The following is a 57,318-nucleotide window of genomic DNA, read 5'->3' on the forward strand; positions in this document are numbered from 1 at the left end:
TTCACGCCAGCCTCATGCTCCCGCAGCACCCCAATGATCTGATCCTCGGTAAATCGGCTTCGCCGCATCGCTCGTCTCCATCTGACGAGCTAACTTACCAATGGCATGAATTCTGGGGAGCAGGTCAATTTGAACTTGCTGTCGATGACCTTCTAATTGATCGCTCCCCGACGGAAAGAATAAAGAGCCAGAAACATCAGAAGCGCGACCCCGATCCATTCGATCGAGAAGAGACCGAGCGCATACTTGGCCATATTCGCGACCATTACGACGAACAGGTCTGGAACTGGTATGAATTCGCATTCGGAACTGGCATGCGTCCGAGCGAGCAGATTGTTGTTCAGTGGCGTGATGTCGATTGGAAGCGTCAGTTGATCCGGGTCGAGCGGGCTCGTGTCCGGGCAGTTGAGAAATCGACCAAAACCAATACCGTCCGGGACATTGATCTTACGCCTAGGATGATGTCGGTCCTGCAGCGGCAGAAAGTGCATAGTTTCATGCGTGGGCTCGATTCACCGATTTTTATAAATCCGGTTACAAACAATCCGTGGCCGGACGTCCAGGACCAGCGAAAGCTTTACTTCCATCCCACGCTGCGTGCGCTCGGAATTAGGAGTCGGGACGCCTATCAAACGCGCCATACCTATGCCACGACGGCACTGATGGGAGGCGTAAACCCAGCCTACATCGCCCGGCAACTGGGCCACAAAAGCGCGGCAATGCTGTTCCGGCACTATTCGAAATGGATCGATCACGCGGACTATGGGCGCGAGGCTGCAAAGCTCAACCAAATTTACAGTTGATCCTTTGTACTGCTTGGCGGAGGTGTGTAAAATGACTCGTTTTGGGCGGCAGGACCAGATCGCAGCGTTGCGGGAATGGGCGACCTAACGGCCAAACCTGCCGATCACAAGCTATCCAGGAGCGGCCAGTTTCGGTCAAAGCGGCAATTCGTGGACTCATTGAGGACACCCACAACAGAAGCGGCACTCCTGCTGGTAAAACTGAAGAAATGAGATGCAGTGGTAACTGGCAATACTGCACGTAGGCACTTTCTACAGCGAACGTAAATCCGTATTGGACAAGTATTGTTCTTGATCTAATTTATAGTCACATGGATATATGAAGATCAAAAGTCTGTCTTCACCGCGCACTTTGCGCTCAGGGGAGCCAAGAGATGAGCAACCGCGCAACGACCGACCATGAAGATGGACCGCCGGAAACCGAGTACGACAACCCGGTCGCGCGGAGCAAGTGCAAGACCGCCGTGATCGTCATCCACGGGATGGGCGAGCAATGGCCGATGGATACGCTACGCCGGTTCGTCGATGCTGCTTGGCGTTATGACAAGAATCTCAATCAGAACTGGTCCAAGGGCGAAACCTATTCCAAGCCTGAGGCGATCACCGGCAGTTTTGAGCTGCGGCGGCTGACGACGCGCTACTGGAAGCCGGCGCCAGGCGACGACGACCCGGTGCGACGCGTGGATTTTTTCGAATTCTACTGGGCTCATTTGATGCAGGGCAACAGCATCGGAGCGGTCATGAGCTGGCTCTTGCGCCTGCTCGTCCGCAAGCCCGGGCAGGTGCCTCGCCGCTTGCTAGGCGGCTGGATCGCAGGATTATTCATTCTCTTCGCTGGCATCGCGCTGGCCTTGCTGACGGCGGTGAAGCCCGATCTCAGCCATTTCGGGATCCCGACCTGGGGCTGGGCTATGGTTGCTGCAATCGGCGGCGGCTTCTCAGCGCTCTGGCTACGGCCGGTTGCGGGCGACGCGGCGCGCTATCTCAGCCCCTCGCCAGACAATGTCGCGGCGCGGCAGATGATCCGCGAGGCGGGGATCGACCTCTTGGCCAAGATCCAGGATACCGGCGAATATGACCGGATTGTCGTGGCGGGGCATTCGCTGGGCAGCGTGATCGGTTATGATATTCTCCATTATGCCTGGGGCAGGCTCGATCGCGAGGCGTTGATCGCTGCCCATCGCGGCAATCCGGCCTGCCAAGCAGCGCTAGCCCAGCTCGAGCGCGTTGCTGACAAGCTCGACAAGACACCGAATTCGGGCGAGGCCCTCAGCGCTTATCGCGATGCGCAGCGCAACTATCGGACTGAACTCGCCAGGATCAGGGAAGCGCCGCCGGTCTGGCTGGTTAGCGATTTTGTCACCATGGGCTCGCCGCTCAGTAATGCCGATGTCCTGCTCGCCAAGGATCGCAAGGATCTCGACGCGCGGATTGCGCTGCGCGACCAGCCCGCCTGTCCGCCGCAATCTGAACGCGGCAATCGGATGCGCTTCACCTACGAAAGCGGCGGCGAGAAAATCCCGCACCATGGGGCGGTGTTCGCGCCGACAGTCTGGTCCAATATCTATTATCCCAACGTGCTCGGCCTGATCGGCGATTTCATTTCTGGGCCGGTCGCACCGCTGCTTGGTCCCGGCATCCGCGATATTCGCGTGCCGATCGGCGCTCCGGTGTTCCGGCATCTGAGCTATTGGGCGCGCGCCGACAAGAACGGTGCAGCAATCCGCGCGCTGCGTCACGCACTGAATCTGCGCGATCACGACGAGACTGCGATCTGGGGACTCCTCAGCCATGACCTTCCGGTCCGCGCCGAGGAGTTACCGGTTGCGCAGACAAACATCGAGGTGCAGGCATGAGACGGGTCGAACATCGCACCATAAGTCCGACGCCGCTAACCGGCGAGCGCGTTGTCGCAGCCCGCCGGGCGATCCTCGAGTTCCTGCAATTGCCTGAAGCAGAAAGCTCGGCACGGCGCGCGCCGCTCGATGAAAAGCTTTACCAAAGCGACGAGGTGCGCGAGGCGCTGGCACGCCTGTTCCACAGCAAATGCGCCTATTGTGAGACGCAACGCTCCAGTCCGCTTCATGTCGAGCATCATCGCCCGACCAGCAATGCCGGTGGCGGCCGCAAGCGCCTCCCGCATCATTATGCCTGGCTCGCTTATGACTGGGAGAACCTCCTGCTGGTCTGCCAGGCATGCAGCGGGCGCAAGCGCAACGCCTTTCCCCTGAATGGCGGCCGGGCACCCTTGGCCGCGCCACTGGCACGCGTTCGCGCGCAGGAATCACCGCAGCTGCTCGATCCCGGCTACGATCGCCCGTCGCGCCATCTCGATTTCACGCTTGATGGCCGCTGCCACCCGCGCTCGAAGCGCGGCGGGGCGACGATCGGGATGCTCGAGCTCAATCGCGAAGGCCTGGTCGAGGAGCGCCGCAACGTATTCTCCTACCTTGCCCAGCGGCTGACCACACCCCAAGGCGACGATCCGGTCACGACGCTGCGCGAGCTCGACGATGCCGCGATCCCGTTTGCCGGCTGTCAGCAGATCCTGCGCTATCGCTTGTTAGCGGCGCTTGCTGAGCGGGTCGGGCATTTCGCCTTTTCGTTCGAGGATGCCGCCGGGCTGATCGAGAGTGTTCTGGCCCAAACATCGCCAAGCGATATCGCCGACACGCTGCGGACCCTCGAAGCCGTTAGCGACAGCACCGCGGCCAAGGCAGCGCCGGTAGCCGCCCCACGCCCGTTCACCCCGCCGATCAAGCGCATCGAGATCGAAAATTTTAAGGCGATCGATCATGTCGTGATCGACATGGAGCCAATGCGTCGCGACAGCAGTTCGTCGGCCGCGATCATGCTGCTCGGCGAGAATGCGACCGGCAAAAGCAGCGTGCTCGAGGCAGTGACGCTGGCCCTGGTCGGCACCACGGCGGCGAACAAGCTTGCCAAGCCGCGTGATGTCGAGCCCGATCCGCAGCGGGGCGGTCACCGTGCACCCTATGGTCCGACCAAGGTGACGATCGAGTTCTGGGAGGGGCCGCCGGCCGAGCTAACGATCGGGAGAAACGACAAGTTCGAGGGCAACGCCGAGCCGCGCGCCAATGTGCTCGCCTATAGTTCGCGGCGCTATTTCATGCCGGGGCGCAGGCGGCGGTTGAAGAGCGGCGGACCGCGCGGATTGTTTGACGCGTCATGGTCGCTGCCGCATCCCGAACTGTGGCTGCGCGAACTCGGTACCGACCGTTTTCCCGAGATCGCTCGCGCACTTGCCGAGATTCTGTTGCTACCGCAGGGCTCCTACCTCAAGCAGGACGAGGAGCGCGGCGTCTACATCGTCGACGGTGAATTCGAGACGCCGCTGGCGCGGCACAGCGAGGGTTATCGCTCAATCTTCGCGACCGCTGTCGACATGCTACGCGGGCTGATGGGCGGGGTCGATCTGCTCGACGCGCAAGGCGTTGTGCTGATCGATGAAGTCGAGACGCACCTGCATCCGCGCTGGAAGATGCGAGTGATGTCGGCGATGCGCAAGGCACTGCCGCGCGTCCAGTTCCTTGTGACAACGCACGATCCCTTGTGCCTGCGCGGCATGGGACCGGGCGAAGTGCAGGTGATGGCACGCGGCGCCGACAACCGCATCGGCCTGGTCCCCGACCTGCCCGATGTCTCGGGGATGCGCATCGACCAGATCCTGACGTCGGAGCATTTCGGGATGCACTCGACGCTCGATCCGGATTTCCAAGAGCTATTCGACCGCTATTACCGCCTGCTGCGCGATAGCCAGAAGGACGCCAGCCTCGCGCCCGAGATCGACCGGTTGCGCGAGGAGATCAACAAGAAGCAGCGCATCGGCCAGACCGAGCGCGAGCAGCGGCTGCTGGCCGCTATCGACCGGCATATCGCGCTGCGGGTCTCGACGCTGCCCGAGCGGACGCAGCAGGACCAAGCGCTCGAGGTCGAGCTCGACGCGATCTGGAACGACGCCAAGGCGGACCCGGCATGATCGCGGTTCAGCGGACACCCGCCCCAGCGGCGGTTCTCGCGGCATTTGCCAAACGAGCACAGGCGACCGGGCTCACCGAGATCGAAGCGGCCTTGTGGCATTATGCCGGGATCGCGCCGACATTGGCGCCGCTGCCGACCAAGCCAAATGATGCGCCCGAGTTCAAGGCCTATAGCGACGATGCGGTCAAGGTGGTGCTGCACACCCTGTTCGGCGGGCACTGCGCCTATTGCGAGAGCCGGTACGACCATGTCTCGCCGATGGACGTCGAGCATTACCGGCCAAAGGGGGCGGTGATCGAGGCGAACGGCCAGCGCAGCAAGCCCGGCTATTTCTGGCTCGCGGCTGACTGGGACAATCTGCTGCCGTCGTGCATCGGCTGCAATCGGGCGCGCGAGCAGGAGCAGCTCATGCCTAACGGCTGCGTTGTTCCCGCGACCAGCGGTAAGGGCAACCAGTTTCCGCTGGTCGCTGGGTCAGCGCGCGCGACGGCACCCGGCCATGAGGCGTACGAGCAGCCGTTGCTGCTCGACCCGTGCCGCACCGATCCTGCCCCGCATTTGCTGTTTCGCTCAGACGGCTATGTCGAACCACGTACCTCGGCGCAGGAAAAGGCGGTGCCCCGAGGTCTCGCGACCATCGAGGTTTGCGGGCTCTATCGTGCCTCGCCGGTCGAAAGCCGGCGGCGCGCCGCGACGCGGCTGCGCGACGCAATGGAGGCGATCCTATCGGCCGATCATGATTGTCGACATCATCCCGGTGAATCTCTCTATCTGACCCGGCGGCAGCGGCGCGAGACCGCCTTGGCGCAGTTGATCGACGATCTCGACTATCGTGCGCTGACTGCCGAACTCCGCAGTTGGTTCGATCAAGTGCGCACCCGGATCGACGCCTATTTCGCGGCGGAGGCGGCATGGCGCGCCGATCTGACTGTGGCCAACCGCGCCGTCTTTGTCGATGCCACCCGGGCGATCATGACGCATTATGCCTCGGCTGGCCTGCATCAGCCCTTCGTGCATGAATTGCTGAGCCTGGCCGACATCCCGCTTGATCGGATGCTCGCCGCGTGAGCGTCGCTCACTGGATCGTTGCCCACACCTAGCCGCGCGTGACTTTGAGCGACTTCCGCGAAGAGTTTGCACTTCGCCGACGGTTAAGGTTATCGCTCGAGCGATGTGGGGCCCTGTCAAAGACTGCAGGTCCGCGCGGTGGCGCAGGCAAGCTTGAGCGGCAGTTTCCGGGATGAACTTTAAGGCGGCCTTACGTCTCGAACGAGGTGCTTAACCGTCAACCGGCTGAAGCTCTTCTCGTCGACATCCTGAGCGCAGGGAGTATGGGCCAACCGTTCAGTCAGCATGGCTAATCAGATGTAGCATCGTGACCCGGTAGCCTCAAACCAAAGCTGTTTGCGCATTCGCTAGATTAAGGATGTCCAGAGGGCGAGAGTGCGGCAAGGAAGTGTGCCCCAAGCGCCAAAAGGGGCCCAAAAGGGGCCCGGGACATTCTGGAAGATATGAAGGCGGTGTAGATACGGTGCTCAGAAACCGTCTTCGGAAAGCCTGCCACAGTGCAACGGTCGTTTCTGGCTAAATTAAAATAACCTAACGATTTCCTTTTATTATGGTGACCCCAGCGGGAATCGAACCCGCGTTTCAGCCGTGAGAGGGCCGCGTCCTAACCGCTAGACGATGGGGCCTCTTGCTGCATTGCACCGATGGTGACCCCTACGGGAATCGAACCCGTGTTTCAGCCGTGAAAGGGCCGCGTCCTAACCGCTAGACGAAGGGGCCAACTGCGTGGCGTGGAGCGGCCGAATAGGGGGCGATTCCAAAACCGTCAAGCACTCATTCTGCCCATGCCGCATCTTCTATGTGCAATTCCGCCGCAGGGCGGCTTCCCCAGGTATCGACCTTGGCGCGGCCGGCGAGCCAGAGGCGGCGGTGCGACGGTGCCGAGAGCAGGGCCTGGCCCAATTCCGTATCCGCCTGGCGGAAGGCGACTGCCTTGAGGCTCTGCCCGTCCGCCCCCGCGACGATCACGCGGACATGCCCGCCCGTGCCCACGACATCCGCCTTCAGCACCCGTACCGGCCCCGCCGCGATTCGCGGCGCCGGCCAGCCCATGCCATATGGGCCGCCGGCTTCCATCGCCTCGACCAGCGACGGGTTCACCCCCGTCGGGCTGAGCACCGCATCGAGGAGCAGCGCGCGCTCGCCGCGCGCCACCGCGATTCGCTCGGCCAGCCGCGCTTCGAGGAAGTCGGCCAGCGCGTCCACCTGGTCGCCCGCGACGGTGACGCCGCACGCCATCGCGTGACCGCCGCCGGCGATCAGCAGACCGGCATCCTTGGCCGCGAGCACCGCCGCGCCCAGATCAACGCCGGGGATCGAACGACCCGATCCCTTGCCGATCCCGTCTTCTCCCACGGCGATAACCAGAGCGGGACGGCCGAACTTCTCCTTCAGCCGACCGGCGACGATGCCGATGACGCCCGGATGCCAGCCTTCGCCGGCGACGAGCGCGACCATCCGCTCGCTGCCCGCCATGCACAGCGATTCGGCGGCAGTCTGCACCTCCGCCTCGATCGTCCGACGCTCTTCGTTGAGCAGGTCCAGCTCGGCGGCGATGGCATGCGCCTCGGCAGGATCGCGCGTGGTCAACAGACGCACCCCGAGATCGGACTTGCCGACGCGGCCGCCCGCGTTGATGCGCGGGCCGAGCGCGAAGCCGAGATCGGTGCAGGTGGGCGCACGGGTGAGGCGCGAGGCCTGGATCAGCGCCGCGATGCCGATGTTCCGGCGCTGTGCCATCACCTTGAGGCCTTGCGCCACAAAGGCGCGGTTCAGGCCCTTGAGCTGCGCCACATCCGCCACCGTACCGAGCGCGACGATATCGAGCAGATCGAGCAGGCGCGGTTCGGCCCGGCCGGTGAAATAACCGCGGGCCCGCAGCGTGCGGACCAGGGCGGCACCGAGCAGGAAGGCAACCCCCACCGCGGCGAGATGGCCATGTTCGGCCCCTTCGGCTTCGTCCAGCCGGTTCGGATTTACCAGCGCATGTGCGACGGGCAGTTCGGTCGCGCATTTATGGTGATCGACGACGATCACGTCGGCTTGCGCGTCGCGCGCCATCGCGAGCGCCTCAAAGGCCTGCGCGCCGCAATCGACGGTGACGATCAGCCCATGGCCCTGTTGCTTGAGCCGAACCAGCGCCTCGCCCGAGGGGCCATAGCCTTCCATCAGACGGTCCGGGATATAGGGCGTCGCCTCCAGGTCCAGTTCGCGCAGCAGCAGGATCAGCAGCGCGGCGGAGGTGGCGCCATCGACATCGTAATCGCCGAAGATCGCGACCTGTTCGCGCGCCTCCACGGCATCGGCGAGGCGCTCGGCGGCGCGGTCCATGTCGCGGAAGATCGACGGATCGGGCATGAAGGCGCGGATGCTGGGGGTGCGGTGGCGCTCCAGATCTTCGCGCTCGACCCCGCGGGTCAGCAGCAGCTGGGTGACGAGATCGTCGGGCGCGAAATTCGGGTCGCGCGCATCGGCGGCAAGCCCGCGCCAGCGCCAGGGCTGGCCCAGGATCGAACGGTGAACATTGAGGGCAGAGGACATGGCCCCGATGTGGCCGGTGCGCCCCGCGATGTCGAGGGGGCCCCGCGCTCAGTCGGCGTCCGCGTCGACCACGCCGGAGCGGTAGGTCTGGATCGGCGCCTTGATCCAGGCCTGTTCGCGAAACCATTTGGTGATGATGTACTTGGTCCCTTCGACCACGCGCATCCCCTCGTGGAGCGTGTCGTAGTTCGGGCTGCCGTCCGCGAGCATGTTGTTCCAGATCAGCAGCAGCCCGCGCTTGGGCTTGAAGCGGATGCCCGCGCGCGGAAACCAGGTGGCGCCGCCTTCCTCCACGTCGTTGAGATAGGCCATCGCCGTCCAGGTGCGCTGGCCGCCGGTCTCCACCATCTTGTCCCAATAGCCGCTGTCTTCGTGGAAATAGTCGCAATGCGCGCGGAACTGCTGATTGGGCGCATAGCGCTGGCCCTGCATCGTCTCGGCATTTTCGACCGGGATACCCAGCAGATCGGCGATGCGGTTGTCGATTGCCTGCACGTCCGGGGACCAGCGATACAGGTCCGAGCTGTGGCTGGTGCGATAGTCGGGATCGTCGGTGGCGGCGAGCAGCGTCGAGGGGCGCGCGTTGCTGTCGATCAGCGCCATCAGCATGTCGCACTCGGCATCGCTGAAGAACGCGGGATAGGTATAGACCTGCGCCAGCTCGATCTTGGCTCGCCGGACGGCGGGATGGGCGTCCAGCCGCGCCGCGACCTCGCGGCCGATCTTCGCCCGTTCGGGGGAGGGCGATCCCTTGCTGTTGGGGTTGCTCTTGCTCACGGTCGGACTCTTTGCCGTGCGCTCCGGCGATTGCAAGCGGAAGGGGCCGGCGTCGCCGCCGGCCCCCGCCTTCATTACCAGAAGATGCCGTAGATCACGTCGACGACCTCGCCGGTATCGACGTCGACGAGCAGCGCGTCGTCATAATAACGGACCCAGCGATAGGGTCCCCAGACCTCCGGCAAGCGGTAGGAATAGGGGTCGCTGATCCAATATTGCTGTGCGAACAGGAAGCTGTCGAGACGGTAGCCGATCGAGAAGCGCCGATAGCCGTAGCTCCAGCGTGCGGGCGGATAATAGCGCGGCAGGCGGTAGAGGCTGCGGTTATAGTCGCGATAGGCGCGCCAGTCGTAGCGATGGTCGCTCCGCCAGCCATTGTTCCAGACGCCACGATCGCCGCGCCAGCGATCGCCGCGGTCCCAATCCCGGCGATCGTTCCAGCCGCGATTGCCGTCGCGGCGGTCCCAGTTGCGGGTGCCGTTCCACTGGTTGCGCGAGCGATCGTCCCAGCGGCGGTCCTGCCCGGCCTGCGGGTTGCGGGCGTCGCCGCGGTTCTGCCAGTCGGAGCGCCGTCCGCCGCGCCAGTCGCGCTGCGGCTGGCCCTGGGGCTGCGTGCCCTGCGGCTGCTGGAAGGCGGGGCGCGGCTGACCTTCCGGCCGACGCCACTCGCCGCGGTCCATCGCCTGTGGCGAGGCTTGCGGACGCTGCCAGCCGGGATTGCCCTGAGGGCGTTGCCAGTTGCCGCGATCCTGCGGCTGCGCCTGCGGCGCTCCCTGCGGGCGCGGCCCGGCCTGCCCGCCTTGGGCGCGAAAGCCCTCGGGCCGCATCCAGCCGCCATTGCCGCGATGCTCGCCGCGCTCCTGCGCCATGGCAGCGGCGGGTACCAGCGCAGTCGCGGCTGCGATCGCCGCCAACAGCATCCTCTTCATCGAACCATTCTCCGGTGGCAGCGGCGAAGTCGCCGTGCCGATGCCGCTCGGATACGCGCCCGACGCTGAGCGGGTTCTGAATTGCGCTGACAGCAGATTGAAAGCATTCAGGCCGCGTCGGCGGGATCGCCGCGCGCGATCCGCGCGGCATCCTGAATCGCCGCGACCAGTCGCGGATAGATGCCGCAGCGGCAGATATTGGGGATGCCCTGGCGGATGTCTTCCTCCGACGGGTTGCGATTGGTGCGGATCAGCACCGATGCGGCCATCACCATGCCGGGGATGCAATAGCCGCACTGGACGAGATTGGCGGCGAGAAAGGCCTGCTGCACCGGGTGGCTGCGATCGGACGAGAGCCCCTCGATGGTGGTGACGAAGGTACCCTCGATCGCGCCGATCGTCTCGCGGCAGGCGAGCCGCGCGGCACCGTCGATGTCGACGGTGCAGGCACCGCAATCGCCGGTGCCGCAGCCATATTTGGTGCCGGTGAGGTTGGAGGCGTCGCGCAAGGCCCAGAGCAAGGGGGTCTGCGGATCCATGTCGTACTGGACCGGCTGGTTGTTGACGGTAAACCGAGTCATGCGCGTGACCCTAGCGGGAAACGACGGGTTTCCGAAACCGGCATTGTCGGCCGATGCCTTCTCAGGCGCTACAGTGCCCCCGCGGTATCGTGACCACGTGCTCGGCTGGGCGGTGAGCGGCTTCCGGTTCGGCTAGTCGCGCCAGCTGCGATCGATCCGATCGACCAGCCGGACCATCGCCGCGAAGTCCGCCGCGCCCGGGCCGCCCGGCACCTGCGCCATATGGACGTCGCGCTGGTGCACCGCGACCACCTCCGGCGCGATCTCGATCGGCCGGCCCATGCTCATCGTCGAGACCTGGATCTCGCAGGCGCGCTGCAGCGCCCAGTGCTTGACGAACGCCTCGGGCAGCGTGCGACCCATGGCGAGGATGCCGTGGTTGCGCAGCAGCATCATTCGCTTGTCGCCGAGATGGGCGAGTAGCCGTTCGCCTTCCTCGTCGCGCACGGTGACGCCTTCGAAATCATGGTAGGCGATCTGGCCGATGAAGTTGCAGGCATAGAAATTGGTCGGCCGCAGCCCGCCTTCGAGCGACGCGACCGCCATGCCCGCGGTGGTGTGGCTGTGCATGATGCAATGCGCGTCGGGCAGATGGCGGTGGAACAGCGCGTGCTGGACGAAGCCGGCGCGGTTCACCGGATAGGGCGAGTCGTCCAGCTTGTTGCCGTCGATGTCGATCTTGACGAGGTTGGAGGCCTTCACCTCGCTGAAATGCAGCCCGAACGGGTTGATCAGGAAGGCGCCTTCTTGGTCGGGCAGCTTCACCGTGATGTGGTTGTAGATCATCTCGGACCAGCCGAGCATGTCGAACACGCGGTAGCAGGCGGCGAGCTGCTGGCGCGCCTCCCATTCGGCGTCGCTGACGTGGGACGTGGGCGCGAGCGCGGTTGCCATGGCACCTCTCCAGATTTCTGTTTTTGAGCTTTGGGTATGCCATGAAGCCGGCGGCGCCCGCAAGCGTCAGCGAAAGCCGTACGGCACGGCGCGGCGGCGATCGGGATCGATCTCGATCACCGATCCGGCGGGCGGGAAGGCGCGCTGGTCGCAGTCGAGGCGGGGGCAGATGCGGCAGGAGGCGCCGATCGGTGTCGCCGCGCCGCCGGTGCGCAGCGCATCGGCATAGACGAAGTCGGCCGCATGCGCCTCCTCGCAGCCCAGCGCGACGGCATAGCGTCGGGGCGGGCGGGTGAAGCTGCCCGAGGGCTTCACCAGCCCCTTGGCCATCGAGACATAGCGGGTGCCATCGGGCATTTCGGCGAGCTGTACGAGGATGCGATCGGGGATCGCCACCGCCTCGTGCACGATCCAGAGCGGGCAGGCGCCGCCGAGCGCTGCGAATTGCAGCCGGGTGGCCGAGTGCCGCTTGGTGATGTTGCCCGCCATGTCGACCCGGCAGAAGAATACCGGCAGCCCCTGCGCGCCGGGCCGCTGCAGCGTCGAGAGCCGGTGGCACGCCTGCTCGAAGCTCACCGCGAAGCGCTGGCGCAGGCGATCAATGTCGTGGCGGACCTCATAGGCGGCGGCGCGAAAGCGGCCATAGGGCATCAGCAGCGCGCCCGCGGCATAGTTGGCGAGCCCGACGCTCAGCAACTCGCGCGCAGCCGCGGAGGCGAGCCCGGCACGATCGATCACCAGCCGCATCTCGTTGGCGAATTCGTAGCGGACCAGCCGGTGGGCGAGGAGGAAGGCGCGGCTTTCCGGGGGCAGGGCATGGTTGAGCGCCAGCGTGCGCGCGCCTTCGTCGAAGCGGCTGAGCTCGCTGCCGTCGCCCTGCGCGCCGATCACCCGGACCCCGTGCCACAGCCGCAGCCGGTCCTCGAACGCGCGGACGATATTGTCGTCGTCGAGCGCGAGGGCATCGGCCAGCAATTCCGCCGAGCGATCGATCGCGTCGATGTAATTGCCCTCGGCCTGGAACCAGTCACGCACCTCCTCCCAGGGGAGCGGTGCTGCGTCGCCCGAGCCGGTGTCGAACCGGTCGTCGAGCACCCGCAACTGCTCCTGGCTGCGGCGATAGGCGTCGTGCAACGCGACGATCCGCCGGGCGAGCAGCGGCTGCTGTTCGATGCCGCGGCGGACATCGGCTTCGTCGATCCGATCGGTAGCCACGCTGCTGTCCGTCGCGGCGTCGATCGCGCGGAGCAGCGTGGCGGTGCCGCCCTCGCCGTTGATCTCGGCCGCCTCGACCGGAAATTCGCGCGCCAGCGCCAGCAACACGCCGTCGGTGATCGGCCGGTCATTGTTCTCGATCTGGGAGAGGTAGGAGACGGAGATGCCGAGCCGCTGCGCCATCCCGGCCTGCGGGATGTGCAGGCGGCGGCGGAGCTCGCGCAGGCGAAAGCCTTCGAACAGGCGACGGCGGGGCAGGGGCGGGACGGTGCTGGCCATGGCTTCGGATAGTCTGCAAACCCCTCACCCGCAACTTTGCAACATTGCATTTGCGAAGCCGGCATGGCCCGGTGCACAAGCTGCGCCCACGGAGAGAATGCCGATGTCGTCGACGATCGAGGAACTGGAACGCCGCCGTGCCGCTGCCCGTCTGGGCGGCGGCGAGAAGCGGATCGACGCACAGCATGCCAAGGGGAAGCTGACCGCGCGCGAGCGGCTCGAGGTGCTGCTCGACCAGGGCAGCTTCGAGGAGCTCGACATGTATGTCGAGCACAATTGCACCGATTTCGGCATGGAGACCCAGGTGATCCCCGGCGACGGCGTGGTCACCGGTTCGGGCACGATCAACGGCCGGCTCGTCTTCGTGTTCAGCCAGGACTTCACCGTGTTCGGCGGTTCGCTCTCGGAGCGGCACGCGCAGAAGATCTGCAAGATCATGGACATGGCGATGAAGGTCGGCGCGCCCGTGATCGGCCTCAACGACAGCGGCGGCGCGCGCATCCAGGAGGGCGTCGCCTCGCTCGGCGGCTATGCCGAGGTGTTCCAGCGCAACGTGCTGGCTTCGGGCGTGGTGCCGCAGCTCAGCCTGATCATGGGGCCCTGCGCCGGCGGTGCGGTGTACAGCCCCGCGATGACGGACTTCATCTTCATGGTGAAGGACTCGTCCTACATGTTCGTCACCGGCCCGGATGTAGTGAAGACCGTTACCAACGAGATCGTCACGCAGGAGGAGCTGGGTGGAGCGGTGACGCATACCACGAAGTCGGGGGTCGCGGATGTGGCCTTCGAGAACGATATCGAGGCGCTGCTCGCGGCCCGCGACTTCGTGGACTTCCTGCCGGCCTCGAACCGCGAGGCCCCGCCCGAGCGGCCCTGCGACGATCCCTGGGATCGAATCGACGAGAGCCTCGACACCATCATCCCGCCCAACGCCAACCAGCCCTATGACATGCACGAGCTGATCGGCAAGACGCTTGACGAGGGCGAGTTTTTCGAGCTGCAGCCTGCGCACGCCGGCAACATCCTGATCGGCTTCGGCCGGATCGAGGGGCGCACCGTTGGCGTGGTGGCCAACCAGCCGATGGTGCTGGCCGGCTGCCTCGACATCAACGCCTCCAAGAAGGCGGCGCGGTTCGTGCGCTTCTGCGATGCGTTCGAAATTCCGATCGTCACCTTTGTCGATGTGCCGGGGTTCCTGCCGGGCGTCGGCCAGGAGCATTCGGGGATCATCAAGCACGGCGCCAAGCTGCTCTTCGCCTATGCCGAGGCGACGGTGCCCAAGATCACCGTGATCACCCGCAAGGCCTATGGCGGCGCCTATGACGTGATGGCCTCGAAGCATCTGCGCGGCGACCTCAACTATGCCTGGCCGACTGCCGAGATCGCGGTGATGGGCGCCAAGGGCGCGGTGGAGATCATCTTCCGGGGCCGCACCCCCGAGGAAATCGCCGCGCGCACCGCCGAATATGAAGCGCGTTTCGCCAACCCGTTCGTGGCGGCGAGCAAGGGCTTTGTGGACGAGGTAATCATGCCGCACTCGACGCGCCGTCGCATCGCGCTGGGCTTGCGCAAGCTGCGGAACAAGCAGCTTGAGAACCCGTGGAAGAAGCATGACAACATCCCGCTGTGACGGCTGGGGGGCACGCCCGCGCCGCACGGTGAAAGGATAGCAATGTTCAGTTTCATTCTCGCATTCACGACGTTGCTCGGGGGACAGGCAACCGCGGCATCGGCAGCACCGGCCTGGACCTTCAAGGAAAGCACCGACCCCGCGCAGGCGAAATCGGCAAGCGCGACGATCCGCAGCGAGGACGGCAACGCGCGCCTGGTGGTGCGGTGCGATACGGCGGCGACGCCGATCGTCTCGGTCCAGTTCATCCCGCGTCCGCCGATCCCGGCGGGGGATTCGCGGACCGTGACCGTCACCTATGACGAAGCGATGGCTGAGATGAGCCAGTGGCAGTTTCCGGGAGCGGGCGCCTATAATGGCGAAGCGGTCGAGGTGTTCCTGCTGGTCGACAAGATCGCCAAGTCGAAGACCGTGCGGGTCGGCGTGCCGCAGGGCGAGACCATGATCGAGGGGGTCTTCAAGGCGCCGGGCGACGACGCGCTGTTCCGCAAGGTCTATGCGGCGTGCGGCTTTCCCTATGCGATGCCCGCGCCGACGGCGGCGAAGAAATAAGCGTGATCCCGTCGCGCGGTGCGCCGCGCGCGCCCTGCGCGACGGATCCGGACGGAAAGGAGCAATGGGCACGATGAAACTCGGCCGTCTCAACCATGTCGGCGTCGCGACGCCGTCGATCGAAGCCTCGATCGCCTTTTACCGCGACGTGATGGGGGCAGCGGTGATCCGCGCACCCTTCGACCTGCCCGCGCAGGGCGTGAGGGTCTGCTTCGTCGATACGCCCAACAGCCAGATCGAGCTGATCGAACCGCTGGGCGAGGTCTCGCCGATCCATGGCTTCCTCGCCAGGAACCCGGCGGGCGGGCAGCATCACCTCTGCTATGAGGTGCCCGATATCCACGAGGCCAAGGCCTGGTTCGAGGCCAAGGGCTGCAAGCTGCTCGGCGAGCCGCGCATCGGGGCGCACGGCACGCCGATCTTCTTCATCCATCCCAAGGACATGGGCGGGGTGCTCACCGAAATCATGGAGACGCCGCGTGAAGGGCATTGAGCAAATCTCCCTCTCCCCTTGGGAGAGGGAAGGGGCCCATCGCGTCAGCGATGGGAAGGGTGAGGGTGATTTGCTCTCGCCCGCCATTCACCCTCACCCTTGCACCGCCTTCGGCGGCGGGCCCCTCCCTCTCCCAAAGGGAGAGGTGTTGTGACCAAACCCTCCTTCGATCAATGGTCTGCCGCTGCCGCGAGGGAAGTGAAGGGCAGGAGTCTGACCTGGGACACGCCCGAAGGTATCGAGGTCAAGCCGCTGTATACGCAGGACGATGTGGCGGATGTCGACCCCGGTCTGCCGGGCTTCGCACCCTTTACCCGCGGCGTGCGCGCCTCGATGTATGCCGGGCGCCCCTGGACGGTTCGGCAATATGCCGGCTTTTCCACCGCCGAGGAATCGAACGCCTTTTACCGCCGCAACCTCGCGGCCGGGCAGAAGGGCCTCTCGGTCGCGTTCGATCTCGCCACCCATCGCGGCTATGACAGCGACCACCCGCGCGTTGTCGGTGACGTCGGCAAGGCAGGCGTGGCGATCGACAGCGTCGAGGATATGAAGATCCTGTTCGACGGCATCCCGCTCGATCAGATGTCGGTCTCGATGACGATGAACGGGGCGGTGATCCCGGTGCTGGCCTTCTTCATCGTCGCGGGAGAGGAGCAGGGGGTTCCGCAGGAGAAGCTGGAAGGGACGATCCAGAACGACATCCTCAAGGAGTTCATGGTTCGGAACACCTATATCTACCCGCCCGAACCGAGCATGCGGATCATTTCAGACATTTTCGCCTATACCAGCGCGAACATGCCGAAATTCAACAGTATTTCCATTTCCGGCTACCACATGCAGGAAGCCGGCGCGACGCAGGTGCAGGAGCTTGCCTTCACCATCGCCGACGGCATGGAATATGTGAAGTACGGCGTCGCCTCGGGCCTGGATATCGACAAGTTTGCCGGCCGCCTGAGCTTCTTCTTCGCAATCGGTATGAACTTCTTCATGGAAGTGGCGAAGCTGCGGGCCGCGCGGGTGTTGTGGCACCGGGTGATGACGCAAGCTGGCGCGCAGGACGACCGCTCGAAGATGCTGCGCACCCATTGCCAGACCTCGGGCGTGTCGCTCACCGAGCAGGACCCGTACAACAACGTCATCCGCACCACGATCGAGGCGATGGCGGCGATGCTGGGCGGCACCCAGAGCCTCCACACCAACGCGCTCGACGAAGCGATTGCGCTGCCGACCGACTTCTCCGCCCGCATCGCCCGCAACACACAGATCGTGCTGCAGGAAGAAACGGGGATGACCAAGGTCGTCGATCCGCTGGGCGGCAGCTATTATGTCGAGAGCCTGACCCGGCAACTGGTCGACAAGGCATGGGCGATCATCGAACGCGTCGAGGCCGAGGGTGGCATGGCGAAGGCCGTGGCCGCGGGCTGGCCCAAGGCGATGATCGAGGAGGCCGCGGCCGCCCGCCAGGCGCGGGTCGATCGCGGCGAGGACGTGATCGTCGGTGTCAACAAATACCGGCTGCTGAACGAGGATCTGCTCGAGACGCTGGAGGTCGACAATGCGGCGGTGCGCGAGGCGCAGATCGCCCGTATCCAGCGGGTGAAGGCGGCGCGCGACGAGGCGGCGTGCCAGACGGCACTCGACGCGCTGCGCGAGGGGGCAAAGGCGGGTGGCAACCTGCTGGCGCTCGCCGTCGTGGCGGCGCGTGCACGCGCGACGCTGGGCGAGATCAGCGCGGCGATGGAGGATGTGTTCGGCCGCTATGCCACCCAGCCAACGCCGGTGAAGGGTGTCTATGCCGCGCCCTATGCGGAAGATGCCCGCTGGGCGGAGGTGGTGCGCGGCGTCGAGGCCGTCGAGCGCCGCCTCGGCCGCAAGCCCCGCCTGCTCGTCGCCAAAATGGGGCAGGACGGGCATGATCGCGGCGCCAACGTCATCGCTTCGGCCTTTTCGGACATGGGGTTCGAAGTAGTCAGCGGCCCCTTGTTCCAGACGCCGGAGGAAACCGTGGTGCTGGCGCTCGACAGCGGCGTCGACGTGGTCGGCGCGTCCAGCCTCGCCGCGGGACACAAGACGCTGATCCCCGAACTGATCCGCGGGCTGCGCGAAGCCGGGCGGAGCGACGTCAAGGTCATCGCCGGCGGCGTGATCCCGCCGCAGGATTACGAGATGCTGCGCGCGGCGGGCGTGCAGGGCATCTACGGCCCGGGCTCCAACGTCGTCGAATGTGCGGCGGACGTGCTGCGGCTGCTCGGCCACAACATGCCACCCTTGGACGCCGCTGCCGAGTGACCATGCTGCCCTTTTACGCCGGCGCCCGCACCCGCTATGCCGGGCGGCGAAACCGTTCACCGGAGTTTGTTGCTTGACCCTCGAATCCCCCGTCCGCACCGACTGGACCCGCGACGAGATCGCCGCGCTGTTCGACCTGCCGTTCACCGAGCTCGTGTTCCGCGCGGCCGAGGTGCACCGTGCCAACCATCCGGCCAACCAGGTTCAGCGCTCGACGCTCCTTTCGATCAAGACCGGCGGCTGCCCCGAGGATTGCGGCTATTGCAGCCAGTCGGTGCATGCCGATAGCGGCCTCAAGGCGACCAAGCTGATGGATCCGCGCGCGGTGCTGCAGGCGGCGGCGCAGGCCAAGGACCATGGCTCGACCCGCTTCTGCATGGGCGCCGCCTGGCGCAACCCCAAGGATCGCGACATGGGCGCCATCGTCGAGATGGTGAAGGGCGTCCGCGCGATGGGCATGGAAACCTGCATGACGCTGGGCATGCTCACCGACGCGCAGGCCAAGACGCTCGCCGATGCCGGGCTCGATTACTACAACCACAATATCGATACCTCGCCCGAACGCTATGGCGAGGTGATCACCACCCGCAGCTTCGAGGAGCGGCTGGAGACGCTGGAGCATGTCCGCGAGGCGGGCATCAACGTGTGCTGCGGCGGCATCGTCGGCATGGGCGAGACGCGGGGCGACCGCGTGGGCTTCATTCATGCGCTTAGCACCCTGCCGGTGCATCCGGGCAGCGTGCCGGTCAACGCGCTGGTGCCGGTGAAGGGCACGGTGCTGGGCGACATGCTGGCCGACACGCCGCTCGCCAAGATCGACGATATCGAGTTCGTCCGCACGGTGGCGGTGGCGCGGATCACCATGCCGCGCTCGATGGTCCGCTTGTCCGCAGGCCGCGAGAGCATGAGCGATGCGACCCAGGCGCTCTGCTTCCTTGCGGGCGCCAACTCGATCTTCACCGGCGACAAGCTGCTGACCGCGGGCAATGCCGGCGACGACAAGGACGCCGCGCTGTTCGCTCGCCTCGGCATCACGCCGATGGCCGCGGAGTGCAAGGTGGAACTGGAGGCGGCGGAGTAACGTGCCGCACGAGCTCGATTGGCTTTGGCGGGCGATTGCCTTTCCCTTCGTCGATTGGGCGAACAGCCCCTTCATGCTCCGACTCGAACTGCGGCGGCCATGGCTCTACCGCGCCATCGTCTGGCCGCCGCTATTTCTTCTGATGGCCGCCCTGTCGGTCATCAGCCTTTGGCTTTTAGGGGTAGTAAAGCTCTGATGTTCAAGAAGATCCTCGTCGCCAACCGTGGCGAAATCGCGTGCCGGGTGATGCGTACCGCCAGGAAGATGGGCATCGCCACGGTCGCGGTCTATTCGGATGCGGATGCCCGCGCGCCGCATGTGCGGATGGCGGATGAGGCGGTGCGGCTCGGGCCCGCGCCGGCGGCGGAGAGCTATCTCCGCGCGGACCTGATCCTGCTCGCCGCCAAGGAAACCGGCGCTGACGCGATCCATCCCGGCTATGGCTTCCTCTCCGAGCGCGAGAGCTTCGCCAGGGCCTGTGCCGAGGCCGGCATCGCCTTTGTCGGGCCGCCGCCGGGGGCGATCGCGGCGATGGGCGACAAGATCGAATCGAAGAAGCTCGCCAAGGAAGCGGGCGTCAATGTCGTCCCCGGCTTTCTGGGCGAGATCGCCGATACCGAGCATGCCGTCCGGATCGCGACCGAGATCGGCTATCCGGTGATGATGAAGGCCTCGGCCGGCGGCGGCGGCAAGGGCATGCGGCTCGCCTGGAGCGAGCAGGACGTCCGCGAGGGCTTTGAGGCGACAAAGCGCGAAGGCTTGGCGAGCTTCGGCGACGACCGCGTGTTCATCGAGAAGTTCATCGAGAGCCCGCGCCATATCGAGATCCAGCTGCTCGGCGACCAGCACGGCAACATCGTCTATCTCAACGAGCGCGAATGCTCGATCCAGCGCCGTCACCAGAAGGTGGTGGAAGAAGCGCCGTCGCCTTTCGTCACGCCCGCGATGCGCAAGGCGATGGGCGAGCAGGCGGTCGCGCTCGCACGGGCGGTCGGCTATTATAGCGCGGGCACGGTCGAACTGATCGTCTCGGGTGCCGACAAGACTGGCCAAGGCTTCTACTTTCTCGAGATGAACACCCGGCTCCAGGTGGAGCATCCGGTGACCGAGGCGATCACCGGGCTCGACCTCGTCGAGCAGATGATCCGCGTGGCGGCGGGCGAAAAGCTGGCGTTCACCCAGGACGAGGTGATGCTCGACGGCTGGGCGATCGAGAACCGCGTCTATGCCGAGGATCCCTATCGCGGCTTCCTGCCGAGCACGGGACGGCTGGTGCGCTACCGGCCGCCCGCCGCGGAGCAGGCGGGGCAGGGCTATATCCGCGTCGATGACGGTGTGACCGAGGGGTCCGAGATCAGCATGTTCTACGATCCGATGATCGCCAAGCTGATCACCTGGGCGCCGACCCGTGACGAAGCCGCCGACCTGCAGGTCCAGGCGCTCGACCGCTTCCGCATCGACGGCATTGGCCACAATATCGATTTCCTCTCGGCGATCATGCAGCACCCGCGCTTCCGCTCGGGCGAACTCACCACCGGCTTCATTGCGGAGGAATATCCCGAGGGCTTCCACGGCGCCCCGGCGGACGAAGCGCTGGTGCGGCGCCTGGCGGCCGTGGCCGTGGTGCTGGACCTCGCCCGCTCGGCGCGGACAGCGGCCATTGGGGGGCAGCTCGGCACGCCGGCAACACCCTCTACCGCACGCGCGGTGCGGATCGGCGACCGCCGCTTCGACGTGACGGTCGATGGTTGTGCCACCGGACTGCTGGTGAACCTGTCGAGCGACACGCCCCCGCTGGAGGTTTCCGGCGAATGGCGCGCCGGCGATCCGCAATTCGTCGCGCGCATCGACGGTGCCGAATTCGCCACGTCGGTCGATCGCATTCGCACCGGCTGGAAGCTCACCGCGCATGGCGCCGCGCATCTTGTCGAGGTGCTGCCGCCGCATGTCGCGCAGTACCGCGATCACATGATCGAGAAGGTGCCGCCCGACCTGAGCCGCTTCCTGCTCGCGCCGATGCCCGGGCTGCTCACCCGGTTGCACGTCCAGCCCGGCGACCGGGTAGAGGCGGGGCAGGCGCTGGCGGTGATCGAGGCGATGAAGATGGAGAATATCCTGCGCGCCGAACGGCCGGGCACCGTCAAGCACGCGCATTTCGCCGCGGGCGACAGCCTTGCGGTCGACGCGGCGATCCTGGAATTCGAGTGACTTAGAAGCGACACGTTTCACATCGATACGGTTTCGCATCGATTTATCCGTTGTTCTCCGCCTGTTTCCGGGCTTGTGGCGTTTGGGAAACTCGTGTCTCAATCGTGATACAAGAGAGGCGCTCGTCGGTTTAACCCCGAAGTCCGCAAGCCCCCGAAGGATGGCAACGTGCAGGAAGAGGATGGCTTTACCCGCTGGATAGAGGCGTGCGCGGCGGGCGAATTGCTCGGCATCGCCATCGGGGCATTGTGGTGGGTCACCGTCGACCGCTTCGATCCGGTGCCGATGGGCGCCACCGCCGAGTGGATGGTGTTCTTCGCCAAGGCGGCGAGCGGATTGATGCAGGGGCTGGTGCTCGGCCTGCTACAGGGCTGGGCGCTACGCCGCCAGTTTCCGGCGCTGAACCTGCGCGACTGGGTGGCAGCGACGACGCTGGTCGGCATTGCCGTGTGGTCCGTCGCCGCCTGGTATGCGGTGTTTCCCTCGCTCGACGGTGATCCCTTGCTGCCCGCGGTCGAAACGCTGTTCCAGACGGCCGTCACCGCCGCCGGTTTCGGACTGGGGCTGGGGCTGTTGTTCGGACTGGCGCAGGCGCTGGTGCTGCAGCGCGCGGCCGGCAATGCGCGCTGGTGGATCGCGGTCAACGCGCTCGGCTGGGGGGCGGCATTGCCCTGCATCTATGTCGCCGCGTCGATCGGCAGCGCGGAGCCGAGCAGCCTCGAAATCGCCTTTCGCGGGCTGGTCGGCGGGATCGTCTCCGGCGTCGTGCTGGGCACGGTGACCGGCCTGTCCTTCGCGGTGATGCCGGCCCGGCGCCGAGCCTGAACCGCTCAGCCGAGCTGCGGCGCGAACAGTTCGAGCAGCCGTTCGTACAGCGCCTGCTTGAACGGCACGATCAGTTCGGGGAGCTCGGCCGGCTCGGCCCATCGCCAGGCGCGGAATTCGGGATGCGCGGTGGCGATGTCGATATCGCCGTCCTCGCCGAGGAAGCGCAGCAGGAACCAGCGCTGGCGCTGGCCGCGCCACTTGCCCTTCCACACCTTGCCGATCAGATCCTCGGGCAGGTCGTACTGCAGTTCCTCGGGCGCCTCGGCGATCAGCTCGACATGGTCACCAGCGACGCCGGTCTCTTCCCACAGCTCGCGAAATGCCGCTTCCAGCGCGTCCTCGCCCGGATCGATCCCGCCCTGCGGCATCTGCCAGGCCTCCAGCGTCGAATCGAGCCGCTGGCCGACGAAGACGCGGCCGTCGTGGTTGAGCAGCATCACGCCGGCGCAGGGGCGATAGGGGAGCGAAGCGGGGTCGGTCATGGCGCTGTCGTAGAGCGCTGCGGGACGGGACGGAAGGGCCGTCTTTCGGATGCGGCCGCAGCTTCCTAGATTGTTCGCGTGATCCCCGTCGTCCACCACCCCGATTATGTCGCCCCGGCGCCGGCGGGGAGCGCCTATCTGTGGAACAAGAACGGCCTGGTCCGCGACCTGCTCCGGGCCGAGGGCGGCGCCATCGCCTGGCATGCGCCCGAGGCCATGCCGCCGCACTGGCTGGAGGCGGTCCACGATCCCGATTATGTCGCCGAGGTGCTGGAGGCGCGGGTGCCGCCGCACAAGACCCGCCGGATCGGCTTCCCGGTAACGCCGGCCGTGGCGCGCCGATCGGAGCGGGTGCCCGGCGGCACCTTCCTCGCGGCACGCATCGCGCAGGCGGAGGGATATGCCGCCAACAGCGCCGGCGGCAGCCATCACGCACTTGCCGACACCGGGGCGGGATATTGCGTGTTCAACGACCTCGCCATCGCCGCCGTGCGCCTGGTCGAGGAGCGCCACGCCGCCCGCGTGCTGATCGTCGATTGCGACGTGCATCAGGGCGACGGTACCGCGGCGCTGACGGCGGGGCGATCGGACATCGCCACCTATTCCATTCATGCCGAGAAGAATTTTCCCGTGCGCAAGGCGCGTTCCACCGTCGACGTCGCGCTGCCCGACGGCACCGGCGATGCGGCCTATCTGGAGACGCTGGCGACGACGCTGCTGCCGCTGCTGGCCCAGTTCGACCCGGATCTGGTGCTCTACCAGGCCGGGGTCGACCCGTTCGCGAACGATCGCCTGGGCCGGCTCGCGCTCAGCGGGGCGGGGCTGGTCGCGCGGGACCGCTGGGTGGCCGAAACGCTGCGCCGCCGCGGCCTTCCGTTCGCGAGTACCTTGGGCGGCGGCTATGGATCGGATGCGCTGGAGGTGGCACAGCGGCACGCCACCTCGATCCTCACGCTAGGTCGAGCCGCGCTCGGCGACGCTTGCAACGCGTGCAATCAGGGCGCATCTGACGCGCCATGAGCCACTATCCCGCGCTTCGCCTCCGCCGCTCCCGGGCTTCGGCCTGGAGCCGTCGCCTCCACGCCGAAACGGTGCTCACCCCGGCGGACCTGATCTGGCCGGTATTCGTGACCGAGGGCGAGGAAGAGGAGCCGATCGCCGCGCTCCCCGGCGTGTCGCGCTGGGGCCTGAAGGGCATTGTCGAGCGCGCGCGCGAGGCACGGGACCTCGGCATTCCCTGCCTGGCCTTGTTTCCCAATACCCCCCATACGCTCCGCTCCGAGGACGGCCGCGAGGCGGTCAATCCCGACAACCTGATGTGCCGCGCGATCCGTGCGATCAAGGATGCGGTGCCGGAGGTCGGCGTGCTGACCGACGTGGCACTGGATCCTTACACCAGCCATGGCCATGACGGCATCGTCGATCCGGCTGGCTATGTGCTGAACGACGAAACCTCGGCCGTGCTGGTCGAGCAGGCGCTGGTCCAGGCGCGGGCGGGCGCGGACATTGTCGCGCCGAGCGACATGATGGACGGCCGGGTCGGCCAGATCCGGGCAGCGCTGGAAGCGAACGGCCATGTCAACGTGCAGATCATGGCCTATGCCGCCAAATATGCGAGCGCCTTCTACGGTCCCTTCCGCGACGCGGTCGGCAGCCGGGGACTGCTGAAGGGCGACAAGAAGACCTACCAGATGGATCCCGCCAATGCCGAGGAAGCGCTGCGCGAAGTGGCGCTCGATCTGGCCGAGGGCGCGGACAGCGTGATGGTGAAGCCGGGGCTGCCCTATCTCGACATCGTAAGCCGCGTGAAGACCGCCTTCGAAGTGCCTGTGTTCGCCTATCAGGTCTCCGGCGAATATGCCATGATCGAGGCTGCCGCCGCCGTCGGCGCGGGGGATCGCGAGGCATTGGTGCTGGAGACGTTGATGGCGTTCAAGCGGGCAGGGTGTTCGGGCGTGCTCAGCTATCACGCGCCACTGGCGGCACGGTTGCTCGGCGCATGATCGAGACGGCGCGGCTGCTGTTGCGGCCGCCCGAGCCGCGCGATTTCGACGCGCTCCATGCGATGTGGAGCGATCCGGATGTGATGCGCGACCTCGGGCCGCTGAAGACGACCGCGCACAGCCGGGCGACGATCACCCGGCATCTCGGCTATGGGCCGAGCCACGGTATCGGCTTCCATGCCGTCGAGCGGGGGGAGGACGGCGTGGTGATCGGCTTTTGCGGCCTCAAGCCCGGTGCGCCGGAGACGCCGATCGCGGACGAGCTGGAGATCGGCTGGATGTTCGCGCGCGCCTGCTGGGGCAAGGGCTATGCCCGGGAGGCGGCCGCGGCCTGGCTGGACTGGGCCTGGACGCATCGCCCGGAGCCGCGCGTCGTCGCGATCACCGCCGCTTGCAACCTGCCCAGCCAGGCGCTGATGGCACGGCTGGGCATGCGCTGGATCGCCGATTTCGACCATCCCGTGCAGCCCGAAGGGCATCGCTTGCGCCCCAGCGTCGCCTTTGCGATCGATCGGCCATGATCGACACCGAACGCCTTGTGCTGCGCGGCTGGACTGACGACGACCGCGCGCCCTTCCATGCGATGTGCACCGATCCGGCGGTGATGGCCTTTATCGGCCCGCTGCAATCGCGCGCCGAAAGCGATGCGGGCATCGACCGCCAGCAGGGCCTTCTCGCGGCGCACGGCCATTGCTTCTGGGCGGTCGAGCGGCGCGATGACCGACGCTTCCTCGGTTTCTGCGGGTTGAAGCCCGGCGCTGCGGGCACGCCGATCGAAGGCGAGGTCGAGATCGGGTGGCGCCTCGCGGCTGCGCATTGGGGGAAGGGCTATGCGCAGGAAGCGGCCCGCGCCAGCCTCGCCTGGGGCTGGTCCTATCTCGACGTCCCTGGCATCGCCGCGATCGTCGCGGCGGAAAATGCCCGCAGCTGGGGGTTGATGCAGCGGATCGGGATGCGGCGCGCGGTGGATGCCGATTTCGACCATCCGACCGCAATCCCGGCGCTGCGGCGTCATCGTACCTATCGCATCGCGCGTCCATGACGGACCTGCACGCGCCGGCAGGCGGCGTCCGCCGCGCGTTGTTCGTCGCGGCGATCCTTGGCGGATCGTTCCTGCTGTTCCTCGTCCAGCCGATGGTCGCGCGAATGGCGCTGCCGCGCCTCGGCGGCGCCCCGGCGGTGTGGAACTCGGCGATGCTCGTCTATCAGGCGCTGCTGCTGCTCGGCTATGGCTATGCGCATTGGCTCGGCCGGTTTCGCGTGCGGACGCAGGCCGGGCTGCACCTCGGCCTATTGGGCCTCGCCGCTTTGTGGCTGCCGATCGGGCTGGGGACGATGCAGGTGCCGATCGGCGCGGAGCCGGCCTGGTGGGTGCCGTGGCTGCTCGTCGCCGCGATCGGCCCCCTGTTCCTGGCGATTTCCGCGCAGGCGCCGCTGCTCCAGCGCTGGTTCGCCGTAGCCAGCCATGGGCGAGATCCCTACGCGCTCTACGCCGCCTCCAACATCGGCAGTTTTGCCGGGCTGCTCGCCTATCCGCTGCTGGTCGAGCCGCTGCTGCGCCTGCGCAGCCAGAGCTGGCTGTGGACCATCGGCTATGCGGTCGTCGCGCTGCTGGTGCTCGGCTGCGCCAGCTTCTTGCCGCGAAACGACGTGCCGCCGCAGCCGCGAACGGATCGCGCGGCGACGGTCGCGCGCGACTGGGCCGGCTGGATCGCGCTGGCTTTCGTCCCTTCGGGACTGATGCTGGCGACGACCACCTTTCTGACCACCGATATCGTCGCCGTGCCCTTGCTCTGGGTGTTGCCGCTCGGGCTCTACCTGCTGAGCTTCCCGGTGGCCTTTCGCAGCTCCGCACTCCTCGACGATCTGCTCGAGCGCTGCGTGCCGCTGGTGCTGCTGCTGTTCGGCGCGACCTTGGTCGCGGGCGATTCGCGGCTCGCCTATGTCAATGCGCTGATCGGTCTGGTGCTGCTGTTCGCGGTGGCGGTCGCCTGCCACGCAAGGCTCTACGCGCTGCGCCCGCCGCCGGCGCGCCTGACCGGCTTCTACCTCGCCATGGCGGTGGGCGGCGCGCTCGGCGGGGTGTTCGCCGGCCTGATGGCGCCGGTGCTGTTCGACTGGACCTATGAATATCCGCTGCTGATCCTCGCGGCGGGATTGCTGATCCCGCAGCGCGCGCTCACCCGCAAGCTCGCGGGGCTCTGGGCAGGCCGCTACAGGCTTCCCGCCGCGGCACTGCTGTGCGTGCTGGTGATGCTGATCGTCTGGGCGGCGTTCGACGCGCGGTTGCTTGGCCCGATGCATGATCAGCTCGGGTTCGTGGCGATCGCGGGGCTTGGCCTCGTCGCGGTCGGCGCACGCTGGCCGTTCACCGTGGCGCTCGCCGGCGGGCTGTTCCTCTTCGGCGGCTATACCGCGATCGAGACATCGTTGAGCGGCGCCCGGACGCGCAGCTATTTCGGCGTGTACACGATCGGCGACAAGCCGGACCAGCGCCGACTGGCGCACGGCACCACCGTGCACGGCATCCAGCTCAAGGGTGCGCGGGCGCGGCGTCCAACCACCTATTATCAGGCCGGATCGGGCGTGGGGCAGGCGATGCTCGCGGCGCCTTCGCTGTACGGTGCGCATGCCCGGATCGGCGTCGTCGGATTGGGTACCGGCACGCTCGCCTGCTATGCCAGACCGGGACAGGACTGGCGGTTCTTCGAGGTCGATCCGGCGGTGGTACACCTCGCGCGCGATACGGGTGCGTTCAGCTTCCTCCGCCTCTGCGCGCCGCACGCGCAGATCCTGGTCGGCGATGCCCGGCTGCGCCTGAGCGCGCTGCCGCCGGGCAGCCTCGACCTGCTCGCACTGGACGCATTCTCCTCCGACGCGGTGCCCATGCATCTGATGACGGTCGAGGCCTTCGCGACCTATGGCCGCGTCTTGTCGCCCGAGGGGCTGCTGTTGGTGCATATCTCCAACCGCTTCCTGGAACTGGCACCGGTGGTTGCCGGCGCGGCCAGGGCGGGGGGCTGGCAGGGCCTTCGGCTGGTCCATGTGCCGAGCGCGTTGGAGCGGCAGGACGAAGGTGCGGTGTCGGACTGGATCGCGCTGAGCCGCTCGCCGCGCGCGCTGGCGGCGCTGAAGTCCCGCAGCGGGGAGTGGCGGCCGCTGGTCGCCGAGCCGGGCTTTGCCGGCTGGACCGACGACCATGCCTCGCTGGTGCCCGTAATGCGGCTGTTCCGCCCGGCTGGAGACTAGGCGCGGCCGAGTTCGCGCGCGATCGCGACGAATTCTGCGACGCTGACCGTCTCGGCCCGTCGGCTGGCATCGATGCCGAGCACTTCCAGCGCCGCCAGCGCGCCGGGCAGCGACTTGAGGCTCTGGCGCAGCATCTTTCGCCGCTGGCCGAACGCGGCGGCGGTCACCGCCTCCAGCAGGCGAAGCTGGACGCCCTCGGGCGCGTCGCCGGGGACGATATGCACCACCGCCGACATCACCTTGGGCGGCGGGGTGAAGGCCGAACGATGCACGTTCATCGCAATGCGCGGCGTGCTCCGCCACTGGGCGAGCACCGCCAGGCGGCCATAATGTTCGGTGCCGGCCTGCGCGACGATGCGTTCGGCGACCTCTTTCTGGAACATCAGCGTCAGGCTTGCCCACCAGGGCTGCCACTCGGCCGAGAGCCAGCCAACCAGCAATGCGGTGCCGACATTATAGGGCAGGTTGGCGACGACGTGCGGCTTGCCCGCGAACAGCGCCGGCGCATCGACCTCGAGCGCGTCGCCCTCGATCACGCGGAGCTTGTCCGGAAAGTAGCCGCCCAGTTCCTCCAGCGCGGGGATGCAGCGCCGGTCGCGCTCGACGGCGGTTACCTGCGCACCGGCCTGGAGCAGCGCGCGGGTGAGGCCGCCGGGGCCGGGACCGACCTCGAACACTTCGGCTCCGTCGAGCGCGCCGGGCACCTTGGCGATGCGGCCGAGCAGCTGACCATCGAACAGGAAGTTCTGCCCCAGCGCCTTGCTGGCACTGAGTCCGTATTTCGTAATGACGTCCCGTAGCGGAGGAAGGCTGGTCACGCGGTTGCTTCTATCCTGCGGAGCGCCGCTGCGGCAGCCATTTTGATGGCGGCGATCATCGCGCCGGGATGCGCCGCGTCGCGGCCGGCGATGCCGAAGGCGGTGCCATGGTCCGGCGAGGTGCGTACGATGGGGAGCCCCAGCGTCATGTTCACGCCGTCATCGAAATGGAGCGTCTTGATGGGGATGAGCGCCTGATCATGGTAGAGGCACAGCGCCGCATCATAGCCGGCGCGCGCGCGGGCGTGGAACAGCGTGTCGGCGGCGAACGGGCCGGCGGCGTCGATGCCCTCGGCACGCAGTCGCTCGATGGCCGGGATCAGTATGTCGATCTCCTCCCGGCCGATCGCGCCGCCTTCGCCCGCATGGGGATTGAGCCCGGCAAAGGCGAGGCGCGGGTTGGCGATCCCGAAATTGCGCTGGAGCCCCCGCGCGGTGACGCGGCCCTTGGCGACGATCAGCTCGGGGCTGATCAGCGCCGGCACTTGCGCCAGCGGCACGTGGACGGTGATCGGCACCACCCGCAGCGTCGGTCCCGCCAGCATCATCACGGCATTGTCCGCGGTGATGCCGCAGCGCTCGGCGACGAATTCGGTCTGGCCGGGATGGGTGAAGCCTATCGCGTAGAGCTGCGCCTTGGAGACGGGGCCGGTTACCAGCGCACCGGCGGCCCCCGCGCTGGCAAGACCGGTGGCGACCTCCAGCGACTGCAGCGCGATATGCGCAGTGCCCAGCGAAGGCGTGCCGGGAATCACCGGGCCGGTATCGCCGATCGGCAGGATCGGCAGCGCCTCGGCGAATAGCGCAAGCGCCTCGCGTGGGTCACCGATCGGCGCGATCGGCCCGTTCCACACCGAACGCACGGCCGTGGGATCACCGACCGCGAAGAAGGGCGCAAGGCCCTCGGCCACGCGCACCTCCCACGCCTTGGCGGTGATCTCCGGCCCGATCCCTGCCGAATCGCCCATGGCGATCGCGAGCGGAGGCAGGGCGACGCCTCCGGCGGTCACGTCAGCGATATTCGATCAGCGCGTCACGGCGCAGGTCGCGCAGCATGCGCTCGGCGCGGAGATTGACGCGCTGGTCCTCCAGCTGCTCCTGAACCTGCTCCACCGACGGCGTGTTGGCGGCGGGCGGATCGTCGCGGCCGCAGATCACCAGCACGCGCACGCCGTCCTCGATCGAGCCAAAGGGCTGGGTCGCCTGGCCGACCTGGAGCGGCAGGATCAGGTTCTGCAACGCCGGCGGCAGATCCTTGATCACGATATTGTCGCGGTCGACAACCTCGGCACCCTCCGCCGCGGCCACCTTGCTGACATCGCCGCAGCCGCGAATTGCCTGCGTCGCCTTGGCGAACGAGGCGGCGCGGGTGCTGGCCTGCGCCTCGGTGGTGCCCTTGGAGAATGCGAGCGACAGCTGGCGGAGGCTCAGCTTGGCGTCGCGCGGATCGGAAATGCCGACCTTGTGCTTGTCCGCAAGGTACACGATCGAGAAACCGGCCGAAAGCGGGATCGGCCCGGCGACCTGACCCGGCTGCATTTCCTGCACCGCCTGCGCAAGCGCCTCGGGCAGCATGGCCGGCTGGATCCAGCCGAGATCGCCGCCGCGGGCACGGGTGGAGCTCTGCGAATAGGTGCGGGCGAGATAGTCGAACGGCGTGCCCTGGCGCATCTGCTCGATCATCTTCTGCATGCCGCCGGAGACTTCCTGGGCGCGATCGGGCGTGGCGTTCTGGTAGATCTCGTAGACGTGATATTCGTCGGTGCCCTTCTGGGCGGTGAGGCGATCGATCATCGCCTTCACTTCGGCTTCGCCGACATTGACGTTCACGCGGCGGCGCAGGAGCCGGCTCCAGGCGAGTTCCGCCTCGATCTGGCGCTTGATCGAACGTTCGGACGAGCCGATCTCACGCAGCCAGCTGCGCATCTGATCGGGCGTCTTCTGGAAGCGCGCGGCGACGCGGCTGAAGCTGCTCTCGATCTCGCGCGCGTCGACCTTGATCTCGTTGGCCTTGGCCTCCTGGATCTCCAGCGTCTCGTCGATCAGCTGGCGCAGCATGGCGAGCTTGAGCTGCTCGCGTTCCTCGGGCTTCAGGGTCAGCTTCTGCATGCCGGTGACCAGCGCGACGCGCTGATCCACCTCGGTGCCGGTGAGCACGTAATCGTTGACGATCGCCGTGGGTTTGCGGACGTTCGGGTCAGCCTTGCCGAAGATTTCCAGCGTGCTGGGCAGGTCGAGGCCGTTGTTGACGCCGCCCTGGCTATCCTGCGCCGGGCTCGTCTGTGCGACCGCCATCGTTGCCAGGGCAGCGATTCCCGCGCCGGCCAGCCACTTCGCACCCGTTCCCACAATCCTGCCCAAACCCATCATCACTTCAGAACGACCCTCATTCTCGAACGGGAAGCAGCGCTTATAGCGCAATTGTGCCTGAACCAAGGCTGAGCGCCGAATCCCCAAGGCGGGATCTTCTAGCGGCCGAGGTTCTTGAAGGCGAGCGTCAGCAGATAGGAGTTGCCGCGCTGGGCGTCGCCGGTGGTGGCATAGTCGCGCCGCCAGGTGGTGCCGATGCGCAGGCAATCGTCTTCGTAGAACAGGCCGATGCGGTGGCGGATCGGCTGGAAGCCGTTGGCCAGCGACAGCGGATCTTCCTGCTTGTCGGTCAGGTCGATCAGCGTCGAGCCGGACAGCGACCAGAAGCGCGCGAACTGCATGCGGGCACCGAGGCGCAGTTCCTCGCGATCCTGCAGATCCTCCAGGGTCGGATCGACATTTCGGTTGAGGCGGAGATAGCCGACCGTGACATAGGTGGCGCGCGAGCCGAGCGACATGTCGATCTCGTTGCGGCGCACCGCCAGCCCGTCCTTGTCCAGCCGGTAGCGGTGGGTGAGGCTGACAAAGTCGTGGAAGCGGAATACCGTGCGGCCGACGATGTCGGACATGCGATCGGTGAGCCCGGTGCCGTTCGGGAACAGCGTGGGGCGGGTGGTCAGGCGGTAGCTCTGGCCGACATTCGCCTCGACGCTGAAACCGGGCAGGTAGAGCGCGTAATCGAGGCCATAGGTGAAACGTGTCGAATCCTCGAAGCGGTCATAGCCGGCGAAGCGGTTGAGCGCGAACAGGTTGGAGTCCTCGAGATCGACCGCGCGCGCGTCCTCGTTGGGAACCTCGAGGTTCGCCAGATGCGGCGCGACGACCATCTGCACGCGCGGCGTGATCCGCTGGCTGCCGCCGAGGAAATCGCCGACGAACGGCCATTTCACGTCGAGCGCGCCGGCGGCGATGCCGCGGAAGCGGAAGCCGTTTTCGCCGCGATAGCTCGCCACCGTCGTCGCGATACTGTCCGACGTGTTGTAGATGTCGCCGCGCGTATAGGCGGTGAGGCTGACTTCCTGGCCCCAGTTGGTCAGGCGGCGGATGCTCCATTGCGCGCTGGTGAAGGCGCGCTGGGTATCCTGGCCGCCGGTGCGGGTGAGCGCCAGCGTGTTGACCTGGAAGTCGAACTTGCCGCCGAGCAGCCCGTCGTCGAGGCGGCGGCGATAGTCGATCTCGGGCAGCGCCACCGGCTGCAGGCCCTGGCGATCGCCGACCCGAAGCGTCTGCACCGCCCAGGCGTTGATCACGAAATAGCTGTCGGCGTCGATCCGCTCGATCGCGACATTGTTGCGCAGCCGGTCGTCGCGCGAAATGTCGTAGCGGCGCAGGAAGGTGCGGTCGCTCGCGACGCGCAGCGAGGCGCGCACATCCCAGGTTGGACTCAGCTGGTAGCGGCCGATCAGATCGAGATAGCCGCGGAAATCGTTGCGCAGCGTCGCCGGTGTCGGCGCCACGGTGAGATCGTCCGAACGGCGGCTATAGGTGCCATAGGCCTGGACGCGGAAGGCGCCGAGGCTGTTCAGCTCGCGATAGTCCGCCTGCAGCATCGGCAGCGTATCCGAGAATACGCGCGGCGTGACGGTCAGGTCGCGATTGGGGGCAATGCTGAAGAAATAGGGCAGGGCGACCTGGAAGCCGTTGGTGCGGCTGTAGCGCGCGTCGGGCGTGAGGAAGCCCGAGTCGCTCTGGCCGCCGGCGGGATGCGAGAAGGCCGGTAGCGGGATCGTCGCGAAGCCGAACACCGAGATGCGCGCACCCTTGTAGCGCAGGCGATGCTTGGCCGGGTCATAGACGACGCGGTCGGCGGTGATTTTCCAGGACGGCTCCTTGGGGCAGCCCGCGCTGTCGGTCACCGAACAGGGGGTATAGGCTGCATTCTCGACCGTGATCACGCCGCCGTCGCTGCGCGAACCGCGGGCCGCCGCGATGCGGCCGCCGGCCTCGAGCACCACCAGCATATTGTCGACCACGCCGTCCTTCAGCGTGTCGGTCAGCTCGATGCTGTCGCCATAGGCCGCGTCGCCCTGCGGGTTTGCCACGACGATATTGCCGGTCGCCATCACCTTGCCGGTGCGCCGGTCCCAGGTGACCTTGTCGGCGCGAAGGCGATTGCTCTCGCGGTACAGGCGGACATCGCCGCTGGCCGTCACGACATCGGTGTTCATGTCGTAATCGAGCTGGTCAGCGGTGAACTGCACCTGGTTGGGGTCGTCGGGCAGGCCGTTCGGCGGGGGCGGGGCGGGCTCGGCCGGCCGATCCTGCAGATCGGCGGCAGGCACCGACGCGCCGGCGGCCTGATCGGCGGGCAGCGGGCGCGAATCGGGCGCCTGCTGGGCACGTGCCTGCGCCGACAGGCACAGACCGAGCGCGGCCGGGAAGAACATGGCCTTGCGCTTCACGAAAACTCCCACCTTTAACGTCACTCCCCGGCAACGGGCATTCTCGTGCCCTATCGCAGCGATTGCGCCTCCGCAACGGCAGCCGCGTTGGCCCCAACGCACATCCGGGCTAAGGGGCCCCGCATGCAGGTCGATTTCTATCATCTCACGCTGGCGCCGATCGATCGCGTGCTGCCGTCCATCGCCGAACGGGTGCTGGGCAGCGGCGGGCGTTTGCTGATCGTGGCCGCGGATGCTGGCCTGCGAACGCGGATAGACCAGCTGCTGTGGAGCTACAACACGGGGAGCTTTCTGCCGCACGGCGAGGCGGGCGGGGCGTGGGACGCCGAGCAGCCGGCGTTGATCGCGGAGGATCTGACGCCCGCCAACGGCGCCCGCAACGTGGCGCTGGTCGACGGTGTCTGGCGCGACGCGGCGCTCGACTTCGACCGTGCCTTCCACCTGTTCGACGAGGACAGCATCGCCGCCGCGCGGGCTGCGTGGCGCGCGCTGGGCGAGCGGGAAGGGGTCGAGCGGCGCTATTGGCGGCAGGACGAAAATGGCCGCTGGGCGCAAGTCGCCTGAGCTTGCATTGAAGACCTGGGGGGACTAGGGAGCCGCGACTTCCTTTCATCACCAACTATAGGAGCCGCACGGCCATGGCCGCGACCCGGACCTTTTCGATCATCAAGCCCGATGCCACCCGCCGCAACCTGACCGGCGCCGTCACCAAGATGCTGGAAGAGGCCGGCCTGCGCGTCGTCGCTTCCAAGCGCATCCAGATGACCCGCGTGCAGGCCGAGGGCTTCTACGGCGTCCACAAGGAGCGGCCCTTCTTCAACGACCTCGTCGAATTCATGATCTCGGGCCCGGTCGTCGTCCAGGTGCTCGAGGGCGAGAACGCCGTGCAGCGCAACCGTGACATCATGGGCGCGACCAACCCGGCAAACGCCGAGCCGGGCACGATCCGCAAGGAACTGGCCGAGTCGATCGAAGCCAATTCGGTCCATGGTTCGGACTCGGAAGAGAATGCCGCGATCGAGATCGCCTTCTTCTTCAAGCCGGAAGAAATCGTCGGCTAATAGGTCGAAGTTTTCGGTAGAAAAAAGGCCGCGCTTCCGATGGGGAGCGCGGCTTTTTTATCTCGTAAGCCCCTCCCCTTCAGGGGAGGGGTTGGGGGTGGGGCCTGAGCTGGAAGCGTATTCCGCGCCAATCGATCACGCCCCACCCCAACCCCTCCCCTGAAGGGGAGGGGCTAAAGCGAGGAACTCACCGCGGCAGCGTGATCGTCGCGGTCAACCCGCCGCCCTCGCGATTGGCGAGCGCGATGCTGCCGCCTGCGTCGTTGACGATCGCGCGGGCCAGGGCGAGGCCGAGCCCGATCCCGCCGGTGTCGCGATTGCGCGACTGTTCCAGCCGGGTGAAGGGATTGAACACCGCCTCCAGCTTGTCGGCCGGAATGCCGGGACCGCGATCGCACACCTCGATCGTCACGCGATCGGCCGCCGGTATCAGTCGCACCTCGGCGCCGCCGCCATATTTCACCGCATTCTCGATCAGGTTGCGCACCGCGCGCCGCATCAGCGTCGGACGCAGCCGCATCTTGAGCCGCTCCGGCTCCTCGAGCGTCACGTCATGGTCGAGATCGCGGAAATCCTCGACCACCGCATCGACCAGCGCGCCGAGATCGACATCGGTGTTCGGCTCGCTTGGGCGACCGAGCCGCGCCAGCGAAAGAATGTCGTCCAGCGTGCGGCTCATCTCGTCCACCGTGTCGGCCATGCGCGCGCGGTCGTCCTCGTCCTCGACCGATTCGATCCGTACCCGCAGCGCCTGCAGCGGCGTGCGCAGGTCATGCCCGATCGCGCCGAGCATCCGGTCCTTCTCGTCGAGCATCGAGGTCACCCGCCGGCCAAGGGCGTTATAAGCGGCGATCAGCGCCCGCACGTCGCTGGGGCCCCGCTCGCGGATCGGGGGAGAGTCGTCGCCGGGACGGAAGGTGCGCGCGGCGTCGGTCAGCGTCCGCAGCGGCCGGGCAATGCGTCCGCCGACCAGCAGCACCGGCACCAGCACGACGACGTAGAGGATCAGCGTCTGCGCGGCCAGCTGCCAGATCAGATCGAAGTCGGTGCGCGGCCAGGGGGTGGCGAGGGTGAGCCAGCCCTTGCCCGGCAGCTCCACCGCGACCAGCATCTCCGCGCCCATCCGGCGCAGCCGGTCGGCGCGGAGCGGATCGAGCTTGGGGTCGAGCAGTCGCTGGGGATCGACCGGCCGCAGCGCCGCCATGATCGCCCCCGTGCGCAATCCCGCATCCTCCAGCCCGCGGCGCAGATCGCGCTCCACATCGGCGCGGCGATGCTCGGCCTCGTGCGCGAACGGGTTCTCCGCGTGCAGGCGCACATGGGTGCGGGGATCGGAGAGGAAGCGCCTTTTCGCCGCGCGGGGCTGCAGCGGTGCCTCCCGTTGCAGCGCGAGCAGCCGTTCGGCGGCATCCGCCAGGCGCGTCGTCGCCGGCACGATCACCATGGCAAAGCGCGCCCTTTGCCGCTCGTGGAGGAGCAGGCCGAAATTGATCGCCTGCGCAACGAACAGCGCCGCCGCCACGAGCAGGGCGATGCGCGCGATCAGGCTGGTGGGCAGGACGCGCCTCAAAGCCGGGTCACCTCGGCGGCCAGCGTGTAGCCGCCGCCCCACACGGTCTTGATGATCGAGGGGTTCTTCGCGTCGGTCTCGATCTTCTTGCGCAGCCGGCTGACCTGGTTGTCAATCGCGCGATCGAACGCCGCCGCCTCGCGCCCCTGGGTCAGGTCGAGCAGCTGGTCGCGGGTGAGCACCTGGCGCGGCCGAGTGACCAGCGCGTGGAGCAGGTTGTACTCGCCGGTCGACAGCGGCACCGACACGCCCTCGCGATCGACCAGCGTGCGCTCGCCGGTGCGCAGCACCCAGCCGGCGAAGACGAAGGAGCCGGTCTCGGGCGCATGCTGCTTGGCGCCGCCCGCCGACCAGCGGCGCAGCACCACCTTGATTCGCGCGGCCAACTCGCGCGGACTGAACGGCTTCACGACATAATCGTCGGCGCCCATTTCCAGACCAACGATACGGTCGGTTTCCTCGCTGCGGGCGGTAAGCAGGATGACCGGCGTCTCGCTGGTCTCGCGAATGTGCCGGCACAGGCTCAGCCCGTCCTCGCCCGGCATCATGATGTCGAGCACCACCAGGTCGATCGCATAGGCGTTGAGCCGCGCGCGCGCGCTTTCCGCATCGCCGGCCTGGGTGACGCGAAAGCCCTGCTTGGTCAGATATTGCGCGAGCGGTTCTCGGATTGAACGCTCGTCGTCGACGAGCAGCAGATGGGGGACCTCGGACATGATCGACAGACTAGCGCCTTTGCCAGCGGGGAAAAGAGCCGGGCGGGAGGGAGGAGATCCGCACCGCGTCGCGGGGAAGCGACAGGGGAGGCGCTTGCGATCCCGACGGGGACGGGATCGGCGACGCGCACGGCCTCCCGCCCGGCTGCTCCGGCCGGCGTCAGTCGGCGTCGGCCGGAGGAGGGGGAGGCATGTCGCCCGGCGGCGGCCCCTGGCGACCGCGCCAGCCGCCGCCGCGACGCATCTGCATCATCTGCTGCGCCGCCTTGCGCTCGGCGGCGTCGATCTTGCCGTCATGGTTGGTATCGACCCGGTCGAACATGCGGGTCGCGCGCGACTGTTCGTCGGCCAGCGTGAGATCGCGCTTCGGCGCCATGCGGCCGCCCATGCGCGCGCGTTGCTGCGCCTGATATGCCTGGCGCTCCTCGGGCGTGACCTTGCCGTCGTGGTTGCTGTCCGTCGCGGCGAAGCGGCTCGCGATCGAGGCGAGCATCTCCTCGCGGGTGACAACGCCGTCCTTGTTCTGGTCCACCATGGACAGCGGATCGCGCCGGGGGCCCTGCGGCCCGTCTTGCGGCTCCGCCTGGGCAGCGAATGCCGGACCCGCGAGCAGCGAGGCCCCGAGTGCGGCGAGAGTGAGACGTTTCAGCATCCGAAACTCCTGAAGGAAGGGATGCCGGGGGCGGGGGCTTTCCCCGGCACAGCGCCGGTTTCGGGGATGGGTGTCGCAGGGGTTTGTCATCCCCGCGACAAAGTGTCGCAAATTGTCGCTCGTCCGCCGGCGAGCACGCGCATGCCGGGCGCTCGGGCGTGATGGAATGGCGCGGCAGCATGCGGCATTCGCCTGCAGATCCGGCCGGGCCACACTGTGCCCTTCCTGCAACGATCCAATTCAAGTGGCATTTTGCAACTTTAGTTTTGCTTGACGCCGCTGACGTTGAGGCGTGTATTCGAGGTTCGGGTATGGAGCGGGAACCACAGCTCCAACCTCGGTGGAGAGGATAGATATGCGGCTACGCCTTATGTCGGCCTGTGCAGTGCCGGCACTCGTGATGGCGCTCGCAGCGCCTGCGCACGCTCAGGAAACCCCTCAGGATCAGCAGGACGCGAGCGCTCGCTCGGTCCAGTCCGATAACGAGATCATCGTCACCGCGCAGGGCAGGGCCCAGGCGCTGGCCGACGTGCCGCTGGCGGTCTCCGCGGTAAGCGCCGAGACGCTGCAGCAGACCGGTGCGAACGACATTCGCGCACTCAACCAGGTGGCCCCCTCGCTGCTCGTCTCCTCGACCGGCAGCGAGGCCAACGGTTCGGCGCGGATTCGTGGTATCGGTACGGTCGGCGACAATCCCGGGCTGGAAAGCTCGGTGGCCGTGTTCATCGACGGCGTCTATCGATCACGCTCGGGCATCGGGCTGAGCGAGCTCGGCGACCTGGAGCGGATCGAGGTGCTGCGCGGGCCGCAGGGAACGCTGTTCGGGCGCAACGCGTCCGCCGGCATCATCAACATCGTATCGAAGATGCCGCAATCGACCTTCTCGGCGGGCGCCGAGGCGACCTACGGCAATTACGACACGATCCGCCTGCAGGGCTTTGTGAACGTGCCGCTGAGCAGCACCGTCTCGGGCCGGCTCGACGGCGTCTACATGAAGCGCGACGGCTTCTACCAGGATGTCACCAACAATCGCGACATCAACAATCGCGACCGCTATTTCCTCCGCGGTCAAGTGCTGTTCGAACCGACCAGCGACCTGCGCATCCGCGTGATCGGCGACTATACCCGCCGCAACGAGGAGTGCTGCGGCGCGACCTATGTCGATTCCTCGATCAACCCGTATATCGGCAATCTGAACAGCCCGACGGCGAACAACATCGTTCGCGTGCTGCGCGATCTCGGCCAGCCGATGGCGGCGTTCAGCAACCCGTACAGCCGCAACCTCTATGTCTCGGCGGGTCGCAGCTATGGCGGCATCACCGAGGACTGGGGCGGGTCGGTCCAGGTCGACTGGACGCTGGGCGATGTGAAGCTCACCTCGATCACCGGCTACCGCAACTATTTCTCCAGCCAGGGAGCGGATACCGATTATAGCGCGGTCGATCTCCTGTATCGCGCGCCCAATGCCGACTCCTCCCGCGCATTCGAGACGTTCAGCCAGGAGCTGCGCCTGAACGGCACCGCCTTTGGCGAGAGGCTCGACTGGCTGGTCGGCGGCTATTACGCCAATGAAGATCTGACGCTGGTCGACAACCTGCGGTTCGGCAATCAGTATGGCCGTTTCGCTGCCTGCCGCATCGTCTCGGGCAGTGCCCTCGTCGCGCTGTACAATCCGGCGGCGGCGGGCTGCCTTGCGGCGCGCCCGGCGCTGTTCGGCACCGCGTCGCCGCTGATCTACGCCGCATTCGACCGTCTGGACGGCATCAGCAACCGTGGCACCACGCGCGACCTGTTCAAGCAGAACAGCCGCAACTGGGCGCTGTTCACGCACAATATCTTCCATGTCGCCAAGGGTTTGGATCTCACGGTCGGCCTGCGCTACACCAATGAGCGCAAGCGCCTGAACGCGACCTTCGGCAATGACAACACCGCCTGCGTCGCCAACCAGAGCGCGCTGCTGCCGCTTCGGTCGGTGGCATCGCTCACCGCGACGATCGACGGCATTCTCGGCCTGTCGTGCCAGGGCAATTCGACGTCGGAGCTGAACGGCGCGTCGATCAGCGACACGCGCAAGGAGGACCAGTTCACCGGCACCGCCATCCTCTCGTACAAGCCCACCGACGATCTGCTGGTCTATGGCAGCTATTCCCGCGGCTACAAGGCGGGCGGCTTCAACCTCGACAAGTCGGCGCTCAAGGTGCCGATCCTGCCCTTCGCCTCGGTGGGGGGCGCGCAGGCGCTGGTCGGCAACCTGCAGTTCGCCCCGGAAACGAACGACGCGTTCGAGATCGGCCTGAAATACTCGACCCGCGCGTTCAGCCTCAACCTTTCGGCCTTCCGCCAGCAGTTCAAGAACTTCCAGCTCAACACCTTCAACGGCACCGTCTTCCTCGTGCAGAACATCAACGGCTGCACCGCGAGCCTGAACGGGGGCGATCGCGACCAGAGCAAGTTCAGCACCGCCGGCAACTTCAATGCCGCCGCCGCGACGACGGGCGCCTGTTCCTCGTCCGACGTCAGCTACGGCGTCGTGTCGCAGGGCGTCGAGCTGGAGGCCTCGCTGGTGCCGGTTCGCGACTTCCGGGTGGGCCTGGGCCTAACCTATGCGGATACCCATTACCGTGACCAGCTGGTCGGCAGCGACACCGGCGCCCCCCTGGACCAGGCGCTGCGCGCGCTGCCGGGGAACCAGCTCTCCAACGCCCCGGAGATCGTGACCACGGCCTCGGTCGCCTGGACGCCGCCGCTGGGCAATTCCGGCCTCAGCGGTCTCATCTATTTCGACGCGCGCATGACCGGCGACTATAACACCGGATCGGACCTGTTCCCGCAGAAGATCCAGGACGGTTACACGCTGGTCAACGGCCGCATCGGCATCCGCGGCAAGGACGAGCGCTGGGCGATCGAGCTTTGGGCGCAGAACCTGCTGAACCAGAATTACACGCAGGTGGTGTTCAACTCGCCCTTCCAGGAAGGTGCATCGGGTGCGCCGTTCACCGATCCCAACTATCCCGGCGGCCGACAGATCTTCTCGGCCTATCTCGCCGAGCCGCGCACCTATGGCCTGACCCTGCGCACCCGCTTCTGACTTTCCTGGGGAGGAAAGCACTGGGCCGGGGGAGCGATCCCCCGGCCCCTTTTCGTTGCCGGGTGGCCATCGGATTAATGAAGGAGCGCCGCGTCCCCGGTGCCGGCGGCCCTGGCTTGAAGGACCGGGGTCTTGGCAGCGCGCAACATCTCGGTCGCGCGTTCCATACTCACGGCCGGGGAGAAGAGATGTCCCTGGCCGAAGGCGCAACCGATGTTGCGCAGCCGTTCGGCCTGGAGTTCGGTCTCCACGCCCTCCGCGATCACCCGCATGTCGAGCTCGTGCGCGATATGCAGCACGCCCTCCACGATGGCGCGGCTGGCGCTGCTCTGCAGCAAGGCGTCAGTAAAGCTTTTGTCGATCTTGATGAAATCGACCGGCATGGTGAGCAGGTGAGTCAGCGACGCGTAGCCGGTGCCGAAATCGTCGAGCGCGACCATCAGGCCCTGGGCGCGGAACCAGCGCAGCGTGTCCGCGACCACCGTATCGCCCTGGCCAAGATACACGGTTTCGGTGATCTCCAGCGTCAGATGGTGCAGGGGCACCCCATATTGGGCGAATGTCTCCGGGATCATCTCGCGCAGTCGCGCTCCATGAAAGTCGCTGGAGGAGAAGTTCATGCCGACATGCTTCGGCGCGATGCCCAGGTCGCACCAGTGCCGAAGATCGGCGGCGACTCGGTCCAGCATGCGCGCGGTGATCGCGCCGGCGACCTTGCCGTCGGTCGTGGCCTCGAAAAATTCGGCGGCAGAAACGATCCGGTCCCCCGAGCGCATGCGGCACAGCGCCTCGAAGCCCAGAACCTCACCCGTCTTGAGGTCGAACAGCGGCTGGTAATGGGGCAGCAGCCGATCCTCGGCGAGCGCGCGTTCCACGGCATGAATCGCGTCGAGGCGGCGCGCCATGCGGGTGGCGATGCCGGGCACGTAGCGCACATAGCTGCCGCGTGCGGTCTCCTTGGCATGGTAGAGCGCAAGGTCGGCGTTCAGGCGCACTTGCTCGGCGGTCTCCCCTTCGCCGATCAGCGCACCGCCGGCGGTGGCGCGGGGCACCACATTGCGTTCGCCGTCCTCCATCGGCTGGGCCAGCGCATCGAGCAGGGTCCGCGCCATTTCTGCCGGGTCCGCGAGGGCCGCGGGACTTTGCAGCAGCACCGCGAATTCGTCGCCGCCCAAGCGATAGGCGCGATCGGGGGCGGCCGCATCGGCAAGGCGACGCGCCGCCTGGATGATCAGCCCGTCCCCGGCGACATGGCCGAACGTATCGTTGACGATCTTGAGATTGTCGAGGTCGAGCAGGATCAGCCCCCAGGCGCCGGGCTCGCTGCAGTCGAGATCGCTCAGCGTGGCGGTAAAGGCGGAGCGATTGGGCAGCCCGGTGAGGCCGTCGACCTGCGCCCGACGAACCTGCTTCGCACGCCAGATGTCCTGCTCGATCGCGATGGCGCAGAGGTGGATGCACACCTGGACGATCCGCTTCTCCTGCGGCGTCGGTCCGCGCGGAACACGATAATAGAAGGCGACCACCCCGGTCACATCGCCGCGGCCGTTCTTGATCGGATTGGACCAGCATCCCCGCATCTCGAGCGGACGGGTCAGGTCCAGGAACTTTGCCCAATTGGGGTCATTCTCGATGTCGGTGCTGGCATAGGGCTCGCCCAGATAGGCGGCCGCGCCGCACGATCCCACCTTCGGTCCGATCATCAGTCCATCGATCGACTGCAGATAATATTCGGGCAGGCTGGGCCCGGCGACCGGATGGAGGCGACCGGCAAGGTCCACCCGCAGCACCGAGCAACGCACGTCGGGCAGTCGCACTTCGACTTCGCGGCATAGCCGATCGGTGGCAGATGCAAGGTCCACGCCCTTGGCGACCAGCTCCAAAATGTTGTTCTGAAGCGAAATGTCCACGCCGGTCGCCACCTTCTGCAACGCCTCGCAGATTGCCGCGCGGGGGCTTGCCCGCAGGATAATAAGCGCACCGGTAATACTACCTATAACTGTAAAGATGCGGGGATAGGAGGCCCTATGCCTATGAGCCCTCCGTCGCGCGACGACCGCGCAAAGCCCGCCGCCGCCCGTCCCCTCCTTCGCGTAGGGGCTTGCGCATGATCCGCGCCGGAATCACTGCCGCGCTCTCGCTGGTTCTGGCGGCGGGCCAGGCCGGCGACACCGGCCCCTATCTCGCGGCCGATCAATATCCGGACGGCATGACGATCCTGCCGCCGCCGCCGGTCGCCGGAAGCGCAGCGGCGACGCTCGACATGGCGGTGTTCCGCGCGACGCGAAAGCTCGAGGGCAGCCCGCGCTGGCGGATTGCCGCGGCCGACGTCACCAACGCGCCGCTCGAGCGGAACGCGTGCGCGATGGGCATGGTGCTGGACGCCCGGCGGGCGCCGGCGCTCGTACGGCTGCTGGATCGTGCCGGCACGGGCCCGGTGGTCGGGAAGGTGAAGGCAGCCTATCAGGTGCCGCGCCCCTATCTGCGGGAGGACGGGCCGATCTGCGAAGCCAAGACGGCGCATCTCGCCGGCAACGGCGACTATCCCTCCGGCCACACGGCCAATGGCTGGCTGGAGGCGCAGATCCTCGCTCAGGTGATGCCGGAGCGGGCCGCTGCCATCCTGGCGCGCGGCCGCGCCTATGGCGAGAGCCGGGCGATCTGCGGATCGCACAGCAAGAGTGCGGTGGAAGCCGGCTATATGGCAGGCGCCTCGGTGTTTGCGGTGCTGCAGACCTCTCCTGCCTATCAGCGGGACATGGCCGCGGCGCGCCAGGAACTGGCGAAGCTGCGTGCAACGGCACCGCAGCCGGACGCCGCCGCCTGCGCGGCGGAGGCGACAGCGCTCCAGGTCCGTCCCTGGTGAATTGCGGGCACCTGCAACGTCACGCATCCGTCGTGCGTGCAAGGCGCGGATGCGCCGATCGGTGAGGGAGCGAGATGGACGCTGACGGCGGGCCCGTCCGGGCGCGAGGCGCCTCCGGCCCTGCGCTGTTCCTGGGCGGCCTCGCCGCGTTCGCCGCCTATTTCGCCATGTACGCGTTCCGCAAGCCGTTCGCGGTGGCGACCTATGCCGACGTCGCCGGCTGGCACGTCGCCGTCGACTACAAGACGGCACTGCTGATCGCGCAGGTCTTCGGCTACGCCCTGTCGAAACTGATCGGCGTGCGCGTGATATCGGAGACCGGACGGCAGGGGCGGGCCGGCATGATCCTGGCGCTGATCGGCACGTCGTGGATCGCGCTGGTCCTGTTCGCGCTGGTGCCGGCGCCGTGGAATGTGGCGTGCTTGTTTTTCAACGGTTTGCCGCTGGGCCTGATCTGGGGCCTGGTGTTCAGCTATGTCGAGGGGCGACGTGCCACCGAGCTGCTGGGATCGATGCTGTGTGCCAGCTTCATCCTGTCTTCCGGCGTGGTCAAGTCGGTCGCGATGCTGCTGATGGATGCAGGCGTCGCGGAGCGGTGGATGCCGGCCGCGACCGGGCTGGCTTTCATGCCGCTGCTCGTCATCGCGCTGTGGCAGCTCGAGCGACTGCCGCCCCCCGACGCGCGCGATGAAGCGGAGCGCACGATCCGGATGCCCATGCGCGCCGCGGAGCGCAGTGCGTTCCTGCGTGCGCACGGGACCACGCTGGCGATGCTGGTCTCCGGTTATATCCTGCTCACGGCGCTGCGAGACGTGCGCGACAATTATGCCGCCGAGCTGTGGGCCGCGCTGGGCCATGGCGGCGAGGCGGCGATGTTTTCGGCGAGCGAATTGCCGGTGGCGGTGCTGACGCTGGGCGCGCTCGCGCTGCTCATGCTGATCCGCGACAATCTTCGCGCCCTGCTGGCGATGCACGGCCTGATCCTGCTGGGCGCGGTCTGCCTGGGCGGCGCGACGCTCGCATTCCAGGCGGGCTTGCTGGCCCCGCTGCCGTGGATGATCGTGGCGGGGGCGGGGCTGTACCTGGCCTATACGCCGTTCAACGCGATGCTGTTCGACCGGATGATCGCGACGATCGGCACTGCGGCCAACGCCGGGTTCCTGATCTATGTCGCCGATGCGTCCGGCTATGTGGGAAGCGTGGTGCTCCTGCTCATCCACAGCCTCGGCGCGCCGGATGTGCGCTGGCTGACCTTCTTTATTGCCTGCTGCCATGCGACGGCGCTCGCGGTCGGCGTGCTGACGCTGCTGTCGGCGCTGCATTTCCTGCGCATCGGCCCCGACCGGCGGTTGATCCACCGCTCGGCTTCCCGTACCAAGGCGGCCTGATCGCGCCGGTGCCCTGTAGCGGGGCTTAATCGGGAATGCGGTGCGGGGGTTCGGCCCCCAAATCCGCGGCTGTCCCTGCAACTGTGAGCGGATAGCGCGATGCACTGGCTTCCTGCGAGGGGCAGCCACTGGGCCGGCACGGCCTGGGAAGGCGTGCAGCGTGCAGTGACCCGCGAGCCAGGAGACCTGCCGGCGTCCGGTCGCTCTTGCCCTGGCCCAGGGGATGGCCGCGGCACGGTGTACTCCGTCTGAGCGACGCTGGAGCGGCGGGGGCCGTTCGTGGTCGCGTGGCCCGGTCGCTTGAGGAGCGTCCGGCCGGGATGCGAGACCGGCCGTTCGCGGCGGGCCCCGGCCAGGTCGCACGACGCCGCCGGAGTGTCTTCGCTTGCCCCTTCTCACCCTGCGCAGCCGCGTGATGCTGCTCTTCGCCGCGCTGATCGCTGCCAATCTCGCCGCCTGGGGCTGGGCCTTTGGGCTGTTCCATTCCCAGCCCTTGATGCTCGGCACCGCGCTGCTCGCCTGGGGGCTGGGCCTCCGTCATGCGGTGGATGCCGACCATATCGCCGCGATCGACAACGTCACCCGCAAGCTGATGAACGACGGGCAGCGACCGATCGCCACGGGCCTGTGGTTCGCGATCGGCCAATCGGGGATTATCGCCATCGCCTCCGCCGGCATTGCGCTGGCGACCGGCGCGCTGGCGGGCATGGGCGCGTTCAAGGAACTGGGCGGCGTGGTCGCGACCGCCGTCTCGGCGCTGTTCCTTTTCGCGATTGCGGGCATGAACCTGATCATCCTGTGGTCGGTATGGAAGACCTTCCGGCATGTTCGCGCGGGCGGCGCCTATGTGGAGGACGATCTCAACCTGCTGCTCGCCTCGCGCGGGCCGCTGTCGAAGCTGTTCGGGCCGATGTTCCGGCTGGTGACAAAGAGCTGGCATATGGCGCCCCTGGGCTTCCTGTTCGGACTTGGGTTCGACACCGCTACCGAAGTGGCGATCCTCGGCATGTCGGCCGGGCAGGCGGCGCACGGCGTATCGCTCGGCACCCTGCTGGTGCTGCCGGCGCTGTTCGCCGCCGGCATGGCGCTGGTCGACACGCTGGACGGCGTGGTGATGCTGGGCGCCTACCAATGGGCGTTCGTCAAGCCGATCCGCAAGCTCTATTACAATGTCACCATCACGCTGATCTCGGCTCTCGTCGCGATCGTGATCGGTGGGATCGAGACGCTGGCGCTGATCGGCGACAAGATGGGCTGGACCGGCGGCGCGTTCGGGCTCGCCGCCGATCTGGGCGCGCATTTCAACGGTCTCGGCTTCGCGATCATCGGGCTGTTCGTCGCCTGCTGGCTGATCAGCTTCGCGATCTATCGCTGGCAGAGGCTGGACGAGATCGAGGCGCGGGTCTAGAGCCGGGAGTGAAGGCCCGATCGGGCCTTCGAAGATCGCGCCGGTGCCTCGTAACGGGGCTTAATCGGGAATGCGGTGCGGGGGCCTTGGCCCCCAAATCCGCGGCTGTCCCTGCAACTGTGAGCGGATAGCGCGATGCACTCGCCCCTCGGGGCTGCCACTGGGCCGATCCGGCCCGGGAAGGCGTGCATCTCGCCATGACCCGCGAGCCAGGAGACCTGCCGGCGCAACGGTCGCTCTTGCCTTGGTCCAGGGGATGGCCGCGGCACGGTCTTGCTTCCGTTCGAGCGACGAAGCTGTGCGGCTGGGGCTGCACGGTCGCGTGGTGAGGGGTGCCTTCGCGCCCGCCCGTCGTCGCGCGCCGGCCGGACGATCGTTCCGGCAAGCCCCCCGCCCGTTCGCTCCGGCGCGGGGGAAGACTGTTCATGACCGACCTTGCCAAGGTCCCCGTTACCATCGTCACCGGCTTTCTCGGCGCCGGCAAGACCACGTTGATCCGCCATCTGATCCAGAATGCCGGGGGCCGCCGGCTGGCGGTCGTCGTCAACGAATTCGGCACGCTGGGCGTCGACGGCGAAATCCTCAAATCCTGCGCCATCCCCGATTGCCCCGCGGAGAATATCGTCGAGCTGGCCAATGGCTGCATCTGCTGCACCGTCGCGGACGATTTCATCCCGACGGTCGAGCGGTTGCTCGCGTTGGAGCCGCGCCCCGACCATATCCTGATCGAGACCTCGGGCCTGGCGCTGCCCAAGCCGCTGCTCAAGGCCTTCGATTGGCCTGCAATCCGCAGCCGGATCACGGTGGACGGCGTGCTCGCCCTCGCCGATGCCGAAGCGGTGGCGGAGGGGCGCTTCGCCCCCGATCTCGTCGCGCTGGAGGCGCAGCGCGCCGCCGATCCCAGCATCGACCATGAGACGCCGCTCGCCGAGGTGTTCGAGGACCAGCTCGCCTGCGCCGACATGGTGCTGCTCACCAAGGTGGATCTGGCGGGCCCCGAGGGCGTCGCCGCTGCCCGCGCGGTGATCGCCGCGGAGGCACCTCGCCCGATGCCGGTGATCGAGATCCGCGAGGGCGCGATCGACCCGCGCGTGATCCTGGGGCTGGGCGCCGCTGCCGAGGACGATCTCGCCGCGCGCCCCTCGCATCACGACGGCGCCGACGACCACGAGCATGAGGATTTCGACAGCACCGTCGTGACCTTCGGGGAGATTGCCGACCCGGCCGAACTGGTCGGCCGCATCGAGCGGCTGGCGCGCGAGCACAAGGTGCTGCGCGTGAAGGGGTATGCGGCGGTGAGCGGAAAGCCGATGCGGCTGCTGGTGCAGGCGGTCGGCGCGCGGGTGCGGCACCAATATGATCGGCCCTGGCGTGCCGGCGAGCCGCGCGGCACCGCGCTGGTCGCGATCGCCGAGCATGAGGACGTGAACCCGGACGCCTTCCGCGCGGTGCTGGCCGGCTGAGGCGGGCGGGAGATGCACGTCCTGTTCCGCGAAACGCACGGGCTGGAGGAGAATGCCGTGCCGCAGGACCTCGGGCAGTCGCCCGCGGACCTGGTGGTGCTGTCCTTTTCCGACAGCGATCTCGGCGCGTTCGCGGCTGCCTGGAAAGGTGCGCGGGAGGGGCTGCCGTCGCTGCGGCTGGCAAACCTTGCCGCACTGGCACATCCGCTGTCGGTCGACACCTATGTCGAGCGGACGCTGTCGGGTGCGAAGGCGATCCTGATCCGGCTGATCGGCGGCATGCCCTATTGGAGCTACGGGCTCCAGCAGGTCGAGGCGCTGGCACGGGGGCAGGGCATCGCGCTGGCGGTGCTGCCGGCGGACGGGCGGGCCGACGCGCGGCTGGATGCCGCCTCGACGATACCGGTGGCCGTGCTGCGGGATCTGGCCAGGCTGTGCGATGCCGGTGGTGCCGAGGCGGCACGCGCGGCGCTGGGCGTGCTGGCCACGGCCGCAGGACTGGGAGGTAATCACGCGGAGGCAAACGCCCCGCTGCCGTCGTTCGGTCTCTGGCATCCCGTGGACGGCGTAATCGCATCCGGCAATAGTCATCGCCGTGCCCGCTCGAAGGACGGTGTGACATGCGGCGTGAGCGACCCTGCCGACCGCCCGCTCGTTCTGATCGTCTTCTACCGTTCCTATCTCGCGGCGTGCGACGTCGCGCCGTTCGAGGCGCTGCACGTCGGGTTCGAGCGACACGGCTTCGATACACTCTCGATCTTCGCGTCCTCGCTCAAGGCACTCGACGCCCGCGCGCAGGTGGAGGCATGGGTCCGCGACCTCGCCCCCGCTGCGATCGTCAATGCTACTGCCTTTTCCGCGCGCGACGATCACGGGCGGTCTCCCCTGGATGCGGCGGGCGTGCCGGTGTTCCAGCTGGCGCTCGCCACCGCACCCCGCGAGGCTTGGGCCGGCTCCGATCGCGGTCTCTCGCCCGCCGATCTGGCGATGCATGTCGTGCTGCCGGAAATCGACGGCCGCATCTTTGCCGGCGTCGCCAGCTTCAAGCAGGCGGAGGCGCGCGATGCCGATCTCGGTTTTGCGCGCATCGTCCACCGCGCCGAGCCCGAGCGGATCGCCGCCATCGTCGAGCGCGTCGGCCGGTGGCATCGGCTGGCCAAGACGCCCGCCGCCGACCGCCGCGTGGCACTGCTGCTCTCCACCTATCCGGGCAAAACCTACCAGCTTGCCCATGCCGTCGGTCTCGACGCGCTAGCCTCCGCCGAGGCGATCGCCGCCGATCTGGGCGAGACCATCGACGGACTGGCCACGCGGCTTCAGGGCGAGACGCTGGCCTGGTCCCTCGATGATTATGCGCGCGCGCTTGCCCGCTTGCCGGAGGCGTTGCGCACCGCCCTGGCCGCAGCCTGGGGTGCCCCGCAGCAAGATCCAGCGGCTGTCGACGGCGCCTTCCGCTTTCCCGCGCTCCGCGCCGGCAATCTCCTCGTCGCACTCCAGCCCGAACGCGGCGAGGTGGGCACCCGCGAGGACAGCTATCACGATGTCTCCCGCGTGCCCCGCCATGCCTATGTCGCCTTCTATCTGTGGCTGCAGGCGCAGGGGATCGATGCGCTGGTCCATGTCGGCGCGCACGGGACGCTGGAATGGCTGCCGGGCAAGGCCGTCGCGTTGTCGGACGAGTGCTGGCCCGAGGCGCTGAGCGGCGGGGTGCCCATCCTCTATCCCTTCATCGTCAACGATCCGGGCGAGGCGGCCCAGGCCAAAAGGCGCACCGGCGCGGTCACCCTCGGCCATCTGCCGCCGCCGCTCAAGACCGCCGGCACCGGTGCCGGGCTGGCGCGGATCGAGGCGCTGCTGGACGAATTCTCGAACGCCGTCGGCCTCGACCCCGCGCGGCGCGACCGGCTGCAGGCAGCGATCCGCGACGAAGCCCGCGCCGCCGGGCTGGAAGCCGAGCTGGGGCTCGACACCGCGACCAGCGCCGCCGAGGCGATCACCCGGATCGACCGCTTCGTCTGCGACGTGAAGGAGGGCCAGTTCGGCGACGGACTGCATGTGTTCGGTCGCGGGGAGTGTGGCGCGGCCGAGCGGAACGGGCTGCTGGCGGGGCTCGCGGGCAGGCGTGTCGCACCAGGGCCGGCGGGCTCGCCCCATCGCGGGCGGAGCGACGTGCTGCCGACGGGCCGCAACCTCTACGCGATCGATCCGCGCGCGTTGCCGAGCCGTGCGGCGCACCTGCAGGGCGTCGTGCTCGCCGACGAGCTGATCCGGCGCCACCTCCAGGACCATGGCGACTATCCGCGAGGGGTGGTGGTGGATCTGTGGGGTTCTGCCACGATGCGCACGGCGGGCGAGGAGTTCGCCATGGCGCTGCACCTGCTGGGCGCTGCGCCGATATGGGACGCCGCCTCGGAGCGGGTGACGGGCGTGGAAATCCTGCCGCTCGCCATGCTCGACCGACCGCGCGTCGACGTGACGTTGCGCGTATCGGGGCTGTTTCGCGATGCGTTTCCCGCGTTGCCGCAATTGTTCGGCCAGACCGTGCGCGCGCTGTCGGCGCGCGACGAGGGACCCGAGTGGAACCCCTTTACCGGCCGCGATGCCGGCCCGCGCGTCTATGGCCCCAAGCCGGGCAGCTATGGCCTGGGCATGGGGGATTCGGCGGAGACCTACACCGAGGAAGCGCGCCGCCGCGCCGGCGAGGCCTGGCTGGCGGCGTCGGATCACGCCTTTGACCGACCGGAAGCGCAGGCGGACCGCGACGGCATTCGCGCCCGCGTGGCGGCGGCGGATGCCTTCGTGCATCTTCAGGACCTGCCCGAGACCGACCTGCTGCTCGCCGCCGATTATGCCGCGCACGGGGCCGGGTTTGCCGCCGCCAAGGGGTTGGGCGGCGGACAGGCTGCGCTCTACCATCTGGATGCCCGCGATCCTGCGCGTCCGGTTGCCCGCCCGCTGACCGAGGAAATCGCTCGCGTCGTTCGCGCACGCGCCGCGCATCCCGGCTGGATCGCCGGCATGTGCCGCCACGGCTTTCGCGGCGCTGCGGAAATCGCCGCGACGCTGGACCATCTTGGCGCCTTCGCCCATCTGGCCGGGGCGGTGCCGCCGCAGCTGTTCGACCTCTATCATGATGCGACGCTCGGCGACGCGGCGGTGCGCGACTTCCTAGCGCGTGAGAACCCGGCTGCGCTTGCCGCCATGGAGGCGCGGTTCGCGGCGCTGCATGCCGCGGGGCTGTGGCATACCCGCCGCAATTCGATCCTGGCAGACCTGGGAGGCGCGGCATGACCGGCTTCGCGGTGCGCGGCTGGTGCCCCGATGCCTGGCGGCCGATGGCGGCGGGCGACGGGCTGCTGGTGCGGGTGAAGCCGCGCCTGGCGCGCCTCACGCACGGGCAGCTGCGCGGGCTGTGCACGGCATCGCTCGCGCATGGCAATGGCCTGATCGACCTCACCAACCGGGGCAATCTGCAGCTGCGCGGCGTCTCGGACGAGGCCTGGCCGATGCTGATCGAACGGCTGATCGCGCTCGATCTGATCGATGGCGATCCGGAGACGGAGCAGCGTCGCACGCTTCTCGTCGCGCCGGACTGGCAGGCGGGCGACGATACGCACCGCATTGCCGGTGATCTGCTCGGCATGCTCGATGCGCTGCCGATACTGCCGGGCAAGATGGGGTTCGTCATCGATGCGGGCCCGGTGCCGCTGCTGCGGCACGCGCCCGGGGACTTCCGCGTCGAGCGGAGCGGGGAGGGGGGCTTGATCCTCCGCCTCGACGGCCGCGTTGCCGGCGCGCCGCTGCCTTCGGGCCACGAGGCGAGCGCGCTTGTCCGGCTGGCGCATTGGTTCGTGGAGAGCGGCGGGGTCGCTGCCGGACGGGCAGCTCGTCACGATGCCCCGCTGCCCGGCTGGGCGCAGGCAGCGCTGCCGCCGGCGGCGCCCGGTGCGCCGCCGCTGCCCGGAGCGCATCCGTTGGGAGCGGCCGTCGGTCTCGCCTTCGGCCAGATCGACGCACGGTGGTTGGTCCTCGATGCGATGGATGCTCTGGTCGCGGTGCGGATCACGCCCTGGCGCGTGCTGCTGATCGAAGGCACCGCGCCCGCGCATCCCGCGCTGATCACCGATCGCGCCGATCCGCGGCTGCGTGCAGACGCCTGTGTCGGCGCACCGGCCTGTCCGCAAGCTACCATCGAGACGCGCAACCTCGCAGCGAGCCTCGCGCCGCTGGTGGCGAGGCGCCTCCACGTGTCCGGCTGCGCCAAGGGGTGCGCCCGCGCGCGCGCCGCCGAGGTGGTGATCACCGGACGCGACGGGCGGTTCGATCTCGCCTTCGACGCCCGTGCCGGCGCGGCGCCCGTGCATGTCGCGCGCACGCCGGACGCCCTGCTTTCCCTTTTCGGAACTGCCTGATGCCCCATTGCTACGAAACCGATGGCGCCGCCATCTACCGCCAGTCCTTCGCGACGATCCGCGCCGAGGCCGATCTCGCGCGCTTTTCGACCGAGGAAGAACCCGTGGCGGTGCGAATGATCCACGCCGCGGGAATGGTGGCGCTGGCTTCGCATATCCGCTTCTCGCCGGGCTTCGCAGTCGCCGCGCGTGGCGCGCTCGCGGGTGGCGCGCCGATCCTGTGCGATGCGCGGATGGTGTCGGAGGGGATCACCCGCACCCGCCTGTCTGCGGGCAATGCGGTGGTCTGCACCCTCCACGATCCGCAGGTGCCGGACCTCGCCAGAGCGATGGCGAACACCCGCTCGGCTGCCGCGCTGGAGCTGTGGCGACCGCATCTTGCCGGTGCCGTGGTGGCGATCGGCAACGCGCCGACCGCGCTGTTCCACCTGCTCAACATGCTCGAAGATCCGGCCTGCCCGCGTCCGGCGGCGATCATCGGCTGCCCGGTCGGGTTTGTCGGCGCGGTCGAATCCAAGGCGGCGCTGTGGGCGGCAGCGCCGGTCCCGTGCTGCATCGTCGAGGGGCGACTGGGCGGTAGCGCGATCACCGTCGCTGCGGTCAATGCGCTGGCGAGCCGCGCCGAATGAGCCTCGGGACGATCCACGGCGTCGGTCTCGGGCCGGGCGCGCCAGACCTGCTGAGCGTTCGCGCCGATCGGCTGGTGCGCGGCGCCCGCCATGTCGCCTATTTCCGCAAGGCGGGGCGGCCGGGCCAGGCGCGGCGGATCGCGGACGGCATGCTGCGCGCCGACGCGATCGAACTGCCGATGGAATATCCGGTCACCACCGAAATCCCGCTCAGCGATCCGCGCTACAATACGATCCTCGCCGCCTTCTACGCCGACTGCACCGACCGGCTGCTCGCGCTGGCGCAAGCCGGCGAGGATGTGGTGGTGCTGTGCGAAGGCGATCCCTTCTTCTACGGCTCGTTCATGCATCTGCACACGCGGCTTTCGGGGCGCGTGCCGGTGGCGGTGGTGCCGGGGATCACCGGGATGGCCGGGGCATGGAACGCCACCGGCCAGCCGATCACCTGGGGGGACGACGTGCTGACCATCGCCATGGCGACGCTGCCCGAGGCGGAGCTCGTCCGCCGCATCCGCGATACCGACGCGCTGGTGGTGATGAAGATCGGGCGCCATCTGGGCAAGCTGCGCAGCGCCGTGGCGGCGGCCGGGCGGGAGGGTGAAGCCTGGCTGGTCGAGCATGCCGCGATGCCCGAGCAACGGGTCACGCCGCTCGCCGAGGCGACGCAGGTGACCCCCTATTTCTCGATCCTGCTGATCCATGGCCGGGGCCGCCGCCCATGAACGGCCGGCTCGCCATTGCCGGGCTGGGGCCGGGCGACGCGGCGCTGGTGACGCCCGAGGTCACCGAGGCGCTGGCGCAGGCGACCGACGTGATCGGCTACATCCCCTATGTCGCGCGGGTGGCGCAGCGCGAGGGGCTGGTGCTGCATGCCTCGGACAACCGGGTCGAGCTGGACCGCGCCGCCCACGCGCTCCGGCTCGCCGCCCAAGGGAAGCAGGTCGTGGTGGTATCCTCCGGGGATCCGGGGGTGTTCGCGATGGCGTCGGCGGTGTTCGAGGCGCTGGAAGCCGGCCCCGACGCATGGCGCGATCTCGACATCCGCGTGCTGCCGGGGATAACCGCGATGCTGGCGGCCAGTGCGCGGGCGGGTGCCCCGCTCGGCCATGATTTCTGCACGATCAATCTTTCGGACAATCTGAAGCCGTGGAGCCTGATCGAGAAGCGGCTTCGGCTGGCGGCCGAGGCCGATTTCGCCATGGCCTTCTACAATCCGAGGTCCAAGGCCCGGCCGCACGGCTTCGCGCGTGCGCTCGATCTGCTGCGGCACCTATGCGGGCCCGATCGGCCGGTCCTGTTTGCCCGCGCCGTCTCCACCCCCGAAGAGGCGTTGCAGGTCGTCCCGCTGGGCGAGGCGCGGCCGGAGATGGCCGACATGCGCACCTTGGTGATCCTCGGCTCCAGCACCACGCGCCGGATCGAGCGGGCGGCCGGCCCGATCCTCTATACGCCGCGCTTCGCCGGAAAAACCGCATGACCCAGCCAGTCCAGCACCGCCTTCGGATCGGTGACCTCGGCGCGCGGCGGCAGTGCAGGACGGTCGATCATCAGCACCGGAATGCCGATCGCGCGGGCCGCGATCAACTTCGCTTCGGCGCCGGTGCCACCGGCATTCTTGCATACGACCAGATCGATCCCGTGCGTTTGCAGCAGCACGCGATCGCCGTCGGGCGTGAAGGGTCCCCGATCGACGATCAGCCGGTGATCGGGCAGGGCGGGCGGCACCGGCGCGGCGTCGACGAAGCGCAGGACATAATGGTGCTGCGGCGCCGCGGCGAAAGCCTCGACATGCATCCGGCCGAGCGCCAGCAGGATGCGCCGAGCAGCGCCGTGGAGTGCCGCCACCGCTCCGGCGATGTCGGGAACGTGGCGCCAGCGATCGCCCTCCACCGGCGCCCAGGCGGGGCGGGTCAGCGCAAGCAGCGGCACGTTCGCCGCCTTGGCTGCGGCCACTGCATTGGTGCTCATCGTTGCCGCGAACGGATGGGTGGCATCGACCAGATGCGTCACCCCTTCGTCCCGCAGATAGCGCGCCAGCCCCTCCGCGCCGCCGAAGCCGCCGACGCGGACCGGGATCGGCTGCGCGCGCGGCTTTTCGGTGCGCCCGGCATAGCTGAGCGTCGCACGCACGCCGCGTTCGGCAAGCAGGCGGGCAAGGGCGCTCGCCTCGGTGGTGCCGCCCAGCAGCAGGACGTTCGGCATGGCTGATCTTCCCTGGCTGACCATCGTCGGACTGAGCGAGGCGGGCGCGGACGACCTTTCGGCCGCCGCGCGGCAGGCGCTGGCCACGGCCGATCTGGTGCTGGGTGCCGCCCGCCACCTCTCGCTGCTGCCCGGGCTTACGGGCGAAGTCCGGGAATGGCCAGTGCCCTTTGCCGACGGGGTGCCGCCGCTGCTCGCCGAGCGGGGACGGCGCGTGGTGATGCTCGCTTCGGGCGACCCCTTCTGGTTCGGTGCGGGCACCAGCGTCACCCGGCATCTCGCCCGTGAAGAATGGATCGCGCATCCTGCCCCCTCCAGCTTTGCGCTGGCGGCCGCGCGGCTGGGCTGGGCGGTGCAGGATGTCGCGTGCATGGGTTTGCATGCGGGCCCGCTCACGCGATTGCGCCCGCACCTCGCGCCCGCGCAACGCTTGCTGGTGCTGGTCCGCGACGGTGCGGCCGTTTCGGATGTGGCGGACTATCTTGCCGGGCAGGGCTTCGGCGCCTCTGCGCTGCACGTGCTGGAGGCGTTGGGCGGTCCGCGTGAGCGCGTGCGCACGGCGCCGGCTGCCGCCTTTGCCCTTCCCGAAGTCGCCCATCCGGTAGCGATCGGGATCGAGGTGGCGGGAGAGGGGGCGGTGGTGCCGCTCGCCGCCGGTCGTCCCGACGACTGGTTCGACTCCGATGGTCAGCTCACCAAGCAGCCGGTGCGCGCGCTTACCTTGTCCGCGCTCGCGCCGCGCGCCGGCGAGTTGCTGTGGGACATCGGCGCGGGCTCCGGCTCGATCGGTATCGAATGGCTGCTGGCACATCCCGCCAACCGCGCCGTCGCCGTCGAGGCAGACACCGCCCGCGCCAGTCGCGCTCGCATCAACGCCGCGCGGCTGGGGGTCGATCGCCTCAATATCCTCGAAGGTCGCGCACCTGCTGTCCTGCCCGAGGGCACGCCCGACGCCGTGTTCATCGGCGGCGGACTGTCCCAGGGCATGCTGGACGCGCTTTGGGCACGGTTGCCGCATGGGGTGCGCCTGGTAGCGAACGCGGTGACGCTGGAGTCCGAGGCGCTGCTCGCCCAATGGCAGGGCGCGGCGGGCGGCAGCCTGTTGCGGATCGAACTGGCGGACGCGGTCCCGCTCGGCACCCGTCATGGCTGGCGCGCCCGATATCCGGTGGTGCAATGGAGTGTCACGCGATGATCGTCGCCGGCTTCGGCTATCGCACCGGCGCGACCATCGCCTCGCTGCAGGCGGCGCTCGCGCTGGCGCAGGCGGGGGCGCCGCCGGTTTCCCATGTCGCCACCGTTGCCGAGAAGCTGCCGCTGCTGGCGGGGCTCGGCCTGCCGATGCTCGTGGCCGACAATCTGGCGGGGGTGGCGACCCCGACCCGATCGTCCGCCAGCCTCGCCGCGCGCGGCACCGGCAGCGTCGCCGAGGCCGCCGCGCTGGCCGCCGCGGGCCCGCATGCGCGGTTGCTCGTCACCCGACACATCTCGCCCGATCGCATGGCGACCTGTGCCATCGCCGAAGGAACTTGCCCATGACCGTCCATTTCATCGGCGCCGGCCCCGGCGCGCCCGACCTGCTGACGCTGCGCGGCCGCGACCGGATCGCGGCAAGCCCGGTGTGCCTGTATGCGGGCTCGCTGATCCCGGAGGCGATCCTGGCGCATTGCCCGCCGGGCGCACGGATCGTGAACACCGCGCCGATGGACCTCGATGCGATCCTTGCCGAGATCGTCGCCGCCCATGCCGCAGGACACGACATCGCCCGGTTGCATTCGGGCGATCTCTCGATCTGGTCGGCGATGGGCGAGCAACTGCGTCGGCTGCGCGCGCTGGACATCCCGTTCACCGTCACGCCGGGCGTGCCCGCCTTCGCCGCCGCCGCCGCCGCGCTGGAGGCGGAGCTGACGCTGCCCGAGCTCGGCCAGTCGCTGGTCCTCACCCGCACGCCGGGGCGCGCCAGCCGCATGCCCGAGCGCGAGAACCTTACCAACTTCGCCGCGACGGGCGCCACACTGGCAATCCACCTTTCGATCCACAATCTCGCCACGCTGGTCGCCGATCTGCTCCCCGCGTACGGCGCGGATTGCCCCGTCGCCGTGGTATGGCGCGCGAGCTGGCCCGACGAGCGGATCGTACGGGCGACGCTCGCGACGATCGAGGCGGCGGTGGCCGGCAGCATGGAGCGTACCGCGCTGATCCTCGTCGGCCCGGTGCTGGCGGCGGAGGGCTTTGCCGAAAGCAGCCTCTACGCGCCCGGCTATGACCGCCGCTTCCGGCCGCAGGACGCGGCCTCGCGCTTCGCCGGGGCCAGCGAGTGAGCCCGCCCGGCCTGATCGTCGCCGCGCCGGCCTCCGGCACCGGCAAGA

The 57,318-nt window shown here is 67.8% G+C and carries 49 protein-coding genes, 2 tRNA genes and 2 riboswitches (1 of these 53 only partly in view); of the genes, 33 read left to right on the top strand and 18 right to left on the bottom strand.

The window, feature by feature from the left end:
* The 4 genes from S2M10_RS15640 to S2M10_RS15655 form a co-directional block, all read left to right on the top strand.
* On the top strand, positions 1-803 hold an 803-nt coding region (locus S2M10_RS15640), incomplete at its 5' end, for a site-specific integrase (protein ID WP_211091080.1).
* A gap of 374 nt (positions 804-1,177) precedes the next feature.
* Positions 1,178-2,659, top strand: coding sequence for a hypothetical protein (locus tag S2M10_RS15645; RefSeq protein WP_168846908.1), 1,482 nt, complete (start codon positions 1,178-1,180; stop codon positions 2,657-2,659).
* Between the two features lie 89 nt (positions 2,660-2,748).
* Positions 2,749-4,803: an AAA family ATPase gene (locus tag S2M10_RS15650; protein WP_211091081.1), complete on the top strand. Its 2,055-nt coding sequence runs from the start codon at positions 2,749-2,751 to the stop codon at positions 4,801-4,803.
* Positions 4,800-5,873, top strand: a complete 1,074-nt coding sequence (locus S2M10_RS15655) for a hypothetical protein (RefSeq protein ID WP_168846910.1) — start codon at positions 4,800-4,802, stop codon at positions 5,871-5,873. Before S2M10_RS15650 ends, S2M10_RS15655 begins: the two co-directional genes overlap by 4 nt.
* A 551-nt stretch (positions 5,874-6,424) precedes the next feature.
* Here S2M10_RS15655 and S2M10_RS15660 read toward each other — a convergent pair.
* From S2M10_RS15660 to S2M10_RS15695, 8 genes are all read right to left on the bottom strand, one after another.
* Positions 6,425-6,499, bottom strand: a tRNA-Glu gene (locus S2M10_RS15660).
* A 19-nt stretch (positions 6,500-6,518) separates the two neighbouring features.
* Positions 6,519-6,593, bottom strand: a tRNA-Glu gene (locus S2M10_RS15665).
* Between the two features lie 54 nt (positions 6,594-6,647).
* Positions 6,648-8,414 (bottom strand): single-stranded-DNA-specific exonuclease RecJ, encoded by a 1,767-nt coding sequence (recJ, locus tag S2M10_RS15670; RefSeq protein WP_168846911.1) that lies wholly within the window; start codon positions 8,412-8,414, stop codon positions 6,648-6,650.
* Between the two features lie 48 nt (positions 8,415-8,462).
* Complete coding sequence (locus S2M10_RS15675) at positions 8,463-9,191, bottom strand: 2OG-Fe(II) oxygenase (protein ID WP_168846912.1); 729 nt, start codon at positions 9,189-9,191, stop codon at positions 8,463-8,465.
* A gap of 74 nt (positions 9,192-9,265) precedes the next feature.
* Positions 9,266-10,120, bottom strand: coding sequence for an RcnB family protein (locus tag S2M10_RS15680; protein ID WP_211091082.1), 855 nt, complete (start codon positions 10,118-10,120; stop codon positions 9,266-9,268).
* A gap of 107 nt (positions 10,121-10,227) precedes the next feature.
* Entirely contained in the window at positions 10,228-10,701 is a 474-nt protein-coding gene (locus tag S2M10_RS15685) for a (2Fe-2S)-binding protein (RefSeq protein WP_168846913.1), read from the bottom strand.
* 132 nt (positions 10,702-10,833) lie between these two features.
* On the bottom strand, positions 10,834-11,595 hold the full coding sequence (locus S2M10_RS15690; RefSeq protein WP_168846914.1) for a class II aldolase/adducin family protein: 762 nt from the start codon (positions 11,593-11,595) through the stop codon (positions 10,834-10,836).
* Between the two features lie 66 nt (positions 11,596-11,661).
* Positions 11,662-13,089, bottom strand: coding sequence for a short-chain fatty acyl-CoA regulator family protein (locus S2M10_RS15695; RefSeq protein WP_168846915.1), 1,428 nt, complete (start codon positions 13,087-13,089; stop codon positions 11,662-11,664).
* A 103-nt stretch (positions 13,090-13,192) separates the two neighbouring features.
* Here S2M10_RS15695 and S2M10_RS15700 point away from each other — a divergent pair, with 103 nt between their 5' ends.
* From S2M10_RS15700 to S2M10_RS15735, 8 genes are all read left to right on the top strand, one after another.
* Positions 13,193-14,719, top strand: a complete 1,527-nt coding sequence (locus S2M10_RS15700) for an acyl-CoA carboxylase subunit beta (protein WP_168846916.1) — start codon at positions 13,193-13,195, stop codon at positions 14,717-14,719.
* A 42-nt stretch (positions 14,720-14,761) separates the two neighbouring features.
* Positions 14,762-15,271: a hypothetical protein gene (locus tag S2M10_RS15705; protein ID WP_168846917.1), complete on the top strand. Its 510-nt coding sequence runs from the start codon at positions 14,762-14,764 to the stop codon at positions 15,269-15,271.
* 73 nt (positions 15,272-15,344) lie between these two features.
* Positions 15,345-15,764 carry a methylmalonyl-CoA epimerase gene (gene mce, locus S2M10_RS15710; protein WP_168846918.1) on the top strand — a complete coding sequence of 140 codons (420 nt, stop codon included), beginning with the start codon at positions 15,345-15,347 and terminating at the stop codon, positions 15,762-15,764.
* A gap of 150 nt (positions 15,765-15,914) precedes the next feature.
* A complete protein-coding gene (gene scpA, locus S2M10_RS15715; protein ID WP_348770617.1) occupies positions 15,915-18,053 on the top strand; it encodes a methylmalonyl-CoA mutase in 2,139 nt (712 codons plus the stop codon).
* Between the two features lie 73 nt (positions 18,054-18,126).
* Positions 18,127-19,134 carry a biotin synthase BioB gene (gene bioB / locus S2M10_RS15720; protein ID WP_168846920.1) on the top strand — a complete coding sequence of 336 codons (1,008 nt, stop codon included), beginning with the start codon at positions 18,127-18,129 and terminating at the stop codon, positions 19,132-19,134.
* A gap of 1 nt (position 19,135) precedes the next feature.
* Positions 19,136-19,330, top strand: a complete 195-nt coding sequence (locus tag S2M10_RS15725; protein ID WP_168846921.1) for a hypothetical protein — start codon at positions 19,136-19,138, stop codon at positions 19,328-19,330.
* Positions 19,330-21,342, top strand: coding sequence for an acetyl/propionyl/methylcrotonyl-CoA carboxylase subunit alpha (locus tag S2M10_RS15730; RefSeq protein WP_168846922.1), 2,013 nt, complete (start codon positions 19,330-19,332; stop codon positions 21,340-21,342). The genes S2M10_RS15725 and S2M10_RS15730 overlap by 1 nt, the downstream gene beginning before the upstream one ends.
* 168 nt (positions 21,343-21,510) lie before the next feature.
* Complete coding sequence (locus S2M10_RS15735; RefSeq protein ID WP_168846923.1) at positions 21,511-22,167, top strand: hypothetical protein; 657 nt, start codon at positions 21,511-21,513, stop codon at positions 22,165-22,167.
* A 5-nt stretch (positions 22,168-22,172) separates the two neighbouring features.
* Here the strand turns inward: S2M10_RS15735 and S2M10_RS15740 are convergent, their stop codons facing one another.
* Positions 22,173-22,652, bottom strand: coding sequence for an RNA pyrophosphohydrolase (locus S2M10_RS15740; RefSeq protein WP_168846924.1), 480 nt, complete (start codon positions 22,650-22,652; stop codon positions 22,173-22,175).
* 78 nt (positions 22,653-22,730) lie between these two features.
* On the opposite strand from S2M10_RS15740, the gene S2M10_RS15745 reads away from it, so the two are divergent.
* The 5 genes from S2M10_RS15745 to S2M10_RS15765 are packed head-to-tail and all read left to right on the top strand — an operon-like array spanning position 22,731 to position 27,904.
* Positions 22,731-23,672 (top strand): histone deacetylase, encoded by a 942-nt coding sequence (locus S2M10_RS15745; protein ID WP_168846925.1) that lies wholly within the window; start codon positions 22,731-22,733, stop codon positions 23,670-23,672.
* A complete protein-coding gene (hemB, locus tag S2M10_RS15750) occupies positions 23,669-24,655 on the top strand; it encodes a porphobilinogen synthase (protein ID WP_168846926.1) in 987 nt (328 codons plus the stop codon). Before S2M10_RS15745 ends, hemB begins: the two co-directional genes overlap by 4 nt.
* Complete coding sequence (locus S2M10_RS15755) at positions 24,652-25,176, top strand: GNAT family N-acetyltransferase (RefSeq protein WP_168846927.1); 525 nt, start codon at positions 24,652-24,654, stop codon at positions 25,174-25,176. Before hemB ends, S2M10_RS15755 begins: the two co-directional genes overlap by 4 nt.
* Positions 25,173-25,697, top strand: coding sequence for a GNAT family N-acetyltransferase (locus S2M10_RS15760; protein WP_168846928.1), 525 nt, complete (start codon positions 25,173-25,175; stop codon positions 25,695-25,697). Before S2M10_RS15755 ends, S2M10_RS15760 begins: the two co-directional genes overlap by 4 nt.
* Positions 25,694-27,904 (top strand): hypothetical protein, encoded by a 2,211-nt coding sequence (locus S2M10_RS15765; protein WP_211091083.1) that lies wholly within the window; start codon positions 25,694-25,696, stop codon positions 27,902-27,904. Before S2M10_RS15760 ends, S2M10_RS15765 begins: the two co-directional genes overlap by 4 nt.
* On the opposite strand, the gene rsmA is transcribed toward S2M10_RS15765, so the two are convergent.
* The 4 genes from rsmA to lptD form a co-directional block, all read right to left on the bottom strand.
* Positions 27,901-28,722 carry a 16S rRNA (adenine(1518)-N(6)/adenine(1519)-N(6))-dimethyltransferase RsmA gene (rsmA, locus tag S2M10_RS15770; RefSeq protein ID WP_168846929.1) on the bottom strand — a complete coding sequence of 274 codons (822 nt, stop codon included), beginning with the start codon at positions 28,720-28,722 and terminating at the stop codon, positions 27,901-27,903. The two genes, S2M10_RS15765 and rsmA, sit on opposite strands and share 4 nt — an antisense overlap.
* Positions 28,719-29,711: a 4-hydroxythreonine-4-phosphate dehydrogenase PdxA gene (gene pdxA / locus S2M10_RS15775; RefSeq protein ID WP_168846998.1), complete on the bottom strand. Its 993-nt coding sequence runs from the start codon at positions 29,709-29,711 to the stop codon at positions 28,719-28,721. Before pdxA ends, rsmA begins: the two co-directional genes overlap by 4 nt.
* A gap of 22 nt (positions 29,712-29,733) precedes the next feature.
* Complete coding sequence (locus tag S2M10_RS15780; RefSeq protein ID WP_247650852.1) at positions 29,734-31,017, bottom strand: peptidylprolyl isomerase; 1,284 nt, start codon at positions 31,015-31,017, stop codon at positions 29,734-29,736.
* A gap of 173 nt (positions 31,018-31,190) precedes the next feature.
* The gene (lptD, locus tag S2M10_RS15785) at positions 31,191-33,479 is read right to left on the bottom strand and encodes an LPS assembly protein LptD (protein WP_211091088.1); all 2,289 of its coding nucleotides are present in this window, start codon (positions 33,477-33,479) and stop codon (positions 31,191-31,193) included.
* A gap of 138 nt (positions 33,480-33,617) precedes the next feature.
* On the opposite strand from lptD, the gene S2M10_RS15790 reads away from it, so the two are divergent.
* Both S2M10_RS15790 and ndk read left to right on the top strand, forming a co-directional pair.
* On the top strand, positions 33,618-34,058 hold the full coding sequence (locus S2M10_RS15790) for a DNA polymerase III subunit chi (protein ID WP_168846931.1): 441 nt from the start codon (positions 33,618-33,620) through the stop codon (positions 34,056-34,058).
* A gap of 74 nt (positions 34,059-34,132) precedes the next feature.
* The gene (ndk, locus tag S2M10_RS15795; protein WP_168846932.1) at positions 34,133-34,555 is read left to right on the top strand and encodes a nucleoside-diphosphate kinase; all 423 of its coding nucleotides are present in this window, start codon (positions 34,133-34,135) and stop codon (positions 34,553-34,555) included.
* Positions 34,556-34,742: 187 nt separating this feature from the next.
* On the opposite strand, the gene S2M10_RS15800 is transcribed toward ndk, so the two are convergent.
* The 3 genes from S2M10_RS15800 to S2M10_RS15810 all read right to left on the bottom strand — a co-directional run bounded on the left by S2M10_RS15800 (position 34,743) and on the right by S2M10_RS15810 (position 37,493).
* Entirely contained in the window at positions 34,743-36,125 is a 1,383-nt protein-coding gene (locus S2M10_RS15800) for a HAMP domain-containing sensor histidine kinase (RefSeq protein ID WP_168846933.1), read from the bottom strand.
* A complete protein-coding gene (locus S2M10_RS15805; RefSeq protein WP_168846934.1) occupies positions 36,122-36,841 on the bottom strand; it encodes a response regulator in 720 nt (239 codons plus the stop codon). The genes S2M10_RS15800 and S2M10_RS15805 overlap by 4 nt, the downstream gene beginning before the upstream one ends.
* A gap of 160 nt (positions 36,842-37,001) precedes the next feature.
* Positions 37,002-37,493 carry an EF-hand domain-containing protein gene (locus tag S2M10_RS15810; RefSeq protein ID WP_168846935.1) on the bottom strand — a complete coding sequence of 164 codons (492 nt, stop codon included), beginning with the start codon at positions 37,491-37,493 and terminating at the stop codon, positions 37,002-37,004.
* 355 nt (positions 37,494-37,848) lie between these two features.
* Here S2M10_RS15810 and S2M10_RS15815 point away from each other — a divergent pair, with 355 nt between their 5' ends.
* The gene (locus tag S2M10_RS15815) at positions 37,849-40,581 is read left to right on the top strand and encodes a TonB-dependent receptor (protein ID WP_168846936.1); all 2,733 of its coding nucleotides are present in this window, start codon (positions 37,849-37,851) and stop codon (positions 40,579-40,581) included.
* Between the two features lie 74 nt (positions 40,582-40,655).
* Here the strand turns inward: S2M10_RS15815 and S2M10_RS15820 are convergent, their stop codons facing one another.
* Positions 40,656-42,491, bottom strand: a complete 1,836-nt coding sequence (locus S2M10_RS15820; RefSeq protein WP_168846937.1) for an EAL domain-containing protein — start codon at positions 42,489-42,491, stop codon at positions 40,656-40,658.
* A 197-nt stretch (positions 42,492-42,688) separates the two neighbouring features.
* Between S2M10_RS15820 and S2M10_RS15825 the strand changes: the two genes are divergently transcribed.
* From S2M10_RS15825 to cobJ, 9 genes are all read left to right on the top strand, one after another.
* Positions 42,689-43,447 carry a phosphatase PAP2 family protein gene (locus tag S2M10_RS15825; RefSeq protein ID WP_168846938.1) on the top strand — a complete coding sequence of 253 codons (759 nt, stop codon included), beginning with the start codon at positions 42,689-42,691 and terminating at the stop codon, positions 43,445-43,447.
* Positions 43,448-43,521: 74 nt separating this feature from the next.
* Positions 43,522-44,835, top strand: coding sequence for a DUF5690 family protein (locus tag S2M10_RS15830; RefSeq protein WP_168846939.1), 1,314 nt, complete (start codon positions 43,522-43,524; stop codon positions 44,833-44,835).
* Positions 44,825-45,044: riboswitch (cobalamin riboswitch) on the top strand. (Overlaps the previous gene by 11 nt.)
* A 206-nt stretch (positions 45,045-45,250) precedes the next feature.
* The gene (locus S2M10_RS15835) at positions 45,251-46,243 is read left to right on the top strand and encodes a HoxN/HupN/NixA family nickel/cobalt transporter (protein ID WP_168847000.1); all 993 of its coding nucleotides are present in this window, start codon (positions 45,251-45,253) and stop codon (positions 46,241-46,243) included.
* A 24-nt stretch (positions 46,244-46,267) separates the two neighbouring features.
* A riboswitch (cobalamin riboswitch) is annotated at positions 46,268-46,484 on the top strand.
* A 184-nt stretch (positions 46,485-46,668) separates the two neighbouring features.
* The gene (cobW, locus tag S2M10_RS15840; RefSeq protein WP_168846940.1) at positions 46,669-47,706 is read left to right on the top strand and encodes a cobalamin biosynthesis protein CobW; all 1,038 of its coding nucleotides are present in this window, start codon (positions 46,669-46,671) and stop codon (positions 47,704-47,706) included.
* A gap of 12 nt (positions 47,707-47,718) precedes the next feature.
* Entirely contained in the window at positions 47,719-50,997 is a 3,279-nt protein-coding gene (cobN, locus tag S2M10_RS15845; protein ID WP_168846941.1) for a cobaltochelatase subunit CobN, read from the top strand.
* Positions 50,994-52,118, top strand: coding sequence for a cobalamin biosynthesis protein CobG (locus tag S2M10_RS15850; protein WP_168846942.1), 1,125 nt, complete (start codon positions 50,994-50,996; stop codon positions 52,116-52,118). Before cobN ends, S2M10_RS15850 begins: the two co-directional genes overlap by 4 nt.
* Positions 52,118-52,747: a precorrin-8X methylmutase gene (locus tag S2M10_RS15855; protein WP_168846943.1), complete on the top strand. Its 630-nt coding sequence runs from the start codon at positions 52,118-52,120 to the stop codon at positions 52,745-52,747. The genes S2M10_RS15850 and S2M10_RS15855 overlap by 1 nt, the downstream gene beginning before the upstream one ends.
* Entirely contained in the window at positions 52,744-53,469 is a 726-nt protein-coding gene (cobI, locus tag S2M10_RS15860; RefSeq protein WP_168846944.1) for a precorrin-2 C(20)-methyltransferase, read from the top strand. Before S2M10_RS15855 ends, cobI begins: the two co-directional genes overlap by 4 nt.
* Positions 53,466-54,224 carry a precorrin-3B C(17)-methyltransferase gene (gene cobJ / locus S2M10_RS15865; RefSeq protein ID WP_168846945.1) on the top strand — a complete coding sequence of 253 codons (759 nt, stop codon included), beginning with the start codon at positions 53,466-53,468 and terminating at the stop codon, positions 54,222-54,224. The genes cobI and cobJ overlap by 4 nt, the downstream gene beginning before the upstream one ends.
* Here the strand turns inward: cobJ and S2M10_RS15870 are convergent.
* On the bottom strand, positions 54,191-54,949 hold the full coding sequence (locus S2M10_RS15870) for a cobalt-precorrin-6A reductase (RefSeq protein ID WP_168846946.1): 759 nt from the start codon (positions 54,947-54,949) through the stop codon (positions 54,191-54,193). The genes cobJ and S2M10_RS15870 overlap by 34 nt on opposite strands.
* Here S2M10_RS15870 and cbiE point away from each other — a divergent pair.
* The 4 genes in view from cbiE to S2M10_RS15890 are tightly spaced (each overlapping or abutting the next) and all read left to right on the top strand, a layout consistent with a single transcriptional unit that may run on beyond the window.
* On the top strand, positions 54,948-56,144 hold the full coding sequence (gene cbiE, locus S2M10_RS15875) for a precorrin-6y C5,15-methyltransferase (decarboxylating) subunit CbiE (RefSeq protein ID WP_168846947.1): 1,197 nt from the start codon (positions 54,948-54,950) through the stop codon (positions 56,142-56,144). The two genes, S2M10_RS15870 and cbiE, sit on opposite strands and share 2 nt — an antisense overlap.
* Positions 56,141-56,488 (top strand): cobalamin biosynthesis protein, encoded by a 348-nt coding sequence (locus S2M10_RS15880; protein WP_168846948.1) that lies wholly within the window; start codon positions 56,141-56,143, stop codon positions 56,486-56,488. Before cbiE ends, S2M10_RS15880 begins: the two co-directional genes overlap by 4 nt.
* Positions 56,485-57,270 (top strand): precorrin-4 C(11)-methyltransferase, encoded by a 786-nt coding sequence (cobM, locus tag S2M10_RS15885; protein WP_168846949.1) that lies wholly within the window; start codon positions 56,485-56,487, stop codon positions 57,268-57,270. The genes S2M10_RS15880 and cobM overlap by 4 nt, the downstream gene beginning before the upstream one ends.
* Positions 57,267-57,318, top strand: partial view of a cobyrinate a,c-diamide synthase gene (locus S2M10_RS15890; protein WP_168846950.1) — the 5' portion only. 1,268 nt of this gene lie beyond the right edge of the window; the window shows 52 of its 1,320 coding nt (coding positions 1-52); the start codon lies at positions 57,267-57,269; the stop codon falls past the right edge of the window. Before cobM ends, S2M10_RS15890 begins: the two co-directional genes overlap by 4 nt.

Origin of the sequence: Sphingomonas sp. S2M10 (assembly GCF_012650175.1) — a bacterium.
In the GTDB taxonomy this organism is placed as follows: domain Bacteria; phylum Pseudomonadota; class Alphaproteobacteria; order Sphingomonadales; family Sphingomonadaceae; genus Sphingomonas.

Excerpts from the sequence above, each read along its gene's own strand:
- S2M10_RS15645 (WP_168846908.1), top strand. The coding sequence starts at position 1,178 with ATGAGCAACCGCGCAACGACCGACCATGAAGATGGACCGCCGGAAACC.
- S2M10_RS15655 (WP_168846910.1), top strand. The coding sequence starts at position 4,800 with ATGATCGCGGTTCAGCGGACACCCGCCCCAGCGGCGGTTCTCGCGGCA.
- recJ (WP_168846911.1), bottom strand. The coding sequence starts at position 8,414 with ATGTCCTCTGCCCTCAATGTTCACCGTTCGATCCTGGGCCAGCCCTGG.
- S2M10_RS15680 (WP_211091082.1), bottom strand. The coding sequence starts at position 10,120 with ATGAAGAGGATGCTGTTGGCGGCGATCGCAGCCGCGACTGCGCTGGTA.
- S2M10_RS15685 (WP_168846913.1), bottom strand. The coding sequence starts at position 10,701 with ATGACTCGGTTTACCGTCAACAACCAGCCGGTCCAGTACGACATGGAT.
- S2M10_RS15690 (WP_168846914.1), bottom strand. The coding sequence starts at position 11,595 with ATGGCAACCGCGCTCGCGCCCACGTCCCACGTCAGCGACGCCGAATGG.
- S2M10_RS15695 (WP_168846915.1), bottom strand. The coding sequence starts at position 13,089 with ATGGCCAGCACCGTCCCGCCCCTGCCCCGCCGTCGCCTGTTCGAAGGC.
- S2M10_RS15700 (WP_168846916.1), top strand. The coding sequence starts at position 13,193 with ATGTCGTCGACGATCGAGGAACTGGAACGCCGCCGTGCCGCTGCCCGT.
- S2M10_RS15705 (WP_168846917.1), top strand. The coding sequence starts at position 14,762 with ATGTTCAGTTTCATTCTCGCATTCACGACGTTGCTCGGGGGACAGGCA.
- mce (WP_168846918.1), top strand. The coding sequence starts at position 15,345 with ATGAAACTCGGCCGTCTCAACCATGTCGGCGTCGCGACGCCGTCGATC.
- S2M10_RS15730 (WP_168846922.1), top strand. The coding sequence starts at position 19,330 with ATGTTCAAGAAGATCCTCGTCGCCAACCGTGGCGAAATCGCGTGCCGG.
- S2M10_RS15740 (WP_168846924.1), bottom strand. The coding sequence starts at position 22,652 with ATGACCGACCCCGCTTCGCTCCCCTATCGCCCCTGCGCCGGCGTGATG.
- hemB (WP_168846926.1), top strand. The coding sequence starts at position 23,669 with ATGAGCCACTATCCCGCGCTTCGCCTCCGCCGCTCCCGGGCTTCGGCC.
- S2M10_RS15755 (WP_168846927.1), top strand. The coding sequence starts at position 24,652 with ATGATCGAGACGGCGCGGCTGCTGTTGCGGCCGCCCGAGCCGCGCGAT.
- S2M10_RS15760 (WP_168846928.1), top strand. The coding sequence starts at position 25,173 with ATGATCGACACCGAACGCCTTGTGCTGCGCGGCTGGACTGACGACGAC.
- S2M10_RS15765 (WP_211091083.1), top strand. The coding sequence starts at position 25,694 with ATGACGGACCTGCACGCGCCGGCAGGCGGCGTCCGCCGCGCGTTGTTC.
- S2M10_RS15780 (WP_247650852.1), bottom strand. The coding sequence starts at position 31,017 with ATGGCGGTCGCACAGACGAGCCCGGCGCAGGATAGCCAGGGCGGCGTC.
- lptD (WP_211091088.1), bottom strand. The coding sequence starts at position 33,479 with ATGTTCTTCCCGGCCGCGCTCGGTCTGTGCCTGTCGGCGCAGGCACGT.
- S2M10_RS15790 (WP_168846931.1), top strand. The coding sequence starts at position 33,618 with ATGCAGGTCGATTTCTATCATCTCACGCTGGCGCCGATCGATCGCGTG.
- ndk (WP_168846932.1), top strand. The coding sequence starts at position 34,133 with ATGGCCGCGACCCGGACCTTTTCGATCATCAAGCCCGATGCCACCCGC.
- S2M10_RS15805 (WP_168846934.1), bottom strand. The coding sequence starts at position 36,841 with ATGTCCGAGGTCCCCCATCTGCTGCTCGTCGACGACGAGCGTTCAATC.
- S2M10_RS15810 (WP_168846935.1), bottom strand. The coding sequence starts at position 37,493 with ATGCTGAAACGTCTCACTCTCGCCGCACTCGGGGCCTCGCTGCTCGCG.
- S2M10_RS15815 (WP_168846936.1), top strand. The coding sequence starts at position 37,849 with ATGCGGCTACGCCTTATGTCGGCCTGTGCAGTGCCGGCACTCGTGATG.
- S2M10_RS15825 (WP_168846938.1), top strand. The coding sequence starts at position 42,689 with ATGATCCGCGCCGGAATCACTGCCGCGCTCTCGCTGGTTCTGGCGGCG.
- S2M10_RS15830 (WP_168846939.1), top strand. The coding sequence starts at position 43,522 with ATGGACGCTGACGGCGGGCCCGTCCGGGCGCGAGGCGCCTCCGGCCCT.
- S2M10_RS15835 (WP_168847000.1), top strand. The coding sequence starts at position 45,251 with ATGCTGCTCTTCGCCGCGCTGATCGCTGCCAATCTCGCCGCCTGGGGC.
- cobW (WP_168846940.1), top strand. The coding sequence starts at position 46,669 with ATGACCGACCTTGCCAAGGTCCCCGTTACCATCGTCACCGGCTTTCTC.
- cobN (WP_168846941.1), top strand. The coding sequence starts at position 47,719 with ATGCACGTCCTGTTCCGCGAAACGCACGGGCTGGAGGAGAATGCCGTG.
- S2M10_RS15850 (WP_168846942.1), top strand. The coding sequence starts at position 50,994 with ATGACCGGCTTCGCGGTGCGCGGCTGGTGCCCCGATGCCTGGCGGCCG.
- S2M10_RS15855 (WP_168846943.1), top strand. The coding sequence starts at position 52,118 with ATGCCCCATTGCTACGAAACCGATGGCGCCGCCATCTACCGCCAGTCC.
- cobI (WP_168846944.1), top strand. The coding sequence starts at position 52,744 with ATGAGCCTCGGGACGATCCACGGCGTCGGTCTCGGGCCGGGCGCGCCA.
- cobJ (WP_168846945.1), top strand. The coding sequence starts at position 53,466 with ATGAACGGCCGGCTCGCCATTGCCGGGCTGGGGCCGGGCGACGCGGCG.
- cbiE (WP_168846947.1), top strand. The coding sequence starts at position 54,948 with ATGGCTGATCTTCCCTGGCTGACCATCGTCGGACTGAGCGAGGCGGGC.
- S2M10_RS15870 (WP_168846946.1), bottom strand. The coding sequence starts at position 54,949 with ATGCCGAACGTCCTGCTGCTGGGCGGCACCACCGAGGCGAGCGCCCTT.
- S2M10_RS15880 (WP_168846948.1), top strand. The coding sequence starts at position 56,141 with ATGATCGTCGCCGGCTTCGGCTATCGCACCGGCGCGACCATCGCCTCG.
- cobM (WP_168846949.1), top strand. The coding sequence starts at position 56,485 with ATGACCGTCCATTTCATCGGCGCCGGCCCCGGCGCGCCCGACCTGCTG.